Below are 56,035 nucleotides of genomic sequence, written 5' to 3' on the forward strand. Positions count from 1 at the left end.
ATCGTCCGTTCTGGTTATTCGATCTTTCTATACTTGCCCCATTCCTGCCCAGTCAGGCTGCACTCGGAAACCAGCATGTTCACCACCCGCCCCGAAATCGTCGGTACCTTCGGCGTCGTCTCGTCGACACACTGGCTCGCCTCGCAGACCGCGATGGGCGTGCTCGAGCGCGGTGGCAACGCGTTCGATGCGGCGGTGGCGGGCGGCTTCGTGCTGCAGGTGGTCGAGCCTCACCTGAATGGTCCCGGCGGCGAGGTGCCGATCCTGCTGTGGAGCGAACGCGAGCGTGCGGTTCGCTCGATCTGCGGCCAGGGGCCGGCACCGGCGCTGGCCGAACCGGCCGCGCTGCGCGCGATGGGGCTGGACCTGATGCCCGGCATCGGCCTGATGCCCGCCACCGTACCCGGCGCGTTCGGCGCCTGGCTGACGATGCTGCGCGACTACGGCACGTGGTCGCTGGCCGACGTACTGGCGCCGGCGATCGCCTATGCGCGCGACGGCTTTCCACTGGTGCCGCGTATTTCGCAGGCGATCCTGGCGGTGCGCGAACTGTTCCAGCGCGAATGGCGCGATTCGGCCGACGTCTGGCTCGTCGACGGCCGCGTGCCGTCGCCGGGCAGCCTGCATGCGACGCCAGCGCTGGCGCGCACCTACCGGCGCATCGTCGAAGAATCGCAGGCGGCCGGCGGCACGCGCGAGAAGCAGATCGACGCCGCGCTCGATTGCTGGTACCGCGGCTTCGTCGCGCGCGAGATCGATACCTATTGCCGCACGCAGCAGGTGCGCGACACCACCGGCGAGCGCCATCGTGGCCTGCTGCGCTACGAGGACATGGCAAGTTGGCAGCCCGAGGTCGAAGCGCCGCTGACGCTGGATTTCGGCCGCCATACGGTCGCCAAGTGCGGCGTCTGGAGCCAGGGCCCGGCCTTCCTGCAGCAGCTCGGCATGCTGCGCCACGCCGGGCTGGAGGCGCACGAGCCGACGTCGCCGGGCTTCGTCCACCGGATCGCCGAGGCGGCCAAGCTGGCGATGGCCGACCGCCTCGCCTGGTATGGCGACCCGCGCTTTGCCGACGTGCCGGCACGCGGACTGCTCGATGCGGACTATCTGCGGGGACGCGCGCAACTGATCGGTGCGCAGGCATCGCGCGAGATGCGGGCCGGCAGCATCGACGGCCGCGCGCCGCGGCTGCCCGATCTCGCCGCGGCCGAGCGCACGCTGGCCAGCGCCGATACGCGCTTCGGCGTCGGCGAGCCGACCTTTGCCGCGCTGCCGCCGGTACAGCAATGGGCCGAGCAGGAGATCTTCGTCGGCGACACCTGCCATCTCGACGTGATCGACCGCGACGGCAACATGGTCGCCGCCACGCCGTCCGGCGGCTGGCTGTCGTCGAGCCCGGCCATTCCGGCGCTGGGCTTCGCGCTCAATACGCGGCTGCAGATGACCTGGCTCGAGCCGGGCCTGCCCAATTCGCTGGCGCCGGGCAAGCGGCCCTGTACGACGCTGTCGCCGTCGCTGGCCTTGCGCGACGGCGAGCCTTACATGGTGTTCGGCACGCCCGGCGGCGATCAGCAGGATCAATGGTCGCTGGCCTTCTTCCTGCGCCACGCGGTGCACGGCATGAACCTGCAGGAAGCGATCGACGCGCCGGCCTGGCACATCGACCACTTCCCGGGCTCGTTCTGGCCGCGCCAGACCGTGCTGAACCGGCTCAGCATCGAATCGCGCTTCCCGCAGGCGACGCTGGACGCGCTGCGCGATGCGGGCCACGACTTGCGGATCGGCGAGCCGTGGTCGGAAGGACGGATGTCGGCCTGTTCGCGCGAGCGCGACGGCAAGGGGCGGCTGCTGCTGCGCGCCGGCGCGAATCCGCGCGGCATGCAGGGCTATGCGGTGGGACGTTGACAGCGTGGGATGCCGCGGCACGGCACGTTCAGGCGCCGATATGTCATGGCGCGATGGAACGGCACGGCGCAGACCGATGGAACCACAGACCGATAGAACGACAGACCGATAGAACGACAGACCGGGCGCGCGGTGCGTCCGGCATGGCAAACGGGGAGAAACGAGGATGAAAGCGAGGATGAAAGCGACCATGAAGACGACGATTCGAAGCTGGCTGCGCGGTGTGGCGGCGCTGGCGCTGTGCTGCGCCGCAGGCGCCGCGGCCGCGCAGGACTATCCGACCAAGCCCATCACGCTGGTGGTGCCGTGGGCGCCCGGCGGTTCGACCGACATCCTGGCGCGGGTGCTGTCCGAGCGCCTGACGCGCTCGCTGGGCCAGCCGGTGATCGTCGACAACAAGCCGGGCGCCTCCGGCAATATCGGCTCGGCGATGGTCGCGCGCGCCAAGCCCGACGGCTATACGTTGCTGATCGGCTCGATGAGCACGCATGCGATGAACCCGGCGATGATGCCGAACATGCCGTTCCGCGGCGTCGAGGATTTCACGCCGCTGGGCCTGCTGGCCTATGTCACCAACACGATGGTGGTCCATCCGTCGGTGCCGGCCAATAACGTCAAGGAACTGATCGCCTACGCGCGCGCCAATCCCGGCAAGCTGGCCTACGCCAGCGCCGGCCCGGGTTCGACCAATCATCTGAGCGCGGTGCTGTTCGAGAAGATGGCCGGCGTCGAGATGCTGCACGTGCCGTACAAGGGCGGGGCGCCGGCCGTGGTCGACACGGTGGCCGGCCAGACCCAGCTGCTGTTCTCGGCCGGCACGCAGACGCTGCCGCACGTCAAGGCCAACAAGCTGAAGCTGCTGGCGGTGACCGAGGCGAAGCGCTCGCCGTTGCTGCCCAATGTGCCGACGGTCGCCGAGACCGTGCCGGGCTACGAACTGGCGGTCTGGTATGGCGCCTTCGGTCCCGCCGGCATGCCGCCGGCACTGGTGACGCGCCTGAATGCCGAGATCAACAAGGTGATGCAGCTGCCCGAGGTCAAGGCCAAGATGGACGCGATCGGCGTGGAGACGACCACGTCGACGCCGCAGCAGTTCGCCCAGGTGCTGCGCCGCGATGCCGATCGCTACGGCAAGCTGATCCGCGACCTGAAGATCAGCGCGGAATGAGCGTGGGCGAAGCATCGAATCCGCGCGGCGCCGCGGCAGCGGCATTGGCCGCGCTGCGGCCGCGCTTGTCCGCGCAGCAGACGTCCGCGCTGGAGGCGGCAGTTGCCGGATCCGAACACACCGCCGTGCTGTTCGACGCGGTCGGCGCCGCCACGCTGGCGCTGCTCGGTCCCGGGCTGCTGACGATCAATCTGTGGCGCCCGGACAGCCGCCAGGTGGTGCGGCAATGGTCCAGCGATCCCGCCGCCTATCCGGTCGGCGGCAGCAAGCGCAAGGGCGATACGCCGTGGGCGCGCCAGCTGCTGGAGCGCTGCGAGGTCTTCGTCGGCGAGGGCGACGCGGCGCTAGCCGAGGTGTTCGACGATATTTCGACGATCCGCGCGCTCGGGCTGAGGGCAGTGGTCAATGTACCGATCGGCGAGCGGGGTCGCTGCATCGGCACGTTCAACTACCTCAGCCCGAGGTCGGCGTGGCAGGCCGACGAGGTCGAGACGCTGCGCCAGTTGGCCGGCCTGGCCGCGCCGGCCGTGGCGCATTGCCATGCCGGCCACGCCGACCACGCTGGTCACGCCGAGCCGGTGCGCGGCGCGCGCTAGCTGCCGATCGGCTCCGGCGCCGGCTGCACGAAGCGCCGCGACAGCAGCGCCTCGCGCGGATGGTAGTAGCGCAGCGTCAGCGAGAACCGTCCGGCCGGCGCGGGCAGCCAGTTCGCCTCGCGCGCCGGCTCGGGCCGCGCATGCTGCAGCCACAGGTCGATGCTGCCGTCGGCGTTGACCTGTAGCCCCGGCGTGCGGTCGCCGATCGTATAGCGGCCGATCGGGTTCTCGGTGAAGAAGCGCCGGCCATCGGGCGCGAACTCGTACATCGACAGCGACCAGAACGCGTCGACCGGCATCGCCGGCGGGATATGCAGCCGGTAGGCACGGGCCCCGTCGAGCCGTTCGCCGGCGGCATCGTTGACGCAGGTGGCGTAGATCGCCTCGGCGCGTTCCAGCGCACCGAGGCCGATCAGCGACACATGGGCGCGGTAGGTGTAGTCCTTGCCGAAATTGCCCAGATGGTCCGGTCCCGATTGCCACGGACCCGACTCGCTGCCATTGCCGAAGCCTGGCGTGCGCGCCAGTTCCTTGCGCAGCACGGGCAGCATCGCGCGCCAGGCTTGCTGGACCGACGTCGGCAGGTCCGCGTAGGCGTCGCGATGGCCGGGGCGGATGCCGACTTCGGCAAAGCCGGCCACCAGCTCGCGCTCGTCGTCCGGAACCGGATTGCGGCCCAGCACTTCATTGACCAGATCGAGGTAGCGCGCCGGATCGGCTTCGTCGGGCACCGTCCGCAGCAGGCCGCGGTCGCCGGCCTGTCGCCGTCCCAGCGGCTCTAGCCCGATCGCATCCTGCAGCGCATGCACGGCCGGAAGGTCATGCTCGCCGTCGACCAGCAACCGCCCCAGCAGCCAGACATCGTTGCTCGGGCAGCGGATCAGCCGCGCACCGGCCGGCGCGTCGCCGGACCAGTCCGGCCCTGCCAGCAGGAACTCGGCCGCCTGCGTGCCGGTGGTGCGGTTGCCGATGCAGGCGAAGTTGTTGGTGAAGATGTCCAGCAGCGCGACGCTGTAGTAGCGCTCGCCCATGTCGGGCAGCCGCAGCAGCATCGGTCCGTCGTGCAGCGCGAGGTACGACAGCGAATAGAGCGTGTCGTTGTTGGGCTGCGTCACGGTGCGGGCGCGATGGTCGAGCAGCCGGCGGTAATGCAGCAGTCCATTGACGGGCACGCGGTTGCGGTTCTGCGGGTTCTGCGTGATCTGCCAGCGGACCTGGGCGAGGTCGTGCACCGGGAAGGTATAGATGAAGGCCTCGCGCAGGCGCGCGGCGACGGCGGGATCGGTCGTGGAGTTTTCCATGGCTTGCGTCGTGGTGTCTAGAAGATGGTGCGGATGCCCAGCGAGATGCCGAGCTGCCCCTTGGCGTCGGGGCGCTTGTAGTAGACCTGCGAGGTCGCCGGCGCGTAGCCGACCGATTGCCCGTTGGGCAGGTAGCCGATGTTGTCCCAGTTCAGCGAGGCATTGCGCGCGTACATCATGCCGGCAAACAGGTCGGTCCGTTTTGTCAGTCGATAGTCCGCCAGCGCCAGATATTGCTGCGGATTGGCCGGGTTGACGCTGGCGCCGCCGATATCGGCGCGCTTGATGTCGTCGTAGTACCAGGCCAGGCTCAGCCGCAGCGCGGGCGTGGTCTGCCAGTGCACGCCGGCCCAATACATGTCGTCGCGGTGCGGCAGCAGCGTCGGCGTGCCGTCGCCGGGCGCCACCGAATTGCCCCAGCGGTAGCCGGCGACGAACTTGAACGCGCCGACCTCGTAGCTGCCGGCCAGGAAGGCCCGCATGTCGCGGCCGTAGTCGCCGGAGGACGAGGCGCCCGCAGCCTGCGCGGCGTTCAGCGTCTTGACTTCGTCGTAGGCGGCCGCCACGCCGAAACCGTTGGTGTAGTACGACACGCCGATGCCGTAGGCCGAGCCGGCCGCGAGGCTGCCGGCGCGCTCGCCGAACGACCAGTGTGTGTGCAGCGACAGCGGTCCGAACTTGCCGTGGTACTGCACCATGTTGTTCTCGCGGAAGTTCGGCCCGGCCATGCCGACCACCGGCTCGAACTCGGGCGCGTAGGCGACCGGCGTGAAGCTGCCCAGCGCCAGGAACGACGAGGTGTACTGGCGGCCGAAGGTGATGCGGCCGAGCTTGTCGTTCTTCAGGCCGACGAATGCCTGCCGGCCGAACATCGCGTTCTGCCCCATCCGTCCATCGTCGGTGTTGAACTGGTTCTCCAGCACGAACAGTGCCTGCGTGCCGCCACCGAGCTCCTCGGTGCCGCGCAGCCCGAAGCGAGACTGCGCGATGCCCGACGAGTTGAGCATCGTGCGAGAGCCGCTGCCCGGGGCCAGCACGCCGCCGCTGACGTTCTGCGAGTTGTTGACGTACTGCACGCTGGCGGTGACCACGCCATACAAGGTCACCGACGATTGCGCATGCGCGCCCTGCGCCATCATGCCGGCGGCCGCCGCCGTGATCCACCATCCCTTCATGCCGTGTCTCCTCCGCGTCTTGCGGTGTTTCGTTGCCCGCTCGCGTTTAATACGTCGTATTACGCGGGTCCGGAAAACCATAGCGCCGCATCGCGATTCGAAAATCTGGGGATTACCCCGATGCGCGCGGTATGGCTTGCCTCGCGCCCGGTTTCTCGGGTTAATCCCTAGTATTAGAACGGCGCGACGCGACTATGCTGACAGCGAACCTCGCGATGGTCGCGGGGAACACGCGGGTTGCACGCATGAAGCTGAAACAGATTCGCTCGGTGATCGGCGAGGACGCCGAGACGGCGGGGCGGCGCAAGACAGCTGCGCCGGCCGCCGAGGACGAGGCCCAGGTGCCCGGCACCGCGGCCAGGATGCTGGAGATCGCCGAGCGGCTCTTTGCCGAGCATGGCGTCGAGCAGGTGCCGCTGCGGCAGATCGTGATCGAGAGCGGGCAGCGCAATCGCTCGGCGCTGCACTACCACTTCGGCTCGCGCGAGGCGCTGGTCAGCCATCTGCTGAACCGGCGGCTGCATCAGATCAACGTGATTCGCCATCGCTATCTGGACCGGCTCGTCGCCGAGGGCCGCGACACCGATCTGCACGCCGTGGTCGAGTCCACCATCCTGCCGCTGGCCGATGCGGTGCGCGATACCGACTGGGGCCGGCACTACCTTCAGGTGCTGGCGCAGACCACGTTCAGCCCGAACCTGCTGAAGAAGGGACTGGTCGAACGCGACGCGGTGTCGGCGCTGATCCGCGTGCGCAAGCTGGTATTCGCGTTGTGTCCGCAGGTGCCGCGCGAGGTCATGAATCTGCGGCTGACCTGGTTCAACGACACCGTGGTCTATTCGCTGGCGCACTGGTATCGCGACCAGGGCCGACGCGGCGGCGAGCCGCCGTTGGCCGAGCTGATCGACTTCTGCGCCGCGAGCCTGAGCGCGCCGGTCAGTTCCAGCGTCGGCCGGCGCTAGCCTTCTTTCCCTGGCGTTGCCCACGATGACGCTCCCTGACGGAGCGGGGCGGCGCTCGTCCTTCGTTCTGTCACAGGAGTCGTTCGCATGCAGGATTTCGAAGCGCGCCCCGCCGCGCTGGCCACCGGCGACGGGGTCGAGGCCGTCGCTCCGGGCGTCTGGAAGCTGCACGGCCAGGGCCAGTCCTTCGTCGCGCGGATCGCCACGCAGACCACCACGCAGGCCGGTGCCGCCGATGGCGATGCGCTGCTGCTGGTCGATGCCGGTCCCGGCGGCGCCATCACGCGCGGCATGATCGACGCGCTGCGCAGCGTGACCTCGCTGCCGCTGGCGGCCATCGTCTTCAGCCACGGCCATCTCGGCTACAACAGCGGCTTGCCGCTGTGGCTCGCGCATTGCGCCGAACGCGGCGACCCCGCGCCACGTGTGATCGCCCATGCCAACGTGCTGCCAAGGCAGGCGCGCTACCGCGCCACCATGCCGCTGCAGGAGGCGCTGGCCGAGGTGCAGTTCCGCCAGCCGCGTGGACGCCTGGCCGGCAAGCTGAGCCAGCACGCACCGAGCGAGACCTTCGCGCAGGGGCTGACCGTCGGCACCGGTCCGCGCCGCGCCGAGCTGCTGTGGGCGCCGTCGGAGACCGACGACGCGGTCGCGGTCTGGCTCCCCGAATCGCGGATCCTGTATGGCGGCCCGGCCGTCATCGATTCGATCCCGAACATCGGCACCCCGCTGCGCACGCTGCGGGACGCACCGCGCTGGGCGCGCACGCTGGAAAACCTCGCCGCGCTCGAGCCGCAGCGTGTGGTGCGGGAATTCGGCGCGGACCTGTGCGGTGCGCAGGCGGTCGAGGTACTGCGCCATACCGCCGGCGCGCTGCACTGGCTGCACGACGAGGTGATCCGGCTGATCAATCAGGGCATGGACGAGCGCGAGATGCTGGCGGCGCTGCGCTATCCGGAGGAACTGTTCGGCAAGCCATGGATGCGGCCGAGCTATGGCGATCCCAGCTATATCGCGCGCGACATCTACCGCGCCGAAAACGGCTGGTGGGACCGCAACGCGACGTCGCTGCATCCGGCCCCGCCCGAGCAGGCGGCCGCGCAGATCGCCGAAGCGGTCAGCGATCACGATGCGCTGATCCGCCATGCACAGGGACTCGCCGACAAGGGCGAGATTCAACTTGCGCTGCATGTGATCGACGTGCTCGCCGGCGCGCCGGGCAACGCGCCCACGCTGCGGGTTGCGCGCGAACTGAAGGCCGGCTGGCTGCGGCAGCGCGCGCGGCAGGTCTCCAGCTATGTATCGCGCAGCCTGTACGCGGCCTGCGCCGACAGCATCGAACGCGGTGAGCGCCACCCGTTCAGCCGACCGCTCAGCCAACCGTTCAGCCGATGACAGGGAGGAACCGAATGATGTCGTTCGACAGCAAGGAAGAAGCGCGCATCAAGGACATGGACAACGGCGCGCCGCAAGGTAGTCGGCGGCAAACGCTGCTGGCGCTGATGGCCCTGGTCGCCGCGCCGCTGGCGGCGGGGCCTGCATGGGCCGCCGACACGTGGCCGTCGCGGCCGATCCGGCTGGTGGTGGCGTCGTCGGCCGGCAGCGGCACCGACCTGTTCGCCCGCGTCATCGCCGAACGGCTGGGCAAGCGGCTGGGACAGACCGTGGTGGTGGACAACAAGCCCGGCGCCACCGGCATCATCGGCGTCGATGCCGTCGCCAAGGCGGCGCCCGACGGTTATACGCTGCTGTTTACCTATGCGGCGTCGATCGTCATCAACCATACGCTGCAGCCCAAGCTGCCCTACGACGCGCTGCGCGACCTGGCGCCGGTGGCGCAGGTGGGCGAGGGCGGCAACTTCCTGGTGGTCACGCCGGATTTTCCCGCCCGCAACCTGCGCGAGTTCGTCGCCGCGGTCAAGGCCAGACCCGATGCCTACGACTACGGCTCGTGGGGCATCGGCTCGGGCGGACACCTGACGATGGAGGCGCTGAAGATGCAGGCCGGCCTGCGCATGCGCCACGTCCCGTACAAGGCGGTGGGACAGGTGCTGAACGATCTGCAGGGCGGCATGATCAAGGTGGCCTTCGTCGATACCTCGTCGTCGCTGCCGCTGATCCGCTCCGGCAAGATCCGCGCGCTGGCGATCAGCGGCAGCCGCCGCGGCTCGGTTTCGCCCGAGGTCCCCACCATGCGGGAGCAGGGCTATCCGTTCGATACCAACAGCTGGTACGGCCTGTTCGCGCCCGCCGGCACGCCGGCGCCGATCGTCAGGCGGCTCAACGCCGAAATCAACGGCATGCTGGGCGACCCGCAGATCCGCGAGCGCTTCGCGCTGATGAACATGGCCAATCCGCCCGCGAAGACCAGCGAGGCCTTCGCGGCGACGATCCGCGACGACATCAAGGTATGGGGCGAGATCATCCGGGCCAACGGGGTGACGGTCGACTGAAGGCCGCCCGGCGCCCGCGGGTATGTGTCTTGCGTCGGCAATGGGAAGGGCTGCGGCGCCGCGCTGTCGCGGCAAGCCGCAGGCTGCACCCTCCACCCATTGCAAACGGAGATGCGCATGAAGGACAAATCTTCAGGGATCCCGAATCCCGTGGCCCCGCAGTCCGTCGAGTCGCTGAAGCCGGAAAAGGGCTCGCTGTCGCAGGAACGCAGGCAGAATCCGGCCGCCGAAGCCGACACGCTGCCGTCGGAAAGCAACCCGGCGGGCGGCGGCGCGCAGGGGCAGCAGGGCCAGGGCCAGCAGCAGGGCGGGAAGCCAGGCGAAAAGACCGGAGAAAGGTCCGCAGAACAGTCCGGCAAAAAAACGGGTCCCACGCCAAACGAGGTGATGAACGAGCAGGTATCGCCACCGGACGAGCAGGGCGACCGGATGCAGTCGGACCGGCCGCATATCGGCGGTTGACGTAGCCCTGCGTGCACGAAGCCGCGCCCGCCGTTCAGCCTGGTGCCACAGTGGCCGAGATGAGTAGCGAAGTAGTCCAAATACAGCGTTGTCTACTTTGCTACTCACACGGCTCCGCCGTGGAACCAGCGCCGCGGCGACAGCGGACGGATCTAGGATTCGATGGATGCCGCGCGGCTCCGACCGGCGGCCCGTTTGCGCACCGACATGACCATGGGGTGCTGCTCGAAGTGGGCAAGCAGATTGCTCTTCTGCATGTCGGTGAGCTGCGACGCGACAATCATCTGCGGCCAGTTCTTCACGGCCGCCAGCACGGTACGCTGGATTGCCGCGGCGGCCGGTTTCTCGAGCAGCCGCAGATGTCCGCAAAACTGGCGCAGCATGGCTGGCGACAAGTGCTGATGGCGCCCGCGTGTGCCGTCCGCGGATGGCGGCAACAGCTCCGGTGGCACGATGAAGATGGCATGGCCGGTACGGCGCTGATAGGCGCTGTAGCCGACGATGTCGTAGGCGGGAGACAAGGTCGGTGTGATGCCGTCCCGGTAGATGACGCCCACGTTCTTCAGATGCATGTCCGGGTTGCCAAGCAGCTCGTTGACCGTCATCCGCCGCAGCAGCTCGTGCACTGCCGCCTCTCCCAGAGAGGGTTGCGCCAGCATGATCGCGGCCATCGCGAGATAGCTGTGGCGGTACTTGTCTTCGGGCTCGACAGCCATGATCTGGCCGAAATCCTCCACATGGAAACGTGAGCCGGGCGCCCGGTCGAAACGCGTGACCGCGAGAAAGTTCGTGGCGCCGGTGACGTCGTTGCCGAGGTCGTAGCCATGCTCGACGGCGAGCTTTTCCAGCGGTTCCAGCTTTGCCTCGCAGACATCCACGCCCGCCGCCCGGGCCAGCCGCAACGATAGTTCTTCCAGTTCGGGCAACAGCGGATGACCGACGACGGGCAGCTTGGCGATGATGTGGGTGTCCTGCATCTTTGTGCGGCCCACATAGCGGTCGCCATCCCGGATGACGCCGACCTTCGGCTGCACGCCGGAAACGGAGACGCCATCCTCCATCGGCTCCTCGACGACGCTCATTTCCAGCGAGTCGGCATCCTGCGTCACCAGATGCGCGGCTTCCTGCCGCGTCAGTGTGACGGGCCGCGCGTGGACATTGCCCGGCAAGTCTCTGCCGGTCGCCGCCAGCATCTCGAAATGGTCGTCCGGTTCGCAGCCGCGGACCGCGGCAACATGATCTCGAAACACGCCTTCGGGCAGCAGCCCCTGGAAGAACGGGGGCAGCAGCCAGCCCTTGCGTCTGGATTGCCGGCCGTTGAACACCGGCGCCGAGACATTGGCCCACAAGGCGCGCTGCGTTTCCGGGTCGTCGGCGCGCATCGACAGCGACAGGGTAGGGGCCTTGTCTCCCAGCGCAACGAAGGCGTCGTCCGCGACGAAGCGCAGGATCGGGTTGTCGGTGCCGTACTGAAACAGCAGGCCGACACGCTGTTCGCCGAGATAGATGGCCAAGGTCTTGAGGTTCATTGCGAGCGGTTGGACTTCAGGCGTTGGAGAGCGGCATCGACCACCGATGGAATGGCAGGCTGCGCGGGACCCGCCGCCCCGAACAGCGATCGGGCTTCCCGCGGAACCAACATCAGCTCGAGGCCAAGCCGATCGGCGACGGCCAACAGCGTGGAAACCTTGAAGTCCTGATTCCCTTGCAGAACATGGCTAAGGGTCCGAAAAGTGATTCCGGCGTCATGGGCAAGTCGGGTCTTGCCGTAGCCGACACGTTCGGTCTGGGCGGAGAGGGCGTGGGAAACCTCTTCAATGGTTTTCATTGCACTAAAGTATCATTTTCTTCCATAGAGATACTTTAGTATCGGCGATGAGGGCGGTCAAGACGATAGCAAAGTATCATATTGACACGAAACGATACTTTAGTATCGCTGCGCGCTGTTTAGAAAACCACGATGGCGCTGCTGGCGAGTGGCGGTGGCCTGTTCGCGGACGGGCCGCCGTCCATGAGCGCGCCGACCCCGGCACGTGACCACCGCCGGCATGCCTTCGACTCAAACCGCGGTATGCCCCCCATCGGCCATCACCAGCGCGCCGGTCACGAAGCTTGCCTTGTCGGACGCCAGGAAGGCGATCACCTCGGCGATCTCCTGCGGTTGTGCGGCGCGGCCCAGCAGGTTGTTCTTGCCGTGTTCGGCGAGGAACTCGCGGCCGTTCGGCATCTGGTCATCGAGAATGCCGGTCACGATGTCGCCCGGCCCCACCGCGTTGACGCGGATGCCGTGCTGGCCGTTTTCGGCCGCCAGCACGCGCGTCAGCTGCGCCACCGCGCCCTTGGAGGCGGCATAGGCGCCGATGGTCGGCAGCGCGACCACGCAGGCGTAGGAGCCGACGTTGACGATGGCGCCGCGCCTGGCGGGCACCATCGCGCGCAGCGCTTCGCGGGCGTGCAGGAACATGCCGCGCGCGTTGATCGCAAGGATCTGATCCCATTCGTCGGCGGTCATCTCGGCGACCGTGCGGTTGATGATCCGGGCCGCGTTGTTGACCAGGATGTCGAGCCGGCCGAAGCGCGCGATTGCCGTATCGACGGCGGCGCGGGCGGTGGCTTCCTGCGACACGTCGCCGGTGATGGCGACGATCTCGCCGTCGATCTCCAGTTCCGCAACGGTGTCCTTGATGTCCTCGGCCACCACGCGGGCGCCGCGGCGATGGAGCAGTTCCACGGTCGCGCGTCCGACGCCGCCGGCCGCGCCGGTCACGATGGCGACCCGGCCTTCGAGGTCGCGCTGGCTTTGCTGTGCATTCATTGATCTGAACTCCATACAGTAAAAGAGGAAGGGCCGCGATGGCGACGTTTGACCGTCGATGCCATCGCTTGCCATCACTGTACGAAGTGCGGGCGCGCAAGCCCATGCCGGATCCTATGGCGGGCTTGCCCGATTCTCTGCAGGACTTCCGTGGCCGACTTCCCCGGCGCAGGACCGGCGCAGGACCCGCGCCGCGCTCAAGCGGCGCGTGCCCAATCCACCCGTGTGCGCAGCGCCATCGCTTCCTTCATCATGCGTGCCTCGTCGATCGGGCTGCGGCCGAAAAACCGCTTGAATTCCCGGCTGAACTGCGACGGACTTTCATAGCCGACCTGGCTGGCTGCGACCGACGCATTGATGCCCTGCTGGATCATCAGCATGCGGGCCTTGTGCAACCGCGTGGCCTTGATGTACTGCAGCGGCGAGGTGCCGGTGACCGACTTGAACGCCGCGTGGAAGGCCGCCACGCTCATCGCCGACGCGCTGGCCAGCGTGTCGACCGACAGCGGCTGATCGTAGCCGGCGTGGATCATGCGCAGCGCCTTGCCGATGCGGCCGAAGTTGCTCTGGTAGGCGAGCGACGCGCGCAGGGCCTGGCCCTGCGGGCCGCACAGCACGCGGAAATAGATCTCGCGCAGGATGGCCGGGCCCAGCACCGCCGCCTCCATGTCGGAGGTCAGCGCGTCGAGCAGGCGTACCACGGCGTCGCCCAGCCTGTCGTCGAGCGGGGTCGACTGGATGCCCGATACCTCGGCGGGCCTCGCGTCCGCGTCCCCGGACGCCGATGCCGATGCCGGCGGCGGCACCGACAGCGCCAGCTCGGCCAGCACGCCGAGGTCCACGCGGATCGAGATCGCCAGCATCGGCTCGTCGGGCGAGGCCTCGGTCTGCGACTCGAACGGGATCGGCAGCGACAGCACCAGGAAATGCTGGGCGTCGTAGACGAACTCGCGTCCCGCGAAGAAACCGCGCTTGCGCCCGCTGCACAGCACGATGATGCAGGGGTCGTAGAGCACCGGCGTGCGCGGCAGCGGGCCGTTGGCGCGCAGGAACTTGACCGCGTCGAGCGCGGACATCGTGTATCCCTCGGCCGGCGCGAGGCGGCCGATCAGTGCCGCCATCCGTTCTTCGCGCTGGCGGCGGGACTGCTCGGACCCGGATGGTTGTGGCGGCGTTGGCATCGAAGCGGCGGTGACGGTCATGGTCGGCGGGGACGATGGCATGGAGGCGTACAGGGGACGCCGGGATGCGCGCCAGTGTAGCGCGCGCTCGCCCGGCGGCGGCCGTGCGGGGCCGCAGGGCCGGGCCGCTTTGGAGAATCAGGCAAGCGCTCCCGAGTTTTGATCTAACCGGCGCCGGGGCCCGCTGCCTACCATGGCAGCCATTCACCCCAACCTGAAGGAGTTCCGCATGAGCAAGACCTGGCTGATCACCGGCGCGGCGCGTGGCATCGGCGCCTGCATCGCGAAGGCGGCGCTGGCCGCCGGCGACCATGTCGTCGCGACGGGACGCGATCCGCGGCGCATCGAGCAGGCGCTGGCGGAGCATGGCGAGCGCCTGCTGGCATTGCGGCTCGATGTCACCGAACCGGCGCAGGCGCGCGATGCGGTCGACCGCGCCGTGGCGACATTCGGGCGCATCGACGTGCTTGTCAATAACGCCGGTTATGGCCAGCTCGGCATGTTCGAGGAGAACAGTGCCGACGAGGTCGTGCGGCAGTTCGATACCAATGTCCATGGCACGCTGCACGTCACGCGCGCGGTGCTGCCGGTAATGCGGCGCCAGCGCGCCGGCCGCATCTTCAATCTGTCGTCGATCGGCGGCATGGTCGGCTTCGAAGGCGCGTCGATCTATTGCGCAGCCAAGTTCGCGGTGGAGGGCTTCTCCGAGTCGCTGGCGCTGGAGGTGGCGCGTTTCGGCATCCAGGTCACCATCGTGCAACCGGGATTTTTCCGCACCGATTTCCTCGATGGCTCGTCGGTACGTTATGGCGCCGAGGCGATTCCCGACTATGCGTCGGCATCGGCGGCGCTGCGCGGCGGCTACGACGACTACAGCCACCGGCAGCCGGGCGACCCCGACAAGCTGGCGCGGGCCATCGTCGAACTGGCCGGCGTGCCGCAGGCGCCGTTGCGCTTTGCGGCCGGTACCGATGCATTGGGCTATATCGGCGGCAAACTGGACGCGGCGCGCGCCGAACTCGAGCAATGGAAGGCGCTGTCGGCTTCGACCGACCATGCGGCCCAGGCGGCGTAGCCCTGTTTGGTGACGTGGCTCTGCCGCGTCGTTGACGCGCCATCGCCAACGCACCGACCGCGGCCGTGCGGCCCCGGGCGCCGGGCACGAACGAACGCCCCTCTCCCGCGAGCAGGAGAGGGGCCGAGGAGAGGGGGGAAGGGGTGCCGGCGGGACCGCCAGCGTTCGAGGCTTGCTGCGGAACTTACTGCGGTGCGCTCGCGCCGGTGCGCGTATCGGTGCTGCCGCCCGAGCCCGCGGCTGCGCCGGTGCCCGTGCCCGTGCCGGTCGAGCCGGCGGTGCCGGTGCCGGTGGTGCCGGTCGCGCCGGTGGTGCCCGATCCGGTGGTGCCGGTCGTCGTGTCGGCCGAGCCCGTGGTGCCGCTCGTGCCGGTGCCGGTCGAACCGGTGGTGCCGCCGGTGCCCGTGCCGGTGCCCGCGCTGCCGGTGGTGTCGCTCGGGACCGGGCCCATCGGCGCGCTGGCCGCGCTGCTGTCGGTGGTGGCGGCATCGTCGCCGCCGCGGTTACAGCCGGCCACCAGGCCGCCCAGCATGGCGACGCTCAAGGTTGCAACGGAAATCCAGTTTCGCTTCGTCATGGTATGGCTCCTATAGTCGTCCCCCATCGGAGGAAGGCAACGGCCGTACCAGGGCCGCCGAAGCGCCACCTCGCGTGATCCCGGCGTGGCCTTGCCACGCTTCTTGCATCGGGTGCGGTTTTTCGAGGAGCGCACCGATGACCAAACCCTTCACGCCCATGCGGCGCACGCTTCTGAAAGCCCTCGGGGCCGGATTGCCGGCTGGAGCCGCCGCAACGGGACTGGTCGGCGACAGCGCGCTGGCGGCGCCGCCGGGCCCGGCCAGCGCGGCGGCGAACAAAGCCGGTGGTGTGTCCCATTTTTTCAATGCACGCGAAAGAATTACCGTGGATGCCATCGTTGCGCGGCTGATCCCGAACGACGAATTGGGACCGGGCGCACGCGAGGCGGGCGTGACCGATTTCCTGGACCGGCAACTGGGCGGGGCCTGGGGCAGCGGGGATCATTTCTATCGGCATGGGCCCTTTCAGGCCGGCACACCCGAGCAGGGCTACCAGCTCGCGCTGACGCCGGCGCAGGCATTTCGCGCGGGTTTGGCCGCGGTCGACGAGGTCAGCGCGAAGCAGCATGGCGGCAAATCGTTCGCGCAATTGCAGCCGCGCGAACAGGACGCGTTGCTGACGGCGCTGGAGAAGGGCGAGATCGACCTGGGCGCGCTGCCTGGCAAGGTCTTCTTCCAGATGCTGCTCGACGGCACCATGGAGGGATTCTTCGGCGATCCGATCCACGGCGGCAATCGGAACATGGCAGGGTGGAAGCTCGTCGGCTTTCCCGGCGTCTACGCCAGCTATTCGAACGATATCGAGCGCCATGGCGTGGCCTATATCCGGCCGCCGATGTCGATCGCGATGGCGCGCGCCTCGGGGCACGGCAGCATGCACGGGGCTGGCCATGCAAGCCCGCACGGCGCCTCGCCTGCCAAGGCCGCACCGGCACCGAAGGGAGGGCGGCCATGAGCAAGACCCTCGAACGTGTCGATGCGGTGATCGTCGGCGGCGGCTGGACCGGCTCGATCATCGGCAAGGAACTGGCCGCGGCGGGGCAGCGCGTGGTGATGCTCGAACGCGGCGAGCCGCGCTGGCCCTCGCCCGACTTCCAGGCCCCGACGGTCCATGACGAGCTGCGCTATACGCGGCGGCACGCGCTGCATCAGAACACCGCGACGGAGACCTTCACCTTCCGCAACGACACCAGCCAGACCGCCTTGCCGATGCGGCGCTGGCAGTTCGCCTACCCCGGCACGCATCTGGGCGGCTCGGGCAACCACTGGTCGGGCGCCTACTATCGCTTCGATCCGACCGACTTCAAGCTGCGCAGCCACTACGAGCGCCGCTACGGCAAGGGCATCTTCGCGGCCGACCTGACCGCGCAGGACTGGCCGCTGACCTACGACGAGCTCGAACCCTACTACGACCGCTTCGACTATCTGATCGGCGCCTCGGGCTTCGCCGGCAATCTGAAGGGCAAGATCCAGCCCGGCGGCAATCCGTTCGAGCCGTGGCGCTCGCGGCCGTATCCGAATCCGCCGATGAAGGTCGCGCACGCCTCGGCGCTGTTCGGCGAGGCCGCCGCCAGGCTCGGCTATCACCCCTACATCCAGCCGTCGGCGCTGTCGACGCGGCCCTATACCAATACCGAAGGGCTGCCGATGAGCGCCTGCGTCTACTGCGGCTTCTGCTCGAACTTCGGCTGCGAGCATTTCGCCAAGGCTTCGCCGCAGGTCTGCATCCTGCCGGCGGCGATGAAGCTCGATACCTTCGCGCTGCGCACCGGTGCGCAGGTGCTGCGCGTCGAGCTCGACAAGGACCGCAAGCTCGCGCGTGGCGTCACCTATGTCGATGGCAGCGGGCAGCAGTTCTTCCAGCCGGCCGACATGGTGTTCCTGTGCGCGTTCAGCGTGCACAACGTGCGGCTGCTGTTGCTGTCGGGCATCGGCAAGCCTTACGACCCGGCCACCGGCCAGGGCGTGGTCGGGCGCAACTACACGCACCAGACCACGTCCGGCGTCAATCTGTTCTTCGACGAGAAGACCCACATCAACCCGTTCATGGGCGCGGGCGCGGCGGCGGTGACGATCGACGATTTCAGCGCCGACAACTTCGATCACGGACCGCTGGGCTTCGTCGGCGGCGGCTATATCCAGATCCAGGTGGTCAGCGGCGCGCCGATCGGCTACCACCCGACGCCCAGGGGCACGCCGGCCTGGGGCAGCGAATGGAAGAAGGCGGTGCGCCGCTACTACAACCATTCGGCGTCGATCACGATCACCGGCTCGGCGATGCCGACGCGCGGCGGCTACCTGTCGCTCGATCCGACCTATCGCGATGCCTGGGGCCAACCGCTGCTGCGCATCACCTACGATCTGCCGGACAACGACATCAAGCTGTCGGCCTTCCTGACCGAGAAGGGCGACCGGATCGGCAAGGCGATGCGCGGGGTGGTCGCCACCGAGCCTGGCCCGCGCAAGCGGCCGTTTACCGCGACCAGCTATCAGTCGACGCACCTGAACGGCGGCGCGGCGATGGGCAGCGATCCCTCCAACAGCGTGGTCAACCGCTTCGGCCAATGCTGGGACGTGCCCAATGTGTTCGTCACCGGGGCCTGCCTGTTTCCGCAGAACTCGAACTTCAATCCGACCGGCACGGTCGGCGCCACCGCGTACTGGATCGTCGACGCGGTCAAGCGCGACTATGTCAAGGCGCCAGGGAAGCTGATCGCATGAACACGCCGAACGAAGTGGAAGCCGGGCGCAATCGCGCGACCTGGTGGGTCGGTGCCCTGGTGCTCGGCATCGGCGCCTTTCCGCTGTATGCGCTGCTGTTCCAGGTCTGGCCCGACCTGTTCGCGCCGGAGCCTGGGCCGCGCCAGGCCGCCTCGGCCGGTGGAGCGGGGCAGGCCCCGGCACCCGCTGCGGCGTCGGCACCCGTGGCCGCAGCCAGCGAGGCGGTGGTGCGGCGCGCGACGGATTTCCTGCCGAAGGAACCGGCGTGGTCGCAGGCGTTGCGGGCGTCCGGACAGGAAGCCGACAAGCGGGGCGCGACGATCGCCGCCAGCGGCAATGGCGCGGGAGCGGTGGCCTGCGTGTCGTGCCACGCGGCGGGCGGAACGCCCGGAGCCGCGGGCGCCGCGGTGCCCGCCGGCGCCTTTCCGTCGCTGGTCGGCATGCCCGCCGAATATCTGGCCAAGCAGCTGTTCGATTATCGCGACGGCCGTCGGGTCGATCCGGTGATGGCGCCGATCGCCAAGGCGCTCAAGGACGACGAGGTTGCCGCGGTGGCCCGCTACTACGCGAGCCAGCCGGCGCCGTCGTCGACGCTGGCCGGCGATGGCAAATCCGGCCAGTCGGCCGCGCTGACGTTGCACGCGGCCGGCGACAACGGCCGGGCCCTGCCGGCCTGCGCCAACTGCCATGGTGTCGAGGGCGAGGGCCAGGGATTCCTGTTGCCGCGGCTGACCGGGCAGCCGGCCGACTATCTGGCCAGGCAGCTCGATGCCTTCCGCACCGGCAGCCGCCACAACGACGACGATGGCGCGATGCGCGGCATCGCACAGCGGCTGGGCGAGGCGGACGCTCGCGCGCTGGCGAGCTTCTACGCGCAGGGTGGGGCGCGCTAACGATGCGGCGGCGATGCGCCGGCGTCGAGCAGGGCGGCGCGCTCAGCCGCCGACCGACACGCCGCAGGCCACACGCCACGCCGCCGGTTCGGTGATCTCGTTGGCGGCCTTTGCCGCGGCGGACGCGGGCACGCCGCCGGCATGGACGGCGTGGTGGGTTGCGGCATTCGCCGGTGCATTCGCCGAACCATTCGCCAAACCATTCGCTGCGGCATTCGCACCAACCCCCGCGCCTGCACCCGCCCGAATCACCCGGTTGCGCCCTTCGCGCTTGGCGCGATAAAGCGCACGGTCGGCCGCGTCGAACAGCTGCTCCCAGCTGCGGCGCGCATCGCCGGCGTCCTCGGCCTGCGCGATGCCGATGCTGACGCTGGCATGTCCGCCGATTTCCTCCGGCAGCGCGATGCCGGCGATCCGGGCCCGAATCCGTTCGGCCAGCAGCACCGCTTCCTCTTCGCCGGTGTTCGGGCACAGCAGGCAGAACTCCTCGCCGCCGAAGCGTGCCGCGACGTCGCTGGAGCGGCAGGCGCGGCGCAGCGTCTCGGCGATGTGCTTGAGCACCTGGTCGCCCGCCTGGTGGCCCGCGCGGTCATTGACCTGCTTGAAGCGATCGACGTCGATCACCAGGCAGGATAGCGGCTTGCCGGTACGCCCGGCCTCCGCCGCCAGCGTCATCGCGGCGTCGTCGAGCGCGCCCCGATGGAACAGCCCGGTCAGCGAATCGAGGCGGGCGCGCGCGCGCTGTTCGGCCAGCTGGCGCTCCGCGCTCAGCAGCGTGAAACCGACCACGCCGGACAGCACCGCGATCAGCATCAGCAGCAGCGGCGCCTGCGCCAGCATGCCGGGTTCTTCGGGCCCGACCGGGCTCCAGGCGCCGGCGCCGCCGGCGGCCAGCGCCAGCGCAAGGCACAGGCCCTGCGCGATCAGTTGCGCGCAGCAGGCCACCCACACCAGCACATGGCCGATCGTATGCGAGCGGCGTTCGCGGTTGAGCAGGCGCAGCGCCTGCCAGACAACCAGCGCGGTGATCGCATGGCCGAGCGTGCGGATTGCGCGCTCGGCCATCACGGCATCCTGCACCGTGGCGATCAGCGCCATCAGCGCCACCGAAGCGACGCCGCCGGCGACCATCGCGCGCAGATGATGCGGGGCCATCGCCATGCCGCTCGCGGACAGGCCGCGCACCAGCATCAATTGCGCGCCGAGGCACAGCGCCTGCGCCAGCACCGCCCACAGCGGGGCAGGGGCGATCGCGCCGAGTGCGAGCGCCATGCCGCCCAGCGAGGCGAAGGCATGGGCGTCGGTCCAGCGTGCACGGTGGCCGGCGTGCGCGGCGCCGTAGCGAAGGCCGATCGAGATGCCCAGCGTGCTGGCGAACAGCACCAGCAAGGTCAGATAGGCAGTGGGTAAATCCGGCGACATGCAATCGTCTCCCTGTGGGCGCGCGGCGGCACCGCGACACCGTTGGTGTAAGGCAATGCGCGCCCGGCCATGGCCGGTGCGGCGCGAATACTTGTCAGAGAGCTTGACCCGGATGACGCCGTCGACATTCCCGAAGCTGCGGTCCCTGGTATGGCTCTGTGTTGCCGGTACGCCGGCAGGCGCAGCCTGATCCCAGTTGCAGTGGCGACCGCGATTGCAACCGCAATCCCGATCCCGATCCCGATCCCGATTCCAATCGCGCAGCGAGGCCGCGCATCGAGGCACGGCCTGTGATTTTTTTCATGATGGTGATTCTACTGATTGCGTCGAATGGCGCGTGTGCGGCATGCCACGTTTGACAATTGTTGACATTCCCTTTTTGTACCGTTCGCTAGGATTCGGCTCGTAGTTACAAATTGATATCCGGGCCGGGGGGAGCGACGACGCCGCGTCGTCGAGGCAATGAAAACGGGGAAGTCATGGGGAAGCAACAGGCGGCGCGCGTCACGCCGCTGAAGTCAGGGGCAATCGCTCCCGCGCGCGAACGTCTGCTGCCTCCGGCGTTCGCCATCGGCATTGCCGCCGCGATGGGGCTCTGCCTTGCGCTGATGTTTCCGCGCGAGCCGCTGCGCGAACGACTGCTTGGCGAAGGCGGGCAAGGCGGCCGTGCCCTGGATGGCCCGGCGCTCGCCTATATGGAAGCGTGGCTGCGCGTGTCGCCGCCGGATGCCGCGCTGATCGCGGAGCTGGCGGAGCAGCTTGCGCGCGACGGCAGGCTGGACGACGCGCAGACGCTGCTGGCACGGATGCATGGCGCCAGCGGCGAGGCCGCGCTGCCGATGCTGCGCGCGCGGCTCGATATCGCGCGCCAGCGGGCCAATGCCGCCGCGTCCGATCCGCCGGCGCGCGAGCGCTATCGGTCCGAGCTGCGCACGCTGCTGCGGCAGGCCGCGCGAATGCCGGCGCCTGCGTCGGACCTGATCGCTTTCGCCGCGCAAGCCCGCGCGCTCGGCGCCGACGACCTGGAACTGGCCTTCTACCGCGCGCTGGCGTGCCCGCAGCCCGAACATGCCGCGATTGCCCGATATCGCGCGCGGGCGGTTCCGCTGCGGTCCGAGTGGCGCGAGGACACACGGCCGCCGCCGCGGGTGCGCGGTTGATGCGGCCGAATCTGACAGCCCGGCCGGGCTGTATCTGGAGAAGTGAATGACTGCAACGGCGATGGGCGACCGGCGCGCGGCTGCGGGCAGCATCGCCGCGGCCCGCCGGGCGGACGACGTCCGTGCGGCATGGCTGGCGCCCGCGATGGGGAAGGCCGGTACCCGCACCGCGATGCTGGAACTGATCGTGCTGATGACCGCGGCGATGGCGCTCGGCTATGCGGCGATGCCCGGCAACCCGCTGCTGCTCGACCTGGGGTTCCCCTGGGCCTGGCTGCTGCCGCTGGTACTGGCGCTGCGCTACGGCACGCTGGCAGGCATCGGCGCGGCGCTGATGCTGCTTGCCGGCTGGTTGCTGTTCCACCAGATTGGCGCTCAGCCCGGCGCGTTTCCGCGGCCGTTCTTCATCGGCGGCACGCTGCTGGTGCTGCTGGCCGGCCAGTTCGGCGATGTCTGCGCGAGCCGGCTGGCGCGCCAGCGCTCGATTCACCGCTATCTCGACGAGCGGCTGACCGCGCTGACCAGGCAGCACTACCTGCTGCGGATCTCGCATGCCCGTCTCGAAAACGATCTGCTGGCAAAGCCGGCGACATTGCGCGATACGCTGGCCCAGCTGCGCGCGGCGACCGCGGAACAGGCGGCCGCGGTAGCGGAGCGCGCCGAGCCGCAGCACGGATCGGCGCATCGCGGCGAGCGCTCGCCGGCGGGGTCTCTGACCGCCGCTGCGCCGATGCTGCAACTGGCCGCGCAGGCCTGCCAGCTCGAGGCCGCCGCGCTGTATCGCTGCGACGGCGAGCGGGTGCTGTCGGAAGCCGTGGCGACCGTCGGGCCCGGCTGCGGGCTCGATGACCGCGATCCGCTGCTGCGTCGCTGCCTGCAAAGCCGGCAGCTGGTGCATCGCCGCACCGACGGGGGCGACGGCATGTCGAGCCGCTATCTGGCGGTGGCGCCGGTATTGTCGGGCCCCGACCGGCTGCTCGGCGTGCTGGTGATCGAACGGATGCCGTTCCTCGCGCTGCATCACGACAATCTCGCGCTGCTGCTGGCGCTGCTCGGCTACTACGCCGACGGGGTCGAGCATGCCGCGGCGGCCCGCGCGGTCGAAGATGCGCTGCCCGGCTGCCCGCACGATTTCGCGCTCGACTATGCGCGGCTGGCACGGCTGCGGCGCGACGCCGGCATTCCGAGCACCGTGATCGCGCTGGCCTTCGGCACCGACGAGCACAGCGCCGACTGGTTCGAGCAAGCCGTACGCAGCCATCGCGCGCTGGACCTGGCGTGGGCGTGCGACGGCGGTACGCACCGCGCGCTGATGACGCTGATGCCGCTGGCCGATACCGACGCGGCTTCCGGCTATCTGCTGCGGATCGAACGGATGCTGCAGGCCCAGTTCGGCATCGATTTCGAACAGGGGCGGATCGGCGTCCATACGCTGCCGGTGCCAGCCGATGGCGATCCCGAAGCGCTGCGGCGCCTGCTGGGACGTTGCGGCGGCGGCCCCGCGGGCGGCCGCTCGGGGAACGGCCGCGATGCTTGAGGGCCTGCTCGTTCTGGCCGGCGTCGCGGTCCAGCTGGGTGCGCTGGCGGCGCTGCTGCAAGGCGACGGCGCCAGCGCCGCGCTGCTGGCGTATCTGGCCTTGCAGACGCTGGCCGCCGCGCTGATGGCCTTGCCGCTGCGGCGTCTGCTGTCGCGTCGCGTCCGCGTGCCGCTGGGCGCGACGCTGCCGTATCTGTTCGCAGCCGGTGCCTTCGTTCCGTTCGGCGGTGCGCTCGTTGCCCTGTATGTCGTGCTGCCGGCGATGCTGGCCGACATGGCGCCGTCCGCATGGCGGTCTCGTGCCCGCGCCGCGCAAGGCATGGCGCTGGTGGCGCTGCCCGACTTTGCCTCCGGCCCGATGTCCCGCGTTGCGCCGGGGACCGACAGCGACCGATCCGCCGATGCCGCGCTCGGGCGCGGACCCGGAACCGCCGACGCCGCGCACGTGCATCGGCTGACCGCGCTGGCCGCGCTGCAGGACATGCCGGCCCGCCACGTCAGTCCACTGCTGCGCGCATTGCTCGACGACGACGTCGAGGACGTCAGGCTGCTCGCCTACGGCATGCTCGATGCGGCCGAGCAGCGGCTGACGCGCCGGATCCTGCAGGCGCGCGAGCGCCTGAACGCGCTCGGCGACGGCGATGCGGCCGGTCGCGCCGCCGCGCACGAACAGCTGGCGCAGCTGCACTGGGAACTGGTCTATCAGGACCTCGTCCAGGGCGACGTGCGCAGCCACACGCTGGCGCAGGCCGACCTTCACGCGCAGGCCGCGCTGCAGGCGCTGTCCGAGGCGCCGGGCGCGACGGCCCTGTACGTCCCGGCCGCCGACGGTTCCGGGGTGGCAAGCCCCGCGGCCGGCCTGTGGCAGTTGCGCGGCCGGCTGGCGCTGGCGCGCCGCGATCCAGCCGCCGCGCGCGCGGCGCTGCAGCGCGCCACCGCGCTGGGGTTCCCGCGCCAGCGTGCGCTGCCGCTGCTGGCCGAGGCCGCTTACCTCGATGGCGATTTCGCCGCGGTGGCAACGGCGATGCGCAGCCTGCGCCAGGCCGCGGCGCTGCCCGCGGCGCCGCAGCTTCAGCCCTTGCTGCGCTACTGGACATCATGATCGCGACCATGCCCCACATGCCGAACGCGGCCTTGCCGGCTTCCATCTCGGCCCCCCGCGACACCTCGCGGCCAGCGGCAGTCGATGTCGCGCTGCTGCTCGAGGGCGGCCATCCGTTCGCGAGAACCGGCGCACCGGGCTGGGCCGAGCGGATGATCCGGGCGTTTCCGCAGACCACCTTTGCCATCGTGCTGCTCGCCGACCGTCCGGCGGGCAGCGGCGAGATGGTGGATGCGTTGCCGGACAACGTGCGTCATCTGCAGATGCATTTGCTGCACGATGAGGATCCGGCCGACGCGATGCCACGGCATCGGGCCGACGAACAGGCCTTTGCCGAGGCGGCGCGGTGGCACGATCTGCTGCGCCAGCGCGGCTACGGCGGCAACCGAGGCGGCGCAGGCCATGGCCACGCGGGCGGCCACGCGCAGGCCGGTGCCGCGCTGCGCGCGCTGATCGAAGAGCTCGGCGACGACGGCCGGCTGTCGGAGCACGCCTTCCTGCACAGCCGGGCCGCCTGGGACACCATCGTCGAGCAGTACCGCCGCTACTGTACCGACGTCCCGTTCTCCGACTACATCTGGACCGTGCGCGCGATCCATCGGCCGCTGTGGCGGCTGGCCCGGATCGCGGCGACATTGATGCCGGCGCGCGTCTACCACGCGGCATCGACCGGCTATGCGGGCTTGCTGGGGGCGATGCTGCGCTACCGGCACGACCGTCCGCTGCTGGTGTCGCAGCATGCCGCGCGGACGCGGGAACATGGCAACGATCCCGGCTATTGCCGCGACCTGTCGCTGCGCTTCTTCGCATCGCTGGGCCGCGTCTGCTACGACGCCGCTGACGAGATCGTCGCGCTGTACGAGGGCAATCGCCGCCGCCAGGTGCAGGACGGCGCGCCGGCCAGCCGCACGCGCACGATCCCGGACGGCATCGATCTGCCCGCGCTGGCGCCGTTGCGCGCGCGGCGTCCACCGCAAGTGCCGCAGGTCCTGTGTCTGGCCGGCGGGCTGGTGCCGCGCAAGGACGTCAAGACCTTCATCCGCGCGATGCTGACCGTGGTCAGGCACTGTCCCGATGCGCAGGGCTGGATCGCCGGGCCCGAGGACGAGGACGCCGACTATGCGCGCGAATGCCGCGCCCTCGTGCAAAGCCTGGGGCTGGCCGGCAACGTGCATTTTTTCGGCGCTCGGCCCGTCGGCGAACTGCTGCCGCAGGTTGGCGTGCTGGTGCTGAGCTCGATCAGCGAGGCGCTGCCGCTGCCGGTGCTGGAAGCCTTCGCCGCCGGCGTGCCGTGCGTGGTCACCGACGTCGGCGCGTGCCGCGAACTGATCGACGGCGTCGGCGACGAGGACATGGCGCTGGGCGTCGCGGGCGCTGTCGTGCGGATCGGCGACGCGGCCGCGCTGGCGCGCGAAGCGGTCGCGCTGCTCGGCGATGGCCAGCGCTGGCGCGCCGCGCAGCGCGCGGCCATCGTGCGCGCGGAGCGCTATTACACGCAGCATGCGACGCTGGCCAGCTACCGCCAGCTGTACCAGCACCTGGCCGCGAAGCCGCACGCCGATGCCGGCGCACGAGGCGGCGTCGGCCGTCCGGTGCTGCCGGCCACGCCGCCGGCGGCCGAACGGCAGCCGGCCGGCCGTTGCCCGTTTGCCGGAGCGCCATGATGGTGGACCTGTCCTTCTTCGTCCGCGGCATTCGCGACCGCAACCGTGTCGGCGGCACGCTGCAGGCCTACGGCTTCGCCGGCGTGCTGGCCTGCGGCGCCGTGGCGCTGGCGATCGCCGGCCTGTTGCAGATCGCCATGCGCGCAATGGCGGCCGGACTGCCGGCAGCGTTGCCGTCCGCGCTGGCGGTGCAGTTCGAGGTATCGGCGACCTGCCTGATCGCCGCGAGCCTGATCCTGACCGGACCGCTGCAGCTTCATCTGGTGCGCTTCGCCGCCGAGCGCCTGGCCGAAGGGCGCGGCGAACTGGTGCTCCCCGGCGTGCGTGCGGTGGGGCTGGTCGTCACCGTGCTCGCGGGAATATCTGGCCTCGCGTGCCTGCTGTGGGCCTTTCCGCAGCAGTCGGCGCTGTACCGCGCGCTGATGCTGGCCGGCTTCGTGCTGATGTGCCATGCCTGGATCGCCGTGGCCTTCCTGGCGGGCATGAAACGGTACGGCACGATCGCCTGCGCCTTCGTCGCCGGCATTGCGGCGGCTTCCGTCGCGGCGCTCGCGTTGCGCGGCTTCGGCGTGGAAGGATTGCTGGGCGGCTTCGCGATCGGCGTGCTGGTGCTGTGGGCCGGCACCGCGATGCCGATCCATCGGCACCATCGCAGCCGGCGCCTGCTGTCCTTCGCGGTGTTCGCGCGCCGTCATCGCTATCCGAGCCTGATCGCGATCGGGCTGCTGTATCCGCTCGCCCTCTGGATCGACAAGCTGCAGTTCTGGTACCACGCGGGCACGGGCCAGCCCGTCGTCGGTCCGCTGCATGCGTCCGCGATCTACGACATTCCGGTGTTTCTGGCCCACCTCGCCGTGGTGCCGGCCATGTCCGTGTTCCTGCTGCGGATCGAGCGGGATTTCGTCGCCCATTACGATGCCTTCGCCGAGGCGGTGCGCGGCGGCGGCTCGCTGCAGCGTATCGAGGAGTCGCGCAATGCGATGGTGCGGGCCGTGCGGATGGGGCTGTACGAGATCGTCAAGGCGCTGGCGATCGCGGCGCTGCTGCTGTTCGCGCTCGGCCGGCCGCTGCTGGCGCTGTTCGGCATGACGCAGCTGTACCTGCCGCTGCTGCATGTCGACATGGTCGCCGCGGGCCTGCAGGTGGTGCTGCTTGCCACGCTGAGCCTGTATTTCTATCTGGACCGACGCCGCGAGGTGTTGCTGCTCGGCGCGGCGCTGCTGGCATTGAACGCAGGGCTGACGCATCTGACGCTGGCGCTCGGGCCGGCCTGGTACGGCTATGGCTTCGCGTTCGCGGTGCTGATCGTGGTGGCGATCGCACTGGTGCTGCTGGACCGCCGGCTCGAGCGCCTGGAATACGAAACCTTTATGTTGCAGTAATGCGAATCGGGCGGTCTCCAGTGCGCGATCGCCGACGAGTATGGTGACCGACCCTTTACAATTCGACACATTCTATTGAGAAGTCCATCAAGTCGCGCTTGCCGGAGTTGCCGTGCGGCCGGACGCGAACGGACCTGTAACCGGGAAGAACATGAACATCGCATCGGTCGAAGACGATCCGAGCCAGGCCGAGCTGATCCAGCAGATCCTGATCAGCGCCGGGCATACCTGCGACAGCTATTCGGGCGGCAAGGCGTTTCTGCGCGCGATGCGCGAGCGCTCGTACGATCTTCTGGTCATGGACTGGCAGCTGCCCGACATCAGCGGCTATGACGTGGTGACGCACGTCCGGCTGCATTCGGGGCAATACCCGCCGATCCTGTTCCTGACCAGCCGGTCGCTGGAAGAGGACATCGTGATGGGACTGGCCGGCGGCGCCGACGACTACATGATCAAGCCGGTGCGCAGGGGCGAATTGCTGGCGCGCGTGGGCGCGCTGCTGCGCCGGACCTATCCTTCGGCCCAGGCCAACGAGGCCATCGTGGTGGGCGCCTACCGGCTCGACCCGGTGGCGCGCACCGCCAGCCTGAACGGCGTCGAGGTCGATATCGCGCCGCGCGAATTCGATCTCGCGCTCTATCTGTTCCGCAACATGGATCGGCTGCTGGCGCGCGACGTCGTCGAGCAGGCGGTCTGGGGGCGTTCGCTCGGCGCGAGTTCGCGCACGCTCGATACCCATCTGTCGCGGCTGCGCATCAAGCTCGGCCTGCGGCCGGAGAACGGCGTGCGGCTCGCGTCCGTGTACTCCTACGGCTATCGTTTCGAGCGCTGCGCGGAGCAGGCCGATGGCGCGTAAGGGTGGCAGGGCCGCGGCCGCCGCTGTAGCGGCTGCGGGCAGGGCGGTCGTTGCCGCGTGCACGCTGCTGGCCTTCGCGCCGGCGCAGGCGGGCCCGGCCGGCGCCGACGGCGAATATTTCGTGCATCAGGTGGAACCGGGCGATACGTTGTTCTGGGTCGCGCAGCGCTATACCGGCCGCGCCGACGTCTGGCGCGAGCTGCAGGCGCTGAACCGCGTCGCCGATCCGTATCGGCTGCCGATCGGTACCCAGGTCCGCATTCCGCTCGCGCGCATTCCGGTGACCGTCACCAGCGCGCGCGTGGTGTCCGTGGTCGGACAGGCCGATGCCAACGGCGCGGCGCTGCGGCCGGGCATGCGCGTCGACGAGGCGGCCTGGCTGCAGACGGGCGCCGATGGCCTGGTGACCTTCGAGCTGACCGACGGCACCCGCGTCGCGATGCCGCCGGCCACGCGGCTGCAGGTCAAGCGCCTGCGGGTGTTCGCGGGCACGGGGCTGGGCGACACCGTGATGGAAGTCGAGCGAGGCGGTATCGAGTCGCGCGTCGCACCGGGCGGGACCGGCGTGGGCCGCTTCGAGATCCGCACGCCGATGATGGTCACCGGCGTGCGCGGCACCCGCTACGCGGTCGATGCGGGCCAGCCCGGCGAACCCGGCCGCCGTGCCAACAGCAGCGCGGTGCTCGAGGGAACCGTGGCGGTGCGGGCGCAGCGCGCCAAGCGGACCGTGACCGCCGGCCACGGCATCGCCATCGGCAGCACGGGCGACGCGGCGGTGCACACGCTGCTGGCGGCGCCGACGTTGAGGGCGGTGCCGGCCGAGCCGATCTACGCCAGCCACGCCGAAGTGGGCTGGCAGCCGGTCAAGGGCGCAATCGGCTACCTGGTCCGTGTCACGCGCGATGCCGAGCGTACCGAAGCGGTATTCGCCAGCACCGTCACGCCGCCGGCCGCGGCGCTGACCGGCTTGCCCGATGGGGCCGCCTATCTCGAGGTGCGCGCGATCGATCGCAACCGCATTCCGGGCAACGCCGCGATCGCGCCGCTGACCGTGCGGCTCAACCCGCCGGCGCCCTATACGGTCGAGCCGGCGCCGCGCAGCACGGTGCATGGCGCAGCGGTGCATCTGCAATGGGCGGCGGTCGACAACGCCGCCGAGTACCGCTTCGAAATCGCCTCGGACGAGAAATTCGGCACGCCGGCCGCGCAGGGCAGCACCCGCGAGGCGGGCACGCAGCAGACGCTGGCGCCGGGCGACTGGTGGTGGCGCGTGCGTTCGATCGATGCCAAGGGGCAGCCCGGGCCGTGGAGCGCGCCGGTGCCGTTCCGTATCCTGCCGCCGGCGCCGGGCGTCGCCGTGGTCGAGGACAACGGCGGCGCGTTGCGCGTGCGCTGGGGCGCGGCCGGACAGCCGGAGGCATTCGCGCCGCAGGCCTATCGGCTGCAGCTGGCCGAGGAGCCGGGTTTTGCCCGCCCGCTGCAGGACCAGCGCATCGAGGCGGACGCCGCGGCGCTGCCGCGTCCGCCGGCCGGCGTCTACTACGTGCGGGTTGCACGCATCGAGCGCGATGGCAGCGAGTCGCCGTTCTCGGCGGCGCAGCGCATCGAGATCCACGAGCATCTGCGCGACGGCACGGGGGCTCCGATCGGTACTGCCAGCGGCAGTGTGCGCCGTGGCGGATAGCCGTTTTCGCCTGCCCCAGTTGCGCACGGCCGCGGGCAGCGGCCTGATCGCCGGCTTTCATCGGCGCACGCTGATCGAATGGCTGGCACTGACCATGCTGGTGATGGTGCTGGCCGCGGTGCGCGCGGACTTCGGCGCGAGCCAGCGCCTGGACCTCGCGGTCTACGACATCGGCATCGCCGCGCAGCAGCACGCGCCGCGCGACGACATCCTGATCGTCTCGATCGACGATGAATCGCTGTCCGCGGTGGGCCGCTGGCCATGGCGCCGTTCGCTGCTGGCCGGGCTGGTCGATCGGCTGGCCGACGGCGGCGCGCGCGCGATCGGGCTCGACGTGCTGCTGGTCGAGCCGGACTGGCGCCATCCCGAGGACGACGAGGCGCTGGCGGTCAGCATGGCCCGCGCCGGCAACGTGATCATTCCCGCGCTGGCGGAGCCGGTGCGCGATGGCTACCGGCTCAGCTATCCGCTGCCGGCGCTCGGGGCCGACGTCGGGCATATCAATATCGCGACCGATGTCGACGGGCTGGCCCGCCATATCTATCTGCAGGAAGGCCTGCCCGGCCAGATGCTGGACCATTTCGTCGTGCGCCTGGTGCAGTTCGGGCAGCCGCAGCGGCCGCTGGCAAGCTACCGGCAGGTGCCGGTCGACGAGACGCTGTCCGGCGAGTGGCATCGCCGCTATCGGCTCGGCATTCCGTTCGCCGGGCCGATCGGCACCTTCCGCACGGTGTCGGCGATCGACGTGCTGAGCGGCGCCATTCCGCCCGAGCTGTTCCGCGGCAAGCTGGTGCTGGTCGGCGCCGGCGCGACCGGTCTGGGCGACATGTTCTCCGCGCCGCTGTCGAAGAACGGCGCCGGCATCAGCGGCGTCGAGCTGCTGGCCAATGCCGCGCAGGCGCTGCTCGACAACAACGGCATCGTGCCGGTGCAGCGCGCCTGGTACTGGTCGCTGACGCTGCTGCCGGTGCTGCTGGCCTGCCTGGCCGCGCTGCTGATGTCGCCGCGGGACGCGCTGCTGGTCAGCGCGGCGGTGATCGTCGGGCTGTTCGGCGCCAGCGTCGCGCTGATGCATTTCGATCGGCTGTGGTTCTCGCCGGTGCCGGCGATCCTCGCCTGCCTGCTGTTCTATCCGCTGTGGAGCTGGCGCCGGCAGGAATCGGCACTGACCTTCCTGTCGGCCGAGGTCGCGCGGCTCGAACGCGAGCCGGCGCTGCCCGGCGGCAAGAGCACGCCGCCGCTGGCCGGCGGCACGCTGGACACACGAATGAGCGCGCTGTACCGGATGATCAGGCGGCAGCGCGACCTGCGCCGGCTGCTGTCCGACGGCCTGGAGAACCTGCCCGATGCGACGGTGATCTGCGACGCGGACGGCAGCATCCTGCTGGCCAATGCCGGCGCGGTTGCGTTGTCGCCGCGGCTGCTGTCCTCGCTCAATGCCGAAGGGGGCGCGCGTCCGCTGCTCGATACGCTGATCGCCGACATCTTCGCGCCGCCGCAGGGCGGGCTCGACTACTGGGATCGGCTCCGGCGCTCGGCCGCCAATGGCGCGGCGTCGACGCGCGGCGAGCGGGCCGGGGTCGAGCTGCAGACCCACGACCAGCGCGCGATGCTGCTGCGCGGTGCGCCGCTGCGCGGCAACGCGGGCGAGATCGCGGGCTTCAGCATCAGCTTCATCGACATCACGCAGGTGCGGCTCGCCGAGCGCCAGCGCGAGGAAACGCTGCGCTTCATCTCGCACGACATGCGCTCGCCGCAGGCGTCGATCCTCGCGCTGGTCGAACTGCAGGCCGACCCGGCGCGCGCGCTGGAGCCGCCGGTGCTGCTCGACCGGATCCGCCATCATGCCGGCCGCACGCTGGCGCTGGCCGACGACTTCATCCAGCTGGCGCGCGCCGAATCGCAGCATCTGCGCTTTGCGGAGATCGACCTGACCACGGTATTGATGGACGCCGCCGATTCGCTGTGGGCGCTGGCGCAGACCCGCCGCGTGACCGTCGCGGTGCAGGCTGGCAACGAGGAGATGATGCTGTACGGCGAAGCGGCACTGCTGATGCGCGCCATCTCGAACCTGGTCGACAACGCGGTCAAGTACAGCCCGCCGGGCGGCACCGTGACCGTACGCGCCGGCCGCGTGCGGCACGACGACGGCAGCGATGGCGGCCTGATGGTGTCGGTCTCCGACCAGGGGCCGGGCATCGCGCCCGAGGAACAGGCGCGCCTGTTCCAGCCGTTCAGCCGGCTGCAGGAAGAGGGCCGTCCGGTGCGCGAGGGCAGCGGTCTCGGGCTGCTGTTCGTCAAGACCGTGGTCGAGCGGCACGGCGGTCATGTCGGCGTCGACAGCGCGCCCGGGCGCGGCACGACGTTCGTGATCACGTTGCCGGGTTGAAGCCCCGGCCGCGACACGCTCTGCTCTGGCGGGAGAGGGAACGGGTCGCGCAAACCGCGATGGCATCGGCAAATGCCGCTGGCCTCTGCCCCGACCCCTCTCCCGCGAGCGGGAGAGGGAGAGGGAGAACCCGCTGCGCGGGCGTGCCGTACCGCCCGGCTTGAAACTTCTACCCCCACATGTAAGTTTCGCGCCGGCCCGTGCCACGCAAGGGAGACTTCATTGACGCGCGGCGCCTCGCCATCGCGGTGGAACAGCGCTTGCATTCCCGCCTCGTGCGGCACGACTGGCGTGCCGCTCTTTCCAGGGAGCGCGCGATGAAAGCCCTTTGCTGGCACGGCAAGCACGATATCCGCTATGACACCGTTCCCGACCCGGTGATCGAACACCCGCGCGACGCCATCATCCGCGTCAGCAGCTGCGCGATCTGCGGCTCGGACCTGCATCTGTACGACGGCTTCGTCCCCGGCATGGAACACGGCGACATCATGGGCCACGAGTTCATGGGCGAGGTGGTCGAGGTCGGCGCGGAGAACCGCCGGCTGCGCGTCGGCGACCGCGTGGTGGTGCCGTTTACCATCGTCTGCGGCGAATGCGACCAATGCCGGCGCGGCAACTTCTCGGTGTGCGAGCGCACCAACCGCAACAAGGAAGCGGCCGACAAGATGTTCGGCCATACCACCGCCGGGCTGTTCGGCTACACCCATCTGACCGGTGGCTATGCGGGCGGGCAGGCCGAATACGTGCGCGTGCCCTATGCCGACGTGGCGCCGGTCAAGGTGCCCGCCGAACTCAGCGACGAACAGGTGCTGTTTCTCGGCGACATCCTGCCGACCGGCTGGCAGGCCGCTGCGCAATGCGACATCCAGCCCGACGATATCGTCGCGATCTGGGGCGCGGGACCGGTTGGCCAGTTCTGCATCCTGTCGGTGCTGCTGATGGGCGCGAAGCAGGTGGTGGTGATCGACCGCGTGCCCGAGCGCCTGCAGATGGCGCAGCAGCTCGGCCCCGACCGCGTGACGTTGATCGATTTCGAGAACCAGAGCGTGCTGGAAGCGCTCAACGAGATCACGCATGGCAAGGGCCCCGACAAGTGCATCGACGCGGTCGGCCTCGAAGCGCATGCGACCCGTTCGCTCGATTCGATCTACGACCGCGTCAAGCAGGCCGTGATGCTGGAGACCGATCGCCCGCATGTGCTGCGCGAGATGATCTACGTCTGCCGGCCCGGCGGCATCGTGTCGATTCCCGGCGTCTATGGCGGGCTGGTCGACAAGATTCCGATGGGCGCGCTGATGAACAAGGGGCTGACCATCCGTACCGGCCAGACCCACGTCAACCGCTGGACCGACGATCTGCTCCAGCGCATCATCGACAGGCAGATCGACCCGACCTTCGTGATCTCGCATCGCGTCAAGCTGGCGGATGGCCCGTCGATGTACGAGACCTTCCGCGACAAGCACGACGGCTGCATCAAGGTGGTGATGACGCCTGCCTGAGCTTGCGGCCGGGCTTGCGCGGGCCGTCCGGCTTCTCCTCGCGTCCTCCCTTCCGCTTCGCTTCCCGAGCCGCTTCACGTTCCGCCTCCCGATCCGCCGCCACCGCCCAGCCCGCGCCGCCCTGCGCCGGGCGGGCGCCGAACACCTCGCGGTGCCAGGCGCGCGTCACGTCCTCCAGCAGTGCGAGAAAGCGCTCCAGCGCGGGCAGCGCATGCTCGCGCCGCACCGTGGCGTGCAGGTCGGCGTCGAGCCGGCGTGCGGCCAGCGGTACGTAGCTGACGTCGTCGCGCCGCGTGGCCGACAGCGAGGCAGGCAGCACGCTGACACCGACGCCCGCGCCGACCAGTCCCAGCACCGTCTCCGGATCGACCGATTCGTGCATCACGCGCGGCTCGAAGCCCTCGCGCAGGCAGGCAGCCAGCACGTTGCGGATCATCGGGCTTTGCATGTTCAGCAGCACGAAGGCATCGCCGGACAGCTGCCGCAGCGACACGCGCGGCGCGCGCGCCAGCGGATGGTCGGACGCCATCGCCACCACCAGCGGCTGCGCATAGACCAGGATCGAGCGCAGGTCGCTGCGTGCGGCCGCGCTGCACGAGAACCCCACGTCGATGCGGCCGCGCGCCAGCGCCTCGTACTGCTGGTCGGGAAGCAGTTCGTGCAGCGTCCATTCGACGCCCGGATTGCGCAGCTGGAACTGGCGCAGCGTCAGCGGCAACGGGCCGTACATCACCGAGTTGATGATGCCGATGCGCAGATAGCCCTCGAGCCCTTCGGCCACGCGCCGCACCTGCCGCTCCACCGAATCGCAGTCGTCGACGATCCGGCGCGCGCGCGTCAGCAGCGCCTCGCCGGCCCGCGTCAGCCGCGCGCCGTGCCGGCCTCGCTCGAACAGCGTGACCCGCAGCGTGCCCTCGAGCGACTTGATCTGCTGGCTCAGCGGCGGCTGCGAGATATGCAGCCGTTCGGCGGCGCGACTGTAGTTGCCTTCCTCGGCAACCGCGATGAAATAGCGCAGCTGGCGGAGATCCATATGCGATCCGTATGGATTGGATTCCGAAATCATATTTCACATATGGTTGTGCGGCACCTAGGCTTTCCCTGATCCGTCCACGCCAGAGGGGCGGCCGAGGAGACCACGATGACCACCAAGCTCGATGTCAATGGCGCCCGCCGACGGGTGGACGCCCCCGCCGATACGCCGCTGCTGTGGGTGTTGCGCGACCAGCTGGATCTGACCGGCACCAAGTACGGCTGCGGCATGGGCCTGTGCGGCGCCTGTACGGTCCATGTCGACGGGCACGCCGTGCGCGCCTGCCAGACACCGTTGTCCAGCGTTGCCGGCAAGCGCGTGACGACGATCGAAGGGCTGGGCAAGCCCGATGCGCTGCACGTGCTGCAGCGCGCGTGGCAGGCCGAGGACGTGCCGCAATGCGGCTACTGCCAGTCGGGGCAGCTGATGTCCGCCGCCGCGCTGCTGGCGCGGAAGCCAACGCCCAGCGACAGCGATATCGATGCGGCGATGGCGGGCAATATCTGCCGCTGCGGCACCTATGACCGGATCCGGCGCGCGATCCATCGCGCCGCGGCCGAACTGCGCAGCGGGAGGCCGGCATGAAGCGGCGCGACTTCCTGAGGCGCGGGGCGGCGCTGGCCGGCGGCCTGATGCTGGAGTTGAGCGCCAGCGGCGTGCGTGCCGCGGGCGCTGCCGCCGCCGGGACATCGGCGTCGGGCGCCACCGCCGATGGCACGGTCTTCGCGCCCAACGCGTGGGTCCGCATCACGCCGCAGGGCGAGGTGCTGCTGGTCGTGCACAAGTTCGACAGCGGCACCGGCGTCAAGAACGCGCTCGGGCTGATGCTGGCCGAGGAACTCGATGCCGACTGGTCGCGCGTGCGCGTGGTGCAGCCCGACGATCCGCTGGCGCAGGTCTATATCCATCCGTTGTGGGGCATGCACGCGACCGGCGGCAGCACCAGCGTGCCGCTCGAATGGAACACGCTGCGGCGTGCCGGTGCCACTGCGCGCGCGATGCTGGTGGCCGAGGCCGCGCAGCGCTGGCGGGTCGATCCCGCCAGCTGCCGCACGAGCAACGGCATGGTGATCGACGCTTCGGGGTCGCGGCGGTTCGGCTACGGCGACCTTGCGGAAGGCGCGGCGCGCCAGCCCGTGCCGAAGGAGGTCGCGCTCAAGCGCCCGGCCGATTTCGTGCTGATCGGCAAGGAGCGCAGCAGCTATCGCGTCGCCGACAAGCTGACCGGCCGCGCGCAGTACGCGGTCGATATCAAGCTGCCGGGCATGCTGACCGCGATCGTGGTCCATCCGCCGGTGATCAATGCGCCGGTGGTGTCGTTCAACGCGGCCGAGGTCAAGGCGTTGCCGGGCGTGCACGATGTGTTTGCGACCGAGATCCCGGCGGCGATCGCGCATTTCCGTCCCGGCATGGGCCCGGCCGTGCCCGACAACGGCGCCTGCCAGCCCGGCGTGGCGATCGTCGCCGATCATTTCTGGGCCGCGCAGCGTGCGCGCCAGGCGCTGAAGGTCCGATGGGGCGACAGCGACATGGCCGACTTCAGCGCGGAGGGCGCGCTGCGCGAACTGGCGCGGCATGTCGACGATCCCGGCGCCAAGAGCAAGGTCAAGGGCGATGCCGCGGCGGCGTTCGCGCGCGCCGACAAGGTGATCGAGGGCGTCTACACGATGCCGTACAAGGCCCACGCGCAGATGGAGCCGCTCAGCGTGGTGGCGTGGGTGCACGACGGCATCGTCGAATACTGGGGCGGCATCCAGGTGCCGTCGCGCTGCGCGCAGGCGGCCGAAACCATCGCCGGCGTGCCGGCCGACAAGGTGAAGATCCATCTGACCGAGGCCGGCGGCAGCTTCGGCGCGCGCGAGGGCATGCACCAGATTCTCGAGGCCACCTTCATCTCGCGCCGCGTCGGCAAGCCGGTCAAGCTGATCTACAGCCGCGAGGACGATATGCGCGGCCTGTTCTACCAGACCGCCAGCGTGCACAAGGCGCGCGCCGCGCTCGACCGCGACGGCGGCATCGCCGCCTTCAGCCTGCGCGCGGTGACGCCGTCGATCAAGGAGCCCGACGATCCCGGCTTCCTTGCCAAGGTGCCGGTGGATCCGAGCTGCACCGAGGCGATGCGCAACGATTTCTACTACGACATTGGCACGCTGGACCTGGCGTGGGTGCGGGTCGAGCCGAAGCTGCCGATCTGGTGGTGGCGCGCGGTCAGCTATGTGCCGAACGTCTTCGCGATCGAGAGCCTGATCGACGAGGCGGCGCACGCGGCGGGGCAGGACCCGCTGGCCTATCGCCGCCGCCTGCTGCGGGAGCGGCCCGAGCATCTGGCGGTGCTCGAGCGCGCCGCGGCGCTGGCCGGCTGGCCGCGCCCCTCGACGCCGGGACGCGGGCTCGGCATCGCGACCTATCAGGGCTACAACAGCTATATCGCGGTGGTCGCGGAGGTCGAGGTCAAGGAGCGCGCGATCGCCGTGCACAGGCTCAGCTGCGTGGTCGACTGCGGGCTGGCGGTCGACCCCAGTTCGGTGCGCCAGCAGCTGGCGGGCGGGCTGTACTGGGGCGTGTCGACCGCGATGATGAACGAGGTGCCGATCGACCACGGCACCGTGCGCATCAGCAACTACCACGACTACCCGGTGGTACGGATCACCGATGCGCCGCGGCTGGATATCGAGCTGATGCCGCCGTCGGGCAGGGCGCCCGGCGGCGTCGGCGAACTGTCCAATCCGCCGGTGGTCCCGGCCATCGGCAACGCGATCTTCGCGGCGACCGGCAAGCGCCTGCGCGCGACGCCGTTCCGCTTCGCCTGACGCGAGCGATGAGCGCGGTGGCGGCGGCGCCGTTTCGACGGCGCGCCGCTTCCCGTGCATCTGACCCGCGCGTCACGATGCGGCATCCCACGCTATGCCGGCACCGGCGCCGCCGGGCCGCGCCGGCACGACAACTACGACAACCACAACGAGATCCGGAAGGAGACATCCCCATGAAAGCGCAATACAACGCGGTGGGCGACACTGCGCCGCCGGCACGCGCGCCCGTCGATGCGGTGCCCGCCACGGGGCCGCTGCTGATGCTCGGCTTTCAGCATGTGCTGGTGATGTATGTCGGCGCGATCGCGGTGCCGATGATCATTGCCACCGCGCTGAAGCTGCCGAAGGAAGCGGTGGCCGTGCTGATCAACGCGGACCTGTTTACCTGCGGCATCGCCACCATCCTGCAGTCGGCCGGCTTCTGGCGCATCGGCGTGCGGATGCCGGTGATGCAGGGCGTCGCCTTCAGCGCGATCCCGCCGATCCTCGTGATCGCCACCAATCCGGGCCTGGGCCTGCCCGCGGTGATCGGTGCGGTGATGGCGGGCGGCTTGCTGACGATGCTGATTTCGCCGGTATTCGGCAGGCTGGTGCGTTTCTTCCCGCCGATCGTCGGCGGTTCCATCGTGATGGTGGTGGGCCTGTCGCTGTTCCCGGTCGGCGTCAACTGGATTGGCGGCGGCAAGGGCGCGCCGGACTTCGGCGCGCCGCACAACCTCGCGCTGGCCGGCTTCGTGTTTGCGCTGATCCTCGTGATCAACCGCTGGCTCAAGGGCTTCTGGACCAATGTCTCGGTGCTGCTGGCCCTGGCCGCCGGCATGCTGGTGGCGATCCCGTTCGGCATGGTCGACTTCGCGGGCGTCGCCGAGGCGCCGGTGGTGGACGTGATCCGGCCGTTCTACTTCGGCTGGCCCGTGTTCGATCCGCTCGCGGTCGCCACCATCGTGGTCGTGATGGTGATCATCATGATCGAGTCGATGGGCTTGTTCCTGGCCACAGGCGACGTGGTCGGCAAGACCCTGACGCCGCGCGAGATGACCGACGGCCTGCGCGCCAACGGCCTGGCCAGCGTGATCGGCGGCGCGCTGAACGGCTTTCCCTACACGATCTACAGCCAGAACATCGGGCTGCTGGTCGTGACCGGCGTCAAGAGCCGCTGGGTAGTGGTGGCCGCCGGCGTGATCCTGTGCGTGCTGGGGCTGTTCCCGAAGATGGCCACTGTGGTGGCATCGGTGCCGCTGCCCGCGCTCGGCGGCGCGGCGCTGTTCATGTTCGGCGTGGTCACCGCGGCGGGCGTGCGTACGCTCGGGCGGGTCGATTTCGAATCGCAGCGGCACAACGTCTATATCGTCGCGGCGACGCTGGCGATCTCGCTGCTGCCGACCTTCGCGCCCGCGCTGTTCCACCATCTGCCCAAGTGGCTGCAGCCGCTGATGCACAGCAGTATCCTGCTGGCCTGCGTGCTGTCGGTGCTGCTGAACCTGCTGTTCAACGGCGTGCCGCGCAGCGATCCGCATGCGCTGCCGCAGGGCGACGCGCAGGGAAGCGATCAGGCTCTGCAGCCAGGCCGGTGATCCTGCAAAAAGGGACCCCCGTCGTCCCCGCGCACGGGGGACCCAGTGACTCTAGGCACGACATAGGCTCAAAGCCGCTGGGTCCCCGCTTTCGCGGGGACGACGGAGCGACGAGGAGGGTAGGTCAATCCCAGGCGGGCGCGATGCCTTCCGGATTGGCCAGCCGGTCGCCGCGATCGAGCGTGGCGATCCTAGCCATCTCGTCGTCGCTCAGGCGCAGATGCTGCGCCTGCAGGTTGCTGGCGAGGTTCTCCCGCCTGGTCGACGACGGAATCACCGCGAAGCCCTGCTGCAGCGCCCAGGCCAGCGCCACCTGGGCCGGCGTGGCGCCGTGCGCCTGCGCGATGGCCTGGATGACCGGATCCTGCACCACCTTGCCGTAGGCCAGCGTCATGTACGAGGTCAGATGGATGCCTCGGCCGCGGGCATGCTCGACCAGCTTGCGGTTCTGCAGATACGGATGGATCTCGACCTGGTTGGTCGCGATCTCGCGCGCGCCGACTGCGGCGATGGCCTGGTCGAGCAGCGACACGGTGAAGTTCGACACGCCGATCAGCCGCGTCAGGCCCTGCGCCTTGGCCTCGGCCAGCGCGCCCATGTATTCGGGCAGCGGCACCGCGCCGTTCGGCGACGGCCAGTGGATCAGCGTCAGGTCGACCTGCTCGGTGCGCAGCCTGGACAGGCTGTCCTTCAGGCTCGGGATCAGCTTGTCGCCGGCCAGGTTGTCGGTCCAGATCTTGGTCGTGACGAACAGATCCTTGCGGGCAACACCGCTCTGCGCGATGGCCTGTCCGACTTCGGACTCGTTGCCGTAGATCTGCGCGGTATCGATCAGGCGATAGCCGAGCGACAGCGCGTTCTTGACCGAGTCGATCACGGTCTGGCCGGTCAGGCGGAACGTGCCGAGGCCGAAGGCGGGAATCGTTTGCGTCATGGTGGGCTCCAGGAATGCGTGATTGGGGATTCGGCGCATTGTGGTACCGATTGACGGGAAGAAACAGCCCTGTGCCGTCAAATGATTGTTGCCTGACGATCAAGGGTAGGGGGTTGGGGGACGCCTTGCCCCCTCCCAAGCCCTCTCCCGCAGGCAGGAGAGGGAGCAGTGTGCCGCCAGCACGGTTGCCATCGCTGCTTCCCGGACCGCTTCGCATGCCGGCGGTTTTCTCCCCTCTCCCGCTTGCGGGAGAGGGGCCGGGGGAGAGGGCAAGGGGGGGTAGTGCCATCACCCCAGTGGCATTACCCACGCCGCCCCATCACACCCGCACATCGTCATGGTCAGTCGACACCGCCAGCGCTCGCCATGCCGACAGTTCCGCTTCGACCTTGCGGTTCTTCTCCGTAATGCGGGCCACCGTGTCCGAGCCGAGCGGCAGCCGCACCGGCGGCGTGTCGCTGTCGGCCAGTGCCAGCAACGCGGCGGCCAGCTTGACCGGGTCGCCCGGCTGCTGGTGATTGGCGGACGCCATGTGGCCGCGCATCGCGCCGACGGTCTCGGCATAGGCGGCGATCTCCGAACGTACGCGTACCAGCGAGCTGTCGTCGAGGAAGTTCGTGCGGAAGAAGCCCGGTTCGACCACGGTGGCGCGCACGCCCAGCGGCGCCAGTTCCGCATCGAGCGCCTCGGTCAGCCCCTCGACCGCGAACTTGGTCGCCCCGTACACGCCCCAGCCGGGATAGGCCGCATAGCCGCCGATCGACGAGATATTGATCACGTGCCCGCTGCGCTGGCGGCGCATCTGCGGCAGCACCGCGCGGGTCACGGCAAGCACGCCGAACACATTGGTGGCGAACTGCTGCTCGACTTCCTTCGCCGACGCCTCTTCCACCGCGCCGAGCAGGCCGTAGCCCGCGTTGTTGACCAGCACGTCGATGCGGCCGAACCGTGCGACCGCGGCATCGGCGGCGGCGATGGCCTGCGCCTCGTTGGTGACGTCCAGCGCCACGCTCAGCAGGTTCGCGTGCTCGCCCAGCGTGGCAGCGATCGTTTCGGGGCGGCGCGCGGTGGCGACGACGCGGTCGCCGCGAGCCAGTGCGGCGCGCGTCAGCTCCAGGCCGAAGCCGCGCGACGCGCCGGTGATGAACCAGACCTTGCTGTCGTTGCGGGCGCGGGCGGTGATGGTGGCGGACATGATGATTCTCCTGTGAGGATGCTGCGTTGGGTGAGGTTCGAAATGGCCGTGGCCACGCAGTCCAATGTAGGTCCGCCGCTCTCTTGACACAATGCGATGTAATGGGGCTTCAATAGCAACCAATGGTTGTCTGTTTAACCGGTGCATTTCGATTGAGCACAGCTCAACCGTATGGCAGACTCGCCGCCATGGACAAACTGCCCCCACTGAACGCGTTGCGCGCCTTCGAGGCCGCGGGCCGGCACCTGAGCATCACGGCGGCCGCGGAGGAGCTGCATGTGACGCCCGGCGCCGTCAGCCGCCAGATCCGCGGGCTGGAGGAGGGGCTTGGCGTGCAGCTGCTGCACCGCGGACATCGGCAGATTTCGCTGACCAGCGCCGGCGAGGACTACTACCGCGCGGTCACGCGGGCGATGGACGACTTGCGCGAGGCCACCACTCGTCTGAACAAGCGGGCGAAACGCAAGCAGCTGAAGGTGCGTGCCTATACCACCTTCGCGATGCGCTGGCTGATCCCGCGGCTGTCGAGCTTTCATGCGGCAAACCGCGGCATCGAGGTGTTGCTGACCGCGTCGCTCGATCCGGTCGACTTCCGCAAGGAGGACATCGACGGCGCGATCCGGCTCGGCGACGGCAAGTGGAGCGGGGCGAACGCCTACCGGCTGGTGTCGAACATCCTGGTGCCGGTCTGCAGTCCCGGGTTGCTTGCCGCGGGGCCGAAGGTCAGGAAGCCGGCCGACCTCCGGCACCACACCTTGCTGCATTCGATTGCCCGGCCCGACGACTGGGCGCACTGGCTGCGTTCGGTGCGCGCGGAACGGGACGTCGATGCGCGCGGCGGCATGACCTACCAGAGTTCGGCGATGGCCTACGCGGCGGCCATCGAAGGGCAGGGCTTTGCGATCGCGCAGCGCTTTCTGGTGGCGGCCGACCTGGAGGCCGGCCGGCTCGTCGCGCCATTCCGTCAGGCCGTCGACATGGGCGATTTCACCTACTACCTGCTGACGCCGGCCGACCGCAAGGAAAGCCCAAGCATGACGGTGTTCCGGCAGTGGCTGCTGGCGCAGTTCGCGGCGCAGCAGTAGGACGACGCGATATCGTCGCGAGGATTGTCGTGACTCACGCCGCCGTGGCGGCGGAATCGGCAACGTCGGCGCAGTGGATCGCACCGCTCGCACGCAGCCTGGCGATGTCGTCGCCGCTGTAGCCGAGCTGGCCCAGCACCGCCTCGGTATGCTCGCCGCATGCGGGCGCCGGCCGGGCCGGGCGTGCGTTCTCTCGCGCGCTGTTGATCGGGAATCCCGGCATGCGGATGCCGCCCAGCGTGGGGTGAGGCACGGTCTGCAGCATGCCATTGGCCGCCAGCTGAGGGTGCGCCATCACGTCGTCGTAGGTCGCGACGGGCGCGCACAGGATGTCCGCCTGCTGCAGCAGCGCCAGCCAGGTGTCGGTCGGCCGCGTGCCGAACGCGCGGCTCAATGCATCGACCATCGCGGCGTGGTTCGCCACCCGCAGTGGCGAGGTGGCAAAGCGCGGATCGTCGGCCAGCGTTTGCAGGCCCAGCACCTCGCACAGCCGGCGCCAGCGTTCGGGCATGTAGGCGGCCACCATGAGCCAGCCGTCGGCGGTGCGAAACGCCTGGTTCGGCGCCGAATACGGTGCCGCGCTGCCGACGCGTTGGGGCGCCTGGCCGTCGGCGCAAAAGCTGGTCAGTGACGACTGTTGCAGCGCCAGCGCCGCGTTGAACAGGCTGACGTCGAGGTGGCCGCCCTGTCCGTCGCGGGACCGTTGGGCCAGTTTGGCCAGGATGCCCATGCAGGCGACGTAGCCGGTCATCACGTCGACGACCGGCGCCTGCACCTTGCACGGCTCGCCGTCGGGCGTGCCGATCAGGCTCATCAAGCCCGAATCGGCCTGCATGATGCCGTCGACCCCGGCCCGGTGCGCGTACGGTCCGTGCTGTCCATAGGCCGTGATCGAGCAATAGATCAGGCTCGGATGCGCCTCGGCCAATGCCGCGTATCCGAGTCCAAGCCGATCCATCACGCCGGGGCGCATGCTCTCCACCACGATGTCGGCGCCGGCGCTCAGCCTGCGCGCCACGGCGATGCCGTCCGGCGCCTTCAGGTCCAGCGCCACGCCCAGCTTGTTGCGGTTGAAGCCGTGAAACAGCGCGGCATCGTCGCCGATCCAGCCGGGACCGAGGCCGCGTCCCAGTTCGCCGCCCGGCGGTTCAACCTTGATGACACGCGCTCCCATGTCGGCCAGCAGCATGGTGCAGGTCGGCCCCGCGCCAATCTGCGTGAAGTCGATCACGGTCAGGCCGTGCAGTGCGTCGCGCAACATGTCAGTTCTCCAGACGGGGACGGGCGCGTTTGAACGTCCCCTGCGCGGTGGCGATCAGCACGCCGGCATCGGAAGTCAATTGCGCCGAGGCGAAGTACAGGCTGTTGCCGGCGCGGGTCACCGAGGCCATGGCGCGCAGCCGCCCCGCGCTGGCCTTGCTGAGGTAGCTGATCGACAGCATGGCGGTGGCGGCGTGCCCGAGCGCGCCGTCCGGTCCCACGGGCAGGCCGGCATAGCCACAGGCGGCGTCCAGCATCGTCGCGATGACGCCGCCCTGCACGCTGCCCTGGCGGTTCAGGTGGCGCGGCTCCAGATCGAGCTCGAATACGCAGTGGCCGTCGCCGACGCTGGCGAGCCGGATGCCGAGGTAGTCGAGCAGCGGATTGTCCGCCGGCGGCACCGTGGCGGCGAATGGGGTCATTGGGGTCGGCGGGGTGATGGCGCGGTCGTTCACAGCCCCACCTTGATGCCGTTTTCCTGGATCAGCCGCTGCCAGCGCGCCATGTCCTTGCCGAGCTGCGCCTTCAGTTCCGCCGGCGAAGAGGCCTGCGGCTCGAAGCCCTGCCTTGCCATCTGCGCGGACACCTCCGGCGACTTCAGCGCGGCGAGCATCGCGGCATTGATCCTGTCGATCACCGGTCTGGGCGTCTTCGCCGGCGCCAGCAGGCTGTACCACAGCTCGGCGTCGTAGCCCTTGATGCCCGCCTCGGCGAAGGTCGGCAGGTCCGGCATCAATGGCGTGCGCCTGGTTCCCGCGATTCCCAGCGCGCGCAGCCGGCCGGCCCGCACGTACTCGATGGCCGAGGCGAAGGTCGCGAAGGACAGCTGCACCTGGCCGCCCATCAGGTCGGTGATCGAAGGGCCGGTGCCGCGATAGGGAACGTGCAGCAGTTCGGTCTTGTTCAGCTTCGCAAAGACCTCGCCGGCCAGGTGCTGCGGCGTACCGTTGCCCGGGCTGCTGTAGCTGAGCTTGCCCGGATTGGCGCGGCTGTACTCGATGAAATCCTGCAGCGTGCGGAACGGCTGCTGGTTGTTGGCGACCAGCATGATCGGCACCGAGGCGATCCGCCCCACCGGCTCGAAATCCGCTTCGATCCTGAACGGCACCTTGATGCCGAGAAACGGGTTCATCGTGACCTGGCTGGAGGCGATCACCAGCGTATAGCCGTCCGGAGCGGCATGAGCGACGTAGTCGGCGCCCAGATTGCCGCCCGCGCCGGGCTTGTTCTCGATCACGATGGTCTGGCCCAGCGCCTGGCCCATCTTCGGTGCGATCAGGCGGGCCAGGATATCGTTGCCGCCGCCCGGCGCGAACGGGACCACCAGCGTGATGGGTTTCTGCGTCGGGAAGGGCGCCTGCGCCGCGGCGCCGAGCGCGGTGAGCGCCAGCATGCCGGCCAGCGCGGTGCGCGCGAGGCGCGCGATGGTGGTCGTCGTTGTCATGGTCGTCTCCTGTCGGTATGTTGATTTGTTGATTTATTGGTTTGTGGGTTATCGCATTGGTTGGCAATCGGGACCCGGCGCGCCCGTCAGCGGCCGGTGTAGCGGGGTTGGCGCTTCTCGGCAAAGGCCTGGCGCCCCTCGATCCGGTCCGCGGTATCGCGCAGCGCGCCCCAGTAGAGCTCGGTCAGCTGCTGCGCATCGGCTTCGCTCAGATGGCTGGTCTGCCGCGACAGCTTCTTGACGGCCTGCACCGCCAGCGGCGCATTGGCCGCGATGCGGGCCGCAATGGCCAGCGCGCGGTCATGCAGCGCTGCCGGTGCCAGTGCCTCGGTCACCAGGCCGATGCGCATCGCCTGCGCGGCATCGATGCGCTCGCCGGTCAGCACCATCTGCATGGCATGCGCGGCCGGCACCGCCTTGAGCAGCCGATGCAGGCCGGAGACCGCCGGAATCGAGCCGACCGCGGCCTCCGGCAGGCCGAAGCTCGCCGACTCCGCCGCGATACGGACATCGCACTGCAGCGCGATCTCGAGCCCGGCACCGAGGCAGTGCCCGTTGATCGCCGCGACCAGCGGCTTGTGCAGGCCCAGATCGGTCAGGTCCATCAGCCGGATGTAGAGGCCGAGATTGGCCGCCGGCTCCGGCGCGCGAAACAGCGCCTCCGGATAGGAGGCCGGCGATGCGCGTGTGCCCTTCAGGTCCGCGCCGGCACAGAAGGCCCGCGTGCCGGCGCCGGTCAGCACCGCCACGCGCAGGTCGTCGCGATCGCGCACCGCTGACAGGTGCGCGCGCAGCTGGCGCAGCGCGGGGACGTCCAGCGCGTTCAGCGCTTCGGGCCGATCGATGGTCAGTACCGCCACGGGTCCGTGGGTATCGAATCGTATGGTCATCGCGCGCTCCCTAGACGCTGGGCGAGGACAGGCTGCGTCCGCCGCAGACATAGAGGACCTGGCCGGTCACGTAGGACGAGCGCGGATCGAGGAAGAAGCCGACCGCGTTGGCGATGTCCTCGGCGGTGCCGATCCGCTGCACCGGCACCGATTGCTTCAGCCGTGCCTGCACGTCGGGCGCGAAGCCGCGAAACAGCGGCGTGTCGACGATGCCCGGGGCGATCGCATTGACCATGATGCCCTTGCTGGCAAATTCGATGGCCAGCGAGCGCGTCAGGCTGACCACGCCGCCCTTGGCGGCCGAGTAGTTCGCCTGCCCGAAGCCGCCGAGCCAGGCGCGCGACGAGATATTGACGATACGTCCGTGGCCCCGCTCGACCATGCCGGGCAGCGCCGCGCGGCAGCACAGGAACTGCGAGCGCAGGTTCGTGTCGATGACCAGGTCCCAGTCGGCATCGCTCATCTTCAGGAAGCGCATGTCGCGGACCGCGCCGGCGTTGTTGACCAGATAGTCGACGCGGCCGGCGCGGGCCTGCACCTGTGCAAAGGCGTCGTTGACCGCGGCCGACTCCGTCAGGTCGGCGCTGGCGCCGAAGACCCGCAAGCCGTCGGCCGTCAGCGCGCCGACCGCGCCATCGAGCGCGGCGGCGTCCCGGTCGAGCAACGCCACGGTCAGCCCCTGTCGGGCCAGTTGCGTGGCGATGCCCAGGCCGATGCCGCGCGCGGCGCCGGTCACCACCGCGACGTGGGCGGGATCGAAGCGAGGGGTCGTGTCGGTTGCCATGTCAGACTCCCAGCAAGTGCACGGAGGAGGCGGCGTGGTCGACCCCCGCAATGCCGCCGCCGGTGCATTGGGTCAGGCCGACGCGGGCGTCCGCCACCTGCCGTTCGCCGGCGCGGCCCTGCAGCTGCCACAGGATCTCGACCATCTGCGCCACGCCGGTCGCGCCCAGCGGATGGCCCTTGGCCAGCAGTCCGCCGCTCGGATTGACCGGCACGCGGCCCCCGAGCCGGGTGGCGCCGGAGCGCAACAGCGGCACGGCCTCGCCACGGGGGGCCAGTCCCAGCGCTTCGTAGTAGAGCAGTTCCGCGATGGTAAAGGCGTCGTGCAGCTCGACGACATCGACGTCTTCCGGGCCCAGGACCGCCTGCTGGTACGCCAGCCGCGCGGCGCGCGCGGTGATCTCCGCGTCCAGGATGTCGTCGTCGGCGCCCTCGCGCATGCCGGACACCACCACTGACGACAGCAGCTTGACCGGACGCGGCTGCGCCGGCCGCCGCGTGCCGAGCACCAGTGCGGCCGCCCCATCGACCTGCGAGGGGCAGCACTGCAGCAGCGTCAGCGGATCGGCGATCATGCGCGATCCGAGTACCTCTTCGACCGTCGTGGTGCTGCGCTGCTGGGCATACGGATTGAGCGAGCCGTGATGGCGGTTCTTGACCGCGACCTGCGCCAGGTCGGCGGGCGAGGCGTCGCGCTCGTGCAGGAAGCGCGTGCCGCGCATCGCATAGACGGCGGGCAGCACCATGCCGGCCCGTGCGTACAAGTCGGTCTTGTGGTCGTTGCGCTGCAGCGGGATGGTGCCGCCGCCGAGCGCCGTCAGTTGCTCGATGCCGACGACCAGCACCGTGTCGTACTGCCCGGCCAGCAACGCATGCCGCGCCAGATGGACGCCGGTTGCGCCGCTGGCGCAGGCGTTCTCGACGTTATAGACCGGGATGCCCTTGAGCCCGAGATCGCGCACGATCAACTGGCCGAGGATCATGCCGCCAAGCACGTTGGCGCAGTAGACGGCCTGGATCCGGCCCGCGGGCACGTCGGCGTCGGCCAGCGCCTTCAGGATGGCCTGTTGCGCCAGTTCGGGGGCGAGTACGCCGGGATGGCGGCCGAATGGCGTCATCGCGCCGCCATGGAGATAGATGTCCTGCATGTTGCTCGCCTTCTTCGGTTGCGTTTGCGTTTGCGGTTGCGGTGGCGGTCGCGGCCGGGTCAGGGCCGGACGGCCTCGAAGACGTAGCCGAGTTCGGCATCGCGGCGCGGCTCATAGCGGTCGCCGATGGCCGGACGCTCGTTGCCGGTCAGCCTTCCGAACAGCCGCACCGGACCGGTGAAGTCCACATAGCCGACCGCATAGGGCGCCAGCCCGGTCTTCGGCGCCGGATGGATGATCGTGAAGCTGTAGACCACGCCGGTGCCGGCGATGGCGACCGGGTCGTGGGCGGCGGCAAGCGGCGAGTGGTCCGGCATCGCGGGAAAGATCCATTCGCCGGTGGCGCGCTCGCGCGAGGCAAGCAGATGGGGGATGGGTTCCGTAGTCCAGAGCGGGTCCGACACGGTTGTCTCCTGTGATGGTTGGCCTTGGCGTAATGGTTGTCGCCCGCGCCGGACCCGACAAACGATATTTCCGGCGCTTTCGCTTGAGAAAATATCAAGCGAAAGCGCCGGGCAGGGGCAGGGATTGCCGTAGCGTTGAGGCCGGCGAGCCGGAGGGGCCGGCGAGCGCCGTTACACCCGGGCCGGTACGCCCGTCAGCGCCGCGCCGCGTGCGCGCGGATCGCCGTCGACGGTGCGGGCGCCGTCCGAGTACGGATCGAACTGCCGTGCGGGCGGGGCGGACACGCCGCCGCGGTCCAGGCCTGCCACCAGCGCGCCGGCGGCCGCGCCACGCGCACCTTCGGAGTAGGGGTCGAAGCGGCCATCGCGCAGCCCTTCGCTGAAGACGTCATGGGCGCGCGCGCTCACGATGGCGGCGGAAACATTGCCGCGGGCGCCCTCCGTGAACGGATTGAACGAGCCCTGGCGCAGCCCTTCCGAGAACACGTCGTGCATGCGCGCCGCGGTGCCGGCCGGGGCGCTGTCGATCGGCGCGGCGTGCGCGCCGTGCAGCGAAAGGCCGATCGCCAGCGAGACGGCGGCGGGGACGAAGATGCGGGTGAATTGGGAAATCATGATGTCGCTCCTGATGATTGGTCTGAATCGTTTCGCTCTGGGCGGTGGCTGCGGCGCGTTCCCCGGTGTGGGGGGCGATGCAGCCGCCGTTGAGACCAATGTAGGAGGGCGGCGACAGTGGCACTAGGGCGACCAATGCCGTCTCAGAAGCAACCAGAAGTTGGCAGTTGGCGCGAAACGTCAGGAGGCCAGCCCGACCAGCCTGGAGAGCGACTGCTCCGCGCCGCGGCTCGCCTCGACCACGAAATCGATGAAACGGCGGACGCGCGCCGGCATTTGCGTGCGATGGGGGAAATACATGTAGAGGCCGACGTTGCTGCTGGTGTAGTCGGTCAGGATCGGCTTGAGACGGCCATCGACCAGATCGTCGTGGACCATGTAGGCGAGCAGCTGGCCGATGCCGATGCCGGCGCGCACCGCTTCGACCTCGGTGTCCAGGTCGTTGAAGCTGGCGACCGCGGGCACCTCCTGGTAGACCAGATTGCCGTCCACCTGCAGTTCCCATGGCACCATGCGCCCGGTCGAGGCGCGACGAAAGCCGGTGCACCGGTGTTGCAGCAGCGCCTCGGGCGTGGCCGGTTCGCCGTGACGCGCGAGGTAATCGGGCGATGCGCAGATGATCAACGGCACATCGCATAGCCGCCGCGCCACCAGGTTCTGTCCCGGACTGGTGCCGACGCGAAAGCCGACATCGATGCGGGCTTCGACCAGGTCGGTGAAGAGGTCGCTGAGCACCACGTCGAACACGATGCCCGGATACCGTTCGCGAAAGCCGTGCATCAGCGGCACCAGCACGCGGCTGCCCAGCGATGGCGGTGCAGTCAGCCGGATCGTGCCGTCATCCTCGCTCCTGCTGCTGCGGATCTGCTCCAGTGCCTCGTCGAGCTGCCGCATGCCCGGCGCCGCCAGCTCGAACAGCCGCGCGCCCTCGGTCGTCAGGCTCAGCTTGCGCGTGGTCCGGTGCAGCAGGCGCACGCCAAGTTCCGCTTCGAGCGTCCGCACCGCCTTGCTGACCGCCTGCGGCGTGACGCCGGCCTCGACCGCCGCGCGGCGGAAGCTGCCGGCGCGCACCACGCCGATAAACAGGGTAAGAACGCGGGCCTTGTCCATGATCGGCAACCGATGGTTTAGAGTGCCGCCATCATAGCGCCGACGGGTTACCCAAGGCGGGCAGGCCCGTCGCGCTGCGCCCTAGAATCCCAGCGGATAACCGTCCTTCCGATGATCCGACGCCGCGGCATACCCCTGTGGCAGCCGCATCGCCATCTGTGCGCCGCCAAACTCGAGGCTGTCGGCCGGCGCGACCTGAACCGCATGGCCCATCGCACGCAGGGCCTGCACCGTTTCCGCCGGGCAGTGCGCCTCCACCGCGACGCCCGCGTTGTCGTCCATGACCCGCCAGCGCGGCGCGTCGCAGGCGACCTGCGGGTTCTGGTGGAAGTCCGCCAGCCGGCTGGTCATCTGCACGTGGCCCTGCGCCTGCATCGAGCCGCCCATCACGCCGAACGCAGCCAGCGGCGCGCCCTGGCGCATCAGGAAGCCCGGAATGATCGTATGGAAGGGGCGCTTGCCGGGTGCGACCTGGTTCGGATGTCCGGGCTGCAGCGTGAAGCCCCAGCCGCGGTTGTGCAGCGCGATGCCGGTACCCGGTACCACCACGCCAGAGCCGAAGCCCTTGAAGTTGGACTGGATGAACGACACCATCAAGCCGCTCTGATCGGCGGCGGTCAGATAGACGGTGCCGCCGTTGTGCGGCTTGCCGGGGCCCGGATAGCGCGCCCTGGCGGGGTCGATGGCGCGGGCGCGTTCGCTCAGATAGCCGGGATCGAGCAGGTCGCGCGCGGTGACCGTGCGCATCGCGTCGGCATCCGCCACATAGGCGTGCAGATCCGCGAAGGCCAGTTTCATCGCTTCGATCTGCAGGTGCATGGTGCGCGCCGAATCGGCGTCGCCCGCCGCCACGTCCCACCGGTCGAGCATGCCCAGCGCCATCAACGCACCGATGCCCTGTCCGTTCGGACCGATCTCGTGCAGCGTCAGATCGCGGTAGCGCATCTGGATCGGCTCGACCCAGTCGGTCCGATGCGCGGCGAGATCGGCTTCATCGATGCGGCCGCCGGTGGCGCGCGCATGCGCGGCGATGCGCGCGGCCAGTTCGCCGTGATAGAAGTCGTCGCCGCCGCTGCGGGCGATGCGCTCGAGCGTGTCGGCCTGGCCGGGGCAGACGAAGCGTTCTCCCGGCAGCGGCGCGCGGCCGCGCGGCGCGAACGCGTCGGCAAAGCCCGGCTGGCTTTCCAGCACCGGGATCTGCGACTGCCATTGGCGGTGCACGGTGGGCGAGACCACGAAGCCGTTGCGCGCGTACTCGAGCGCCGGCTCGAACAGGTCTTCGAACGGCAACGAGCCGAACTTGTCCCAGGCGGTGCGCCAGCCGGACACCACGCCGGGCACCGTCACGCTGTCCCAGCCCTTGAACGGCATCGCGTCGTAGCGGGAAAAGGACTCGGGCGTCCACGCCCGCGGCGCGCGGCCCGATGCGTTCAGGCCATGCAGCTTGTTGCCGTCCCAGATCAGCGCAAAGGCGTCGCCGCCGATGCCGTTCATGCAGGGCTCGACCACGGTCAGCGCGATCGCGGTGGCCAGCGCGGCATCGACGGCGTTGCCGCCGCGGGCGAGCATGCGTAGTCCGGCGGCCGCCGCCAGCGGCTGCGAGGTGGCCACCACGTTGTCGGCCAGCACGGGAACGCGCTGCGAGCGGTAGGGGAAGTTCAGGAAGGAAGTCATCGGATGTGCAATGGAAGCGATCGAGGAACGGGCGCGGGGGCATTTGCCCGAGCGCCCGCGGCGGCGTGCGGCGTTCGGGCGTCAGTCGATCCTGACCTTTGCCGCCTGCGCGACCTTGCTCCAGGTCCGCATTTCCTCGCCGATCATCCGAGCGAAGGCGTCGCTCGGCGTGAATTGCAGCTGCACGCCCTGCGCTTCGAGCGATTGCACCAGGTCGGGCATCGCCAGAGCGGCCCTGGTGGCGGCCGCCAGCTTCTGCACCACGGCGGGCGGCGTGCCCTTGGGCGCCACCAGGCCGAACAGGTTATTGACGCCGAAGTCGCGGATGCCGGCCTCCGCCATGGTCGGCGCTTCCGGCAGCGAGCCGACGCGGCGCTCCGAAGCGACCGCCAACAGCCTCAGCTTGCCGGATTTGACGTGCGGCAGCGCGGCCGGAATGCTGTCGAACATCATGGCCGAGCGGCCAGCCATCAGATCGGGCAGCGCGAACGAACTCCCCTTGTACGGCACGTGCACTACATCGACGCCCGTGCGCAGCCGGAACAGCTCGGACTCCAGATGCGACAGCGTGCCGTTGCCCTGCGAGGCGAAGTTGTACCTGCCGGGCGCGCCTTGCAGATACCTGACCAGGTCCGGCACGGTCTTGACCGGCAACGTCGCGGGCACCACCAGGATATGCGGCACGTTGCCGATGCCGGCGATCGGCACGAAATCCCTGGCGAGGTCGGCGGGCTGGCTCGAATAGGTAGCGGCGGCGATCGCCGCATTGCTGACGGCAGCCAGGTACAGCGTATAGCCATCGGGCGCCGCCTTGGCGGCATAGGCGAGGCCGATCGCGCCGCCTGCGCCCGGCCGGTTCTCGACCACCACCGGTTGCTGCAATTGCTGAGACAGGCGTTGGCCGACCGCGCGCGCCAGCACATCGGTCGCGCCCGCGGGCGGGAAAGACAGCACCAGCTGGATCGGACGTTCCGGATATTCGGCGAGCGCGGCGGGTGCGGCGGCGGCCGCGGCCGTTGCCACTGCCGCGACGGCGGCGAGCCGCAGCGCCTTGCGGCGCGCGGTGTTCAGGATGGTGCGCGGATGCGCCGTTGCGGTGCGCGCGGGGTGAAGCAATTGCATGACCATGATGTCGACGGCTCCGTGATGGCCGGCTCCACGGCGCGCCGCCATGGCGACGTTGCCGGGGATAGGCCGGAATGGCGAATCTGGCGCGGTCCGCTTGTCGCGCGGCTCCGGGCGCCTGTCATGCCGCGTCCGCGGCCGGGCCGCGGACTGCGCTGATGGGAATGGCCGATTCTAGGCACGGTCCGTGCGTCAGCGAATGCGGATTGGCCATGGCGCCATGCGGAAACGGAATAACCGCCAGCCGGACCGCACCGCCATCCCTGGCGACGAGTCGGCACGCATCTGACGGAAGATGACCATGCAGTTGAAGTGGATCGAGGACCTGCTCGTGCTGGAGCGCACGCGCAGCTTTTCGCGCGGCGCGGAATTGCGCCATATCACCCAGTCGGCGCTGTCGCGCCGGATTCGCTCGCTCGAGGAGTGGGCCGGGGCAGAGCTGGTCGACCGCAATACCTATCCGCTGGCGTTGACGCGGGCGGGCGCGGCATTCTGCGCGACGGCACGCGACGCCTGCGAGCGGCTGCTCGAAGCGCGCGCGGCGCTGCGGCGCGAGGCCACGATGCCGGGCAAGGCGATCGAAATCGCGGCCGGCCATACCTTGTCGCTGACGTTCCTTCCGGACTGGCTAAGGCAGTGCCGGCAGCGAGCGGGCACCTTCCATGCGCGCGTGGTAGCCGCCAACGTGCTGGACGCCGTGGTGGCGTTGTCCGAGGGCCATTGCGATCTGATGCTGGGCTACAACCATCCGCGCGTGCCGGTGTCGCTGGACAGCGAGCGCTTCCGCAGCCTGACGGTGGGCAGCGATCTGCTGATGCCGGTGTCGGTGCCGACCTCGCGCGGCGGGCCGATGTTTTCGCTGGCCGAAGCGAGCGGGAAGGCGTCGAAGCCGACGCCGCTTCTTGCCTACACCGCCAACACCACGCTGGGCCGCGTGGTCGAGTCGATTCTGGAGCGCAAGCAGGTCCATCGCCGGCTGGTTCGCTGCTACGAAGCCGATATGGCGATGCTGCTGCTGAAGATGGCCAGCGAAGGGCACGGCGTGGCCTGGTTGCCGCGCAGCACCGCCGCGCAGGCGCTGGCGGCGGGCACGCTGGTACCGGCCGGTGACGACAGCTGGTGCTCGCCGCTGCAGATCTGCGCCTATCGGTCGGCACATAGCGCCAATCCGACCTTGCACGCGCTATGGCGCATGCTGGCGGGCGAGCAGGCCGGCCAGCATGCCGACGCGCCGGCGCAGCAGGCGGCGCAGTTCGCGTAGATACGGCCGCTCGGGCCACGACTCGGATGCCGACTCAGACCCCGATGAACTGCGCAAATTCCTCGACCGGCGCCCGCTGCGCCACCAGCCGATTGGCCGGGGCGTCGGGGTCGGCGTAGCCGATCGCCATGCCGGTGAACAGCATGCGTTCGGGCGGCGTTCCGAGGAAGCGGCGCATCGTTTCCGGATACATCGCCCAGCATTCCTGCGGGCAGCTGTCCAGGCCCGCCTCGCGCAGCAGCAGCATCACGTTCTGCAGATACATGCCGAGGTCCGACCATTGCGGCGGACCCATGCGGCGGTCCACGGTGCAGAACAGCGCCAGCGGAGCGCCAAAGAACTGGAAGTTGCGCGCGAACTGCTGGCGGCGCGCGGCCTTGTCCTCGCGCGGGATGCCGAGATGGCCGTACAGGTCCTCGCCGACCTGGAAGCGCCGCTCGCGATAGGGCGACACCAGCTCCGGCGGATAGATGTGGTATTCGGCGGGCTCGCCCTTCGGTTCATCGACCACGCGCTGGCGCATGATGGCCTTGAGCTCGTCCAGCGGCGCGCCGCCGACGACCTGGATATGCCAGGGCTGCAGATTGCCACCGGACGGGGCGCGCGCGGCCTTCTCGACGATCTCGCGGATCAGCTGCGGCGGCACCGGCTTGTCGAGAAAGCCGCGGATCGAGCGGCGCGTGGCAATGGCTTCGCTGACGTTCATGGTCTCCTCTCGTACCCGGCTGGCCGGGGCAGTCCGCTGCAACGGCGCGCGGCGCCGGGCATGGCATGGTAAGTTGGCGTCCGACGATACCACGACAACGGGAGACAGGCATGGCGGGTCCGCTGCATGGACTGAAGGTGGTGGAGATGGTCGGCCTCGGGCCGGGGCCGTTCTGCGCGATGATGCTGGCCGATATGGGCGCCGAGGTGATTCGCATCGACCGGCCCGATCGCGGTGCGGGCGTGCTGCCCGAAGACGTCCGCTTCGACGTGACCGCGCGCGGCCGCCGCTCGCTGGCGATCGACCTGAAGCGACAGGGCGCTGCCGAGACGGTGCTGCGCCTGATCGAACAGGCCGACGTGCTGATCGAGGGCTTCCGGCCCGGCGTGATGGAGCGGCTGGGTCTCGGTCCGGACGTCTGCCTGGCGCGCAATGCGAGGCTGGTCTATGGCCGCATGACAGGCTGGGGGCAGCACGGACCGCTGGCGCAGGCAGCGGGACACGACATCAACTACATCGCGATCACCGGCGCGCTGCATGCGATCGGCCTGCCCGACGAACCGCCGGTCGTGCCGTTGAACTACATCGGCGACTTCGGCGGCGGCGCGATGATGCTGGCCTTCGGCGTCGTCTGCGCGGTGCTGGAGAGCCAGCGCAGCGGCAAGGGGCAGGTGGTCGATGCCGCGATGACCGATGGCGCCGCGCTGCTGTCGGCCATGATGTACGGCTTCAAGGCTGCCGGGCGCTGGAGCAACCGGCGCGGCGAAAACCTGCTCGACGGCGGCGCCCCGTACTACGGCACCTATGCCTGCGCGGACGGCAAGCATGTCGCGATCGGCGCGCTCGAGCCGCAGTTCTATCGCCAGCTGATCGAGCTGTGCGGCATCGAGGACCCGGCCTTTGCGAAGCAGGGCGATCCGCGCGACTGGCCGCAACTGAAGCAACGGCTGGCCGAGGTGTTCCGCACGCGCACGCGCGACCAGTGGTGCGCGCTGATGGAGGGC

The 56,035-nt window shown here is 69.5% G+C and carries 49 protein-coding genes (1 of these 49 only partly in view); 26 read left to right on the forward strand and 23 right to left on the reverse strand.

The annotated features are described in order from the left end of the window. Positions 1-75: 75 nt before the first annotated feature. The 3 genes from FOB47_RS04170 to FOB47_RS04180 all read left to right on the forward strand — a co-directional run bounded on the left by FOB47_RS04170 (position 76) and on the right by FOB47_RS04180 (position 3,669). Positions 76-1,905 carry a gamma-glutamyltransferase family protein gene (locus FOB47_RS04170; protein ID WP_174780044.1) on the forward strand — a complete coding sequence of 610 codons (1,830 nt, stop codon included), beginning with the start codon at positions 76-78 and terminating at the stop codon, positions 1,903-1,905. A 190-nt stretch (positions 1,906-2,095) separates the two neighbouring features. After that, entirely contained in the window at positions 2,096-3,073 is a 978-nt protein-coding gene (locus FOB47_RS04175; protein WP_053824661.1) for a Bug family tripartite tricarboxylate transporter substrate binding protein, read from the forward strand. Between the two features lie 2 nt (positions 3,074-3,075). Then, positions 3,076-3,669, forward strand: coding sequence for a GAF domain-containing protein (locus FOB47_RS04180; protein ID WP_390884797.1), 594 nt, complete (start codon positions 3,076-3,078; stop codon positions 3,667-3,669). Here the strand turns inward: FOB47_RS04180 and FOB47_RS04185 are convergent. Together FOB47_RS04185 and FOB47_RS04190 are read right to left on the reverse strand one after the other, a co-directional pair. After that, positions 3,666-4,970, reverse strand: coding sequence for a DUF1254 domain-containing protein (locus FOB47_RS04185; protein ID WP_174780046.1), 1,305 nt, complete (start codon positions 4,968-4,970; stop codon positions 3,666-3,668). The genes FOB47_RS04180 and FOB47_RS04185 overlap by 4 nt on opposite strands. A 17-nt stretch (positions 4,971-4,987) precedes the next feature. Next, positions 4,988-6,145, reverse strand: coding sequence for a porin (locus tag FOB47_RS04190; protein ID WP_174780047.1), 1,158 nt, complete (start codon positions 6,143-6,145; stop codon positions 4,988-4,990). A 245-nt stretch (positions 6,146-6,390) separates the two neighbouring features. On the opposite strand from FOB47_RS04190, the gene FOB47_RS04195 reads away from it, so the two are divergent. From FOB47_RS04195 to FOB47_RS04210, 4 genes are all read left to right on the forward strand, one after another. Next, positions 6,391-7,107, forward strand: coding sequence for a TetR/AcrR family transcriptional regulator (locus FOB47_RS04195; RefSeq protein WP_174780048.1), 717 nt, complete (start codon positions 6,391-6,393; stop codon positions 7,105-7,107). An 87-nt stretch (positions 7,108-7,194) separates the two neighbouring features. Continuing rightward, positions 7,195-8,502 (forward strand): alkyl sulfatase dimerization domain-containing protein, encoded by a 1,308-nt coding sequence (locus tag FOB47_RS04200; protein ID WP_174780049.1) that lies wholly within the window; start codon positions 7,195-7,197, stop codon positions 8,500-8,502. A gap of 14 nt (positions 8,503-8,516) precedes the next feature. Next, the gene (locus FOB47_RS04205) at positions 8,517-9,560 is read left to right on the forward strand and encodes a Bug family tripartite tricarboxylate transporter substrate binding protein (protein ID WP_174780050.1); all 1,044 of its coding nucleotides are present in this window, start codon (positions 8,517-8,519) and stop codon (positions 9,558-9,560) included. A gap of 117 nt (positions 9,561-9,677) precedes the next feature. After that, a complete protein-coding gene (locus FOB47_RS04210) occupies positions 9,678-10,022 on the forward strand; it encodes a hypothetical protein (protein WP_174780051.1) in 345 nt (114 codons plus the stop codon). Between the two features lie 152 nt (positions 10,023-10,174). On the opposite strand, the gene FOB47_RS04215 is transcribed toward FOB47_RS04210, so the two are convergent. The 4 genes from FOB47_RS04215 to FOB47_RS04230 form a co-directional block, all read right to left on the reverse strand. Continuing rightward, positions 10,175-11,551 (reverse strand): type II toxin-antitoxin system HipA family toxin, encoded by a 1,377-nt coding sequence (locus FOB47_RS04215; RefSeq protein ID WP_174780052.1) that lies wholly within the window; start codon positions 11,549-11,551, stop codon positions 10,175-10,177. Beyond that, a complete protein-coding gene (locus FOB47_RS04220) occupies positions 11,548-11,850 on the reverse strand; it encodes a helix-turn-helix domain-containing protein (protein WP_174780053.1) in 303 nt (100 codons plus the stop codon). The genes FOB47_RS04215 and FOB47_RS04220 overlap by 4 nt, the downstream gene beginning before the upstream one ends. A 231-nt stretch (positions 11,851-12,081) precedes the next feature. Next, positions 12,082-12,837, reverse strand: coding sequence for an SDR family NAD(P)-dependent oxidoreductase (locus FOB47_RS04225; protein WP_174780054.1), 756 nt, complete (start codon positions 12,835-12,837; stop codon positions 12,082-12,084). Between the two features lie 197 nt (positions 12,838-13,034). Then, a complete protein-coding gene (locus FOB47_RS04230) occupies positions 13,035-13,958 on the reverse strand; it encodes an AraC family transcriptional regulator (RefSeq protein ID WP_082371774.1) in 924 nt (307 codons plus the stop codon). 253 nt (positions 13,959-14,211) lie between these two features. Between FOB47_RS04230 and FOB47_RS04235 the strand changes: the two genes are divergently transcribed. After that, positions 14,212-15,093 (forward strand): oxidoreductase, encoded by an 882-nt coding sequence (locus FOB47_RS04235; protein WP_244959285.1) that lies wholly within the window; start codon positions 14,212-14,214, stop codon positions 15,091-15,093. 184 nt (positions 15,094-15,277) lie between these two features. Here FOB47_RS04235 and FOB47_RS04240 read toward each other — a convergent pair whose 3' ends face one another. After that, entirely contained in the window at positions 15,278-15,670 is a 393-nt protein-coding gene (locus FOB47_RS04240) for a hypothetical protein (RefSeq protein ID WP_174780055.1), read from the reverse strand. Positions 15,671-15,996: 326 nt separating this feature from the next. Between FOB47_RS04240 and FOB47_RS04245 the strand changes: the two genes are divergently transcribed. Genes FOB47_RS04245 through FOB47_RS04255 form a run of 3 tightly spaced genes read left to right on the forward strand, consistent with a single transcriptional unit; the run spans position 15,997 to position 19,285 of the window. Beyond that, positions 15,997-16,626, forward strand: coding sequence for a gluconate 2-dehydrogenase subunit 3 family protein (locus FOB47_RS04245; protein WP_244959286.1), 630 nt, complete (start codon positions 15,997-15,999; stop codon positions 16,624-16,626). Further along, a complete protein-coding gene (locus FOB47_RS04250; protein ID WP_053824090.1) occupies positions 16,623-18,392 on the forward strand; it encodes a GMC family oxidoreductase in 1,770 nt (589 codons plus the stop codon). The genes FOB47_RS04245 and FOB47_RS04250 overlap by 4 nt, the downstream gene beginning before the upstream one ends. Beyond that, positions 18,389-19,285: a c-type cytochrome gene (locus FOB47_RS04255; protein WP_053824089.1), complete on the forward strand. Its 897-nt coding sequence runs from the start codon at positions 18,389-18,391 to the stop codon at positions 19,283-19,285. The genes FOB47_RS04250 and FOB47_RS04255 overlap by 4 nt, the downstream gene beginning before the upstream one ends. 42 nt (positions 19,286-19,327) lie before the next feature. Here the strand turns inward: FOB47_RS04255 and FOB47_RS04260 are convergent, their stop codons facing one another. After that, on the reverse strand, positions 19,328-20,707 hold the full coding sequence (locus FOB47_RS04260) for a GGDEF domain-containing protein (RefSeq protein WP_174780056.1): 1,380 nt from the start codon (positions 20,705-20,707) through the stop codon (positions 19,328-19,330). A 479-nt stretch (positions 20,708-21,186) separates the two neighbouring features. Between FOB47_RS04260 and FOB47_RS04265 the strand changes: the two genes are divergently transcribed. The 9 genes from FOB47_RS04265 (at position 21,187) to FOB47_RS04305 (ending at position 33,980) form a co-directional block, all read left to right on the forward strand. Beyond that, positions 21,187-21,867, forward strand: a complete 681-nt coding sequence (locus FOB47_RS04265; protein WP_174780057.1) for a hypothetical protein — start codon at positions 21,187-21,189, stop codon at positions 21,865-21,867. Between the two features lie 46 nt (positions 21,868-21,913). After that, entirely contained in the window at positions 21,914-23,404 is a 1,491-nt protein-coding gene (locus tag FOB47_RS04270) for a PelD GGDEF domain-containing protein (protein WP_244959287.1), read from the forward strand. After that, complete coding sequence (locus tag FOB47_RS04275) at positions 23,397-24,506, forward strand: hypothetical protein (protein ID WP_082371876.1); 1,110 nt, start codon at positions 23,397-23,399, stop codon at positions 24,504-24,506. The genes FOB47_RS04270 and FOB47_RS04275 overlap by 8 nt, the downstream gene beginning before the upstream one ends. Before the next feature lie 8 nt (positions 24,507-24,514). Beyond that, positions 24,515-26,170 (forward strand): GT4 family glycosyltransferase PelF, encoded by a 1,656-nt coding sequence (gene pelF, locus FOB47_RS04280; protein WP_420070507.1) that lies wholly within the window; start codon positions 24,515-24,517, stop codon positions 26,168-26,170. After that, positions 26,170-27,552: an exopolysaccharide Pel transporter PelG gene (pelG, locus tag FOB47_RS04285; RefSeq protein ID WP_174780877.1), complete on the forward strand. Its 1,383-nt coding sequence runs from the start codon at positions 26,170-26,172 to the stop codon at positions 27,550-27,552. The genes pelF and pelG overlap by 1 nt, the downstream gene beginning before the upstream one ends. Before the next feature lie 151 nt (positions 27,553-27,703). Continuing rightward, positions 27,704-28,408 (forward strand): response regulator transcription factor, encoded by a 705-nt coding sequence (locus FOB47_RS04290; RefSeq protein WP_053824085.1) that lies wholly within the window; start codon positions 27,704-27,706, stop codon positions 28,406-28,408. Beyond that, positions 28,398-30,092 carry a FecR domain-containing protein gene (locus FOB47_RS04295; protein ID WP_174780058.1) on the forward strand — a complete coding sequence of 565 codons (1,695 nt, stop codon included), beginning with the start codon at positions 28,398-28,400 and terminating at the stop codon, positions 30,090-30,092. The genes FOB47_RS04290 and FOB47_RS04295 overlap by 11 nt, the downstream gene beginning before the upstream one ends. Beyond that, positions 30,082-32,481, forward strand: a complete 2,400-nt coding sequence (locus FOB47_RS04300) for a CHASE2 domain-containing protein (protein WP_244959288.1) — start codon at positions 30,082-30,084, stop codon at positions 32,479-32,481. Before FOB47_RS04295 ends, FOB47_RS04300 begins: the two co-directional genes overlap by 11 nt. Positions 32,482-32,798: 317 nt before the next feature. Next, the gene (locus FOB47_RS04305) at positions 32,799-33,980 is read left to right on the forward strand and encodes a zinc-dependent alcohol dehydrogenase (RefSeq protein ID WP_174780060.1); all 1,182 of its coding nucleotides are present in this window, start codon (positions 32,799-32,801) and stop codon (positions 33,978-33,980) included. On the opposite strand, the gene FOB47_RS04310 is transcribed toward FOB47_RS04305, so the two are convergent. Next, positions 33,955-35,013: a LysR substrate-binding domain-containing protein gene (locus FOB47_RS04310; protein WP_053824082.1), complete on the reverse strand. Its 1,059-nt coding sequence runs from the start codon at positions 35,011-35,013 to the stop codon at positions 33,955-33,957. The two genes, FOB47_RS04305 and FOB47_RS04310, sit on opposite strands and share 26 nt — an antisense overlap. Before the next feature lie 108 nt (positions 35,014-35,121). Between FOB47_RS04310 and FOB47_RS04315 the strand changes: the two genes are divergently transcribed. From FOB47_RS04315 to FOB47_RS04325, 3 genes are all read left to right on the forward strand, one after another. Further along, positions 35,122-35,598 (forward strand): (2Fe-2S)-binding protein, encoded by a 477-nt coding sequence (locus FOB47_RS04315; protein WP_174780061.1) that lies wholly within the window; start codon positions 35,122-35,124, stop codon positions 35,596-35,598. Beyond that, positions 35,595-37,823: a xanthine dehydrogenase family protein molybdopterin-binding subunit gene (locus FOB47_RS04320; RefSeq protein WP_174780062.1), complete on the forward strand. Its 2,229-nt coding sequence runs from the start codon at positions 35,595-35,597 to the stop codon at positions 37,821-37,823. Before FOB47_RS04315 ends, FOB47_RS04320 begins: the two co-directional genes overlap by 4 nt. Positions 37,824-37,996: 173 nt before the next feature. Continuing rightward, on the forward strand, positions 37,997-39,397 hold the full coding sequence (locus FOB47_RS04325; RefSeq protein ID WP_053824079.1) for a nucleobase:cation symporter-2 family protein: 1,401 nt from the start codon (positions 37,997-37,999) through the stop codon (positions 39,395-39,397). A 124-nt stretch (positions 39,398-39,521) separates the two neighbouring features. On the opposite strand, the gene dkgB is transcribed toward FOB47_RS04325, so the two are convergent. Together dkgB and FOB47_RS04335 are read right to left on the reverse strand one after the other, a co-directional pair. Next, on the reverse strand, positions 39,522-40,331 hold the full coding sequence (gene dkgB, locus FOB47_RS04330) for a 2,5-didehydrogluconate reductase DkgB (RefSeq protein WP_174780063.1): 810 nt from the start codon (positions 40,329-40,331) through the stop codon (positions 39,522-39,524). Positions 40,332-40,650: 319 nt separating this feature from the next. Continuing rightward, positions 40,651-41,526 (reverse strand): oxidoreductase, encoded by an 876-nt coding sequence (locus tag FOB47_RS04335; protein ID WP_174780064.1) that lies wholly within the window; start codon positions 41,524-41,526, stop codon positions 40,651-40,653. Between the two features lie 188 nt (positions 41,527-41,714). Between FOB47_RS04335 and gcvA the strand changes: the two genes are divergently transcribed. Continuing rightward, positions 41,715-42,611 carry a transcriptional regulator GcvA gene (gcvA, locus tag FOB47_RS04340; RefSeq protein ID WP_006578600.1) on the forward strand — a complete coding sequence of 299 codons (897 nt, stop codon included), beginning with the start codon at positions 41,715-41,717 and terminating at the stop codon, positions 42,609-42,611. Between the two features lie 34 nt (positions 42,612-42,645). On the opposite strand, the gene FOB47_RS04345 is transcribed toward gcvA, so the two are convergent. The 11 genes from FOB47_RS04345 to FOB47_RS04395 form a co-directional block, all read right to left on the reverse strand. Further along, complete coding sequence (locus FOB47_RS04345; protein ID WP_174780065.1) at positions 42,646-43,872, reverse strand: CaiB/BaiF CoA transferase family protein; 1,227 nt, start codon at positions 43,870-43,872, stop codon at positions 42,646-42,648. Between the two features lies 1 nt (position 43,873). Next, complete coding sequence (locus tag FOB47_RS04350) at positions 43,874-44,293, reverse strand: PaaI family thioesterase (RefSeq protein WP_023263634.1); 420 nt, start codon at positions 44,291-44,293, stop codon at positions 43,874-43,876. 29 nt (positions 44,294-44,322) lie between these two features. Then, on the reverse strand, positions 44,323-45,315 hold the full coding sequence (locus tag FOB47_RS04355; RefSeq protein WP_174780066.1) for a tripartite tricarboxylate transporter substrate binding protein: 993 nt from the start codon (positions 45,313-45,315) through the stop codon (positions 44,323-44,325). 86 nt (positions 45,316-45,401) lie between these two features. After that, entirely contained in the window at positions 45,402-46,205 is an 804-nt protein-coding gene (locus FOB47_RS04360; protein WP_174780067.1) for an enoyl-CoA hydratase/isomerase family protein, read from the reverse strand. A 10-nt stretch (positions 46,206-46,215) separates the two neighbouring features. Continuing rightward, a complete protein-coding gene (locus FOB47_RS04365) occupies positions 46,216-46,989 on the reverse strand; it encodes an SDR family oxidoreductase (protein ID WP_174780068.1) in 774 nt (257 codons plus the stop codon). A gap of 1 nt (position 46,990) precedes the next feature. After that, the gene (locus FOB47_RS04370; protein WP_174780069.1) at positions 46,991-48,136 is read right to left on the reverse strand and encodes a thiolase family protein; all 1,146 of its coding nucleotides are present in this window, start codon (positions 48,134-48,136) and stop codon (positions 46,991-46,993) included. Between the two features lie 59 nt (positions 48,137-48,195). Continuing rightward, positions 48,196-48,540, reverse strand: a complete 345-nt coding sequence (locus tag FOB47_RS04375; RefSeq protein ID WP_174780070.1) for a Zn-ribbon domain-containing OB-fold protein — start codon at positions 48,538-48,540, stop codon at positions 48,196-48,198. Positions 48,541-48,711: 171 nt separating this feature from the next. Beyond that, on the reverse strand, positions 48,712-49,155 hold the full coding sequence (locus FOB47_RS04380) for a LysR family transcriptional regulator (RefSeq protein ID WP_174780071.1): 444 nt from the start codon (positions 49,153-49,155) through the stop codon (positions 48,712-48,714). A 180-nt stretch (positions 49,156-49,335) separates the two neighbouring features. Next, positions 49,336-50,265, reverse strand: coding sequence for a LysR family transcriptional regulator (locus FOB47_RS04385; RefSeq protein ID WP_053824653.1), 930 nt, complete (start codon positions 50,263-50,265; stop codon positions 49,336-49,338). Between the two features lie 81 nt (positions 50,266-50,346). Next, on the reverse strand, positions 50,347-51,939 hold the full coding sequence (locus tag FOB47_RS04390; protein WP_174780072.1) for a gamma-glutamyltransferase family protein: 1,593 nt from the start codon (positions 51,937-51,939) through the stop codon (positions 50,347-50,349). 81 nt (positions 51,940-52,020) lie between these two features. Further along, positions 52,021-53,061, reverse strand: coding sequence for a Bug family tripartite tricarboxylate transporter substrate binding protein (locus tag FOB47_RS04395; protein WP_226994952.1), 1,041 nt, complete (start codon positions 53,059-53,061; stop codon positions 52,021-52,023). A gap of 304 nt (positions 53,062-53,365) precedes the next feature. On the opposite strand from FOB47_RS04395, the gene FOB47_RS04400 reads away from it, so the two are divergent. Next, positions 53,366-54,325 (forward strand): LysR substrate-binding domain-containing protein, encoded by a 960-nt coding sequence (locus FOB47_RS04400; RefSeq protein WP_174780073.1) that lies wholly within the window; start codon positions 53,366-53,368, stop codon positions 54,323-54,325. A 34-nt stretch (positions 54,326-54,359) separates the two neighbouring features. Here the strand turns inward: FOB47_RS04400 and FOB47_RS04405 are convergent, their stop codons facing one another. Then, complete coding sequence (locus FOB47_RS04405) at positions 54,360-55,031, reverse strand: nitroreductase (RefSeq protein WP_053824074.1); 672 nt, start codon at positions 55,029-55,031, stop codon at positions 54,360-54,362. A 110-nt stretch (positions 55,032-55,141) separates the two neighbouring features. Here FOB47_RS04405 and FOB47_RS04410 point away from each other — a divergent pair, with 110 nt between their 5' ends. Beyond that, positions 55,142-56,035 carry the 5' portion of a CaiB/BaiF CoA transferase family protein gene (locus tag FOB47_RS04410; protein WP_174780074.1) on the forward strand. Its footprint extends 249 nt past the window's final position, so 894 of the gene's 1,143 nt are visible here — the first part of the coding sequence; the start codon lies at positions 55,142-55,144; its stop codon lies beyond the right edge, outside the window.

The sequence above is a fragment of the Cupriavidus gilardii genome, assembly GCF_013347325.1.
Taxonomy (GTDB): domain Bacteria; phylum Pseudomonadota; class Gammaproteobacteria; order Burkholderiales; family Burkholderiaceae; genus Cupriavidus; species Cupriavidus gilardii.

Excerpts from the sequence above, each read along its gene's own strand:
- FOB47_RS04170 (WP_174780044.1), top strand. The coding sequence starts at position 76 with ATGTTCACCACCCGCCCCGAAATCGTCGGTACCTTCGGCGTCGTCTCG.
- FOB47_RS04175 (WP_053824661.1), top strand. The coding sequence starts at position 2,096 with ATGAAGACGACGATTCGAAGCTGGCTGCGCGGTGTGGCGGCGCTGGCG.
- FOB47_RS04185 (WP_174780046.1), bottom strand. The coding sequence starts at position 4,970 with ATGGAAAACTCCACGACCGATCCCGCCGTCGCCGCGCGCCTGCGCGAG.
- FOB47_RS04190 (WP_174780047.1), bottom strand. The coding sequence starts at position 6,145 with ATGAAGGGATGGTGGATCACGGCGGCGGCCGCCGGCATGATGGCGCAG.
- FOB47_RS04195 (WP_174780048.1), top strand. The coding sequence starts at position 6,391 with ATGAAGCTGAAACAGATTCGCTCGGTGATCGGCGAGGACGCCGAGACG.
- FOB47_RS04200 (WP_174780049.1), top strand. The coding sequence starts at position 7,195 with ATGCAGGATTTCGAAGCGCGCCCCGCCGCGCTGGCCACCGGCGACGGG.
- FOB47_RS04205 (WP_174780050.1), top strand. The coding sequence starts at position 8,517 with ATGATGTCGTTCGACAGCAAGGAAGAAGCGCGCATCAAGGACATGGAC.
- FOB47_RS04210 (WP_174780051.1), top strand. The coding sequence starts at position 9,678 with ATGAAGGACAAATCTTCAGGGATCCCGAATCCCGTGGCCCCGCAGTCC.
- FOB47_RS04215 (WP_174780052.1), bottom strand. The coding sequence starts at position 11,551 with ATGAACCTCAAGACCTTGGCCATCTATCTCGGCGAACAGCGTGTCGGC.
- FOB47_RS04220 (WP_174780053.1), bottom strand. The coding sequence starts at position 11,850 with ATGAAAACCATTGAAGAGGTTTCCCACGCCCTCTCCGCCCAGACCGAA.
- FOB47_RS04225 (WP_174780054.1), bottom strand. The coding sequence starts at position 12,837 with ATGAATGCACAGCAAAGCCAGCGCGACCTCGAAGGCCGGGTCGCCATC.
- FOB47_RS04230 (WP_082371774.1), bottom strand. The coding sequence starts at position 13,958 with ATGGCGGCACTGATCGGCCGCCTCGCGCCGGCCGAGGGATACACGATG.
- FOB47_RS04235 (WP_244959285.1), top strand. The coding sequence starts at position 14,212 with ATGGCAGCCATTCACCCCAACCTGAAGGAGTTCCGCATGAGCAAGACC.
- FOB47_RS04240 (WP_174780055.1), bottom strand. The coding sequence starts at position 15,670 with ATGACGAAGCGAAACTGGATTTCCGTTGCAACCTTGAGCGTCGCCATG.
- FOB47_RS04250 (WP_053824090.1), top strand. The coding sequence starts at position 16,623 with ATGAGCAAGACCCTCGAACGTGTCGATGCGGTGATCGTCGGCGGCGGC.
- FOB47_RS04255 (WP_053824089.1), top strand. The coding sequence starts at position 18,389 with ATGAACACGCCGAACGAAGTGGAAGCCGGGCGCAATCGCGCGACCTGG.
- FOB47_RS04260 (WP_174780056.1), bottom strand. The coding sequence starts at position 20,707 with ATGTCGCCGGATTTACCCACTGCCTATCTGACCTTGCTGGTGCTGTTC.
- FOB47_RS04265 (WP_174780057.1), top strand. The coding sequence starts at position 21,187 with ATGGGGAAGCAACAGGCGGCGCGCGTCACGCCGCTGAAGTCAGGGGCA.
- FOB47_RS04270 (WP_244959287.1), top strand. The coding sequence starts at position 21,914 with ATGACTGCAACGGCGATGGGCGACCGGCGCGCGGCTGCGGGCAGCATC.
- FOB47_RS04275 (WP_082371876.1), top strand. The coding sequence starts at position 23,397 with ATGCTTGAGGGCCTGCTCGTTCTGGCCGGCGTCGCGGTCCAGCTGGGT.
- pelF (WP_420070507.1), top strand. The coding sequence starts at position 24,515 with ATGCCCCACATGCCGAACGCGGCCTTGCCGGCTTCCATCTCGGCCCCC.
- pelG (WP_174780877.1), top strand. The coding sequence starts at position 26,170 with ATGGTGGACCTGTCCTTCTTCGTCCGCGGCATTCGCGACCGCAACCGT.
- FOB47_RS04290 (WP_053824085.1), top strand. The coding sequence starts at position 27,704 with ATGAACATCGCATCGGTCGAAGACGATCCGAGCCAGGCCGAGCTGATC.
- FOB47_RS04295 (WP_174780058.1), top strand. The coding sequence starts at position 28,398 with ATGGCGCGTAAGGGTGGCAGGGCCGCGGCCGCCGCTGTAGCGGCTGCG.
- FOB47_RS04305 (WP_174780060.1), top strand. The coding sequence starts at position 32,799 with ATGAAAGCCCTTTGCTGGCACGGCAAGCACGATATCCGCTATGACACC.
- FOB47_RS04310 (WP_053824082.1), bottom strand. The coding sequence starts at position 35,013 with ATGGATCTCCGCCAGCTGCGCTATTTCATCGCGGTTGCCGAGGAAGGC.
- FOB47_RS04315 (WP_174780061.1), top strand. The coding sequence starts at position 35,122 with ATGACCACCAAGCTCGATGTCAATGGCGCCCGCCGACGGGTGGACGCC.
- FOB47_RS04320 (WP_174780062.1), top strand. The coding sequence starts at position 35,595 with ATGAAGCGGCGCGACTTCCTGAGGCGCGGGGCGGCGCTGGCCGGCGGC.
- FOB47_RS04325 (WP_053824079.1), top strand. The coding sequence starts at position 37,997 with ATGAAAGCGCAATACAACGCGGTGGGCGACACTGCGCCGCCGGCACGC.
- dkgB (WP_174780063.1), bottom strand. The coding sequence starts at position 40,331 with ATGACGCAAACGATTCCCGCCTTCGGCCTCGGCACGTTCCGCCTGACC.
- FOB47_RS04335 (WP_174780064.1), bottom strand. The coding sequence starts at position 41,526 with ATGTCCGCCACCATCACCGCCCGCGCCCGCAACGACAGCAAGGTCTGG.
- gcvA (WP_006578600.1), top strand. The coding sequence starts at position 41,715 with ATGGACAAACTGCCCCCACTGAACGCGTTGCGCGCCTTCGAGGCCGCG.
- FOB47_RS04345 (WP_174780065.1), bottom strand. The coding sequence starts at position 43,872 with ATGTTGCGCGACGCACTGCACGGCCTGACCGTGATCGACTTCACGCAG.
- FOB47_RS04350 (WP_023263634.1), bottom strand. The coding sequence starts at position 44,293 with ATGACCCCATTCGCCGCCACGGTGCCGCCGGCGGACAATCCGCTGCTC.
- FOB47_RS04355 (WP_174780066.1), bottom strand. The coding sequence starts at position 45,315 with ATGACAACGACGACCACCATCGCGCGCCTCGCGCGCACCGCGCTGGCC.
- FOB47_RS04360 (WP_174780067.1), bottom strand. The coding sequence starts at position 46,205 with ATGACCATACGATTCGATACCCACGGACCCGTGGCGGTACTGACCATC.
- FOB47_RS04365 (WP_174780068.1), bottom strand. The coding sequence starts at position 46,989 with ATGGCAACCGACACGACCCCTCGCTTCGATCCCGCCCACGTCGCGGTG.
- FOB47_RS04370 (WP_174780069.1), bottom strand. The coding sequence starts at position 48,136 with ATGCAGGACATCTATCTCCATGGCGGCGCGATGACGCCATTCGGCCGC.
- FOB47_RS04380 (WP_174780071.1), bottom strand. The coding sequence starts at position 49,155 with ATGATTTCCCAATTCACCCGCATCTTCGTCCCCGCCGCCGTCTCGCTG.
- FOB47_RS04385 (WP_053824653.1), bottom strand. The coding sequence starts at position 50,265 with ATGGACAAGGCCCGCGTTCTTACCCTGTTTATCGGCGTGGTGCGCGCC.
- FOB47_RS04390 (WP_174780072.1), bottom strand. The coding sequence starts at position 51,939 with ATGACTTCCTTCCTGAACTTCCCCTACCGCTCGCAGCGCGTTCCCGTG.
- FOB47_RS04395 (WP_226994952.1), bottom strand. The coding sequence starts at position 53,061 with ATGCAATTGCTTCACCCCGCGCGCACCGCAACGGCGCATCCGCGCACC.
- FOB47_RS04400 (WP_174780073.1), top strand. The coding sequence starts at position 53,366 with ATGCAGTTGAAGTGGATCGAGGACCTGCTCGTGCTGGAGCGCACGCGC.
- FOB47_RS04405 (WP_053824074.1), bottom strand. The coding sequence starts at position 55,031 with ATGAACGTCAGCGAAGCCATTGCCACGCGCCGCTCGATCCGCGGCTTT.